The organism is Methylocystis sp. WRRC1 (assembly GCF_020733155.1).
Lineage (GTDB): Bacteria > Pseudomonadota > Alphaproteobacteria > Rhizobiales > Beijerinckiaceae > Methylocystis.
The window spans coordinates 3,901,468-3,959,138 of sequence record NZ_JAJFZJ010000001.1 but is presented as its reverse complement, the minus strand read 5'-3'; the positions used below and the strand labels follow the sequence as shown (position 1 = coordinate 3,959,138).

Annotated in this window: 44 protein-coding genes and 1 pseudogene; 28 read left to right on the top strand and 17 right to left on the bottom strand. The window is 62.1% G+C overall.

Annotation, left to right across the window (positions count from 1 at the left end; all coding sequences use genetic code 11):
- Window positions 1-328: 328 nt before the first annotated feature.
- The 8 genes from LG047_RS19245 to LG047_RS19210 form a co-directional block, all read right to left on the bottom strand.
- Window positions 329-3,517, bottom strand: a complete 3,189-nt coding sequence (locus LG047_RS19245; protein ID WP_227968354.1) for an Hpt domain-containing protein — start codon at window positions 3,515-3,517, stop codon at window positions 329-331.
- A gap of 67 nt (window positions 3,518-3,584) precedes the next feature.
- Window positions 3,585-3,986, bottom strand: coding sequence for a response regulator (locus LG047_RS19240; protein WP_227968350.1), 402 nt, complete (start codon window positions 3,984-3,986; stop codon window positions 3,585-3,587).
- Window positions 3,987-4,056: 70 nt separating this feature from the next.
- Window positions 4,057-6,378: a methyl-accepting chemotaxis protein gene (locus LG047_RS19235; protein WP_227968349.1), complete on the bottom strand. Its 2,322-nt coding sequence runs from the start codon at window positions 6,376-6,378 to the stop codon at window positions 4,057-4,059.
- Between the two features lie 235 nt (window positions 6,379-6,613).
- Window positions 6,614-7,198 carry a chemotaxis protein CheW gene (locus LG047_RS19230; RefSeq protein WP_227968348.1) on the bottom strand — a complete coding sequence of 195 codons (585 nt, stop codon included), beginning with the start codon at window positions 7,196-7,198 and terminating at the stop codon, window positions 6,614-6,616.
- On the bottom strand, window positions 7,199-8,254 hold the full coding sequence (locus LG047_RS19225) for a chemotaxis response regulator protein-glutamate methylesterase (RefSeq protein ID WP_227968345.1): 1,056 nt from the start codon (window positions 8,252-8,254) through the stop codon (window positions 7,199-7,201). It lies immediately after the preceding gene.
- Window positions 8,251-9,015: a protein-glutamate O-methyltransferase CheR gene (locus LG047_RS19220; RefSeq protein WP_370635064.1), complete on the bottom strand. Its 765-nt coding sequence runs from the start codon at window positions 9,013-9,015 to the stop codon at window positions 8,251-8,253. The genes LG047_RS19225 and LG047_RS19220 overlap by 4 nt, the downstream gene beginning before the upstream one ends.
- Before the next feature lie 56 nt (window positions 9,016-9,071).
- Window positions 9,072-10,304, bottom strand: coding sequence for a chemotaxis protein CheW (locus tag LG047_RS19215; RefSeq protein WP_227968342.1), 1,233 nt, complete (start codon window positions 10,302-10,304; stop codon window positions 9,072-9,074).
- 516 nt (window positions 10,305-10,820) lie between these two features.
- Window positions 10,821-11,498: a sulfotransferase gene (locus tag LG047_RS19210; RefSeq protein ID WP_227968341.1), complete on the bottom strand. Its 678-nt coding sequence runs from the start codon at window positions 11,496-11,498 to the stop codon at window positions 10,821-10,823.
- Between the two features lie 159 nt (window positions 11,499-11,657).
- On the opposite strand from LG047_RS19210, the pseudogene LG047_RS19205 reads away from it, so the two are divergent.
- A pseudogene (locus LG047_RS19205) lies at window positions 11,658-12,227 on the top strand (DUF2585 family protein).
- 114 nt (window positions 12,228-12,341) lie between these two features.
- Window positions 12,342-13,472: a glutamate 5-kinase gene (gene proB, locus LG047_RS19200; RefSeq protein ID WP_036281031.1), complete on the top strand. Its 1,131-nt coding sequence runs from the start codon at window positions 12,342-12,344 to the stop codon at window positions 13,470-13,472.
- Between the two features lie 22 nt (window positions 13,473-13,494).
- Here the strand turns inward: proB and LG047_RS19195 are convergent, their stop codons facing one another.
- Entirely contained in the window at window positions 13,495-14,103 is a 609-nt protein-coding gene (locus LG047_RS19195; RefSeq protein WP_227968337.1) for a hypothetical protein, read from the bottom strand.
- 204 nt (window positions 14,104-14,307) lie between these two features.
- Here LG047_RS19195 and LG047_RS19190 point away from each other — a divergent pair, with 204 nt between their 5' ends.
- The gene (locus LG047_RS19190; RefSeq protein ID WP_227968330.1) at window positions 14,308-15,027 is read left to right on the top strand and encodes a DUF2076 domain-containing protein; all 720 of its coding nucleotides are present in this window, start codon (window positions 14,308-14,310) and stop codon (window positions 15,025-15,027) included.
- Between the two features lie 88 nt (window positions 15,028-15,115).
- On the opposite strand, the gene LG047_RS19185 is transcribed toward LG047_RS19190, so the two are convergent.
- The gene (locus LG047_RS19185) at window positions 15,116-15,982 is read right to left on the bottom strand and encodes an oxaloacetate decarboxylase (protein ID WP_227968329.1); all 867 of its coding nucleotides are present in this window, start codon (window positions 15,980-15,982) and stop codon (window positions 15,116-15,118) included.
- 228 nt (window positions 15,983-16,210) lie between these two features.
- Here LG047_RS19185 and LG047_RS19180 point away from each other — a divergent pair, with 228 nt between their 5' ends.
- Window positions 16,211-16,531 carry a hypothetical protein gene (locus LG047_RS19180; RefSeq protein WP_227968328.1) on the top strand — a complete coding sequence of 107 codons (321 nt, stop codon included), beginning with the start codon at window positions 16,211-16,213 and terminating at the stop codon, window positions 16,529-16,531.
- A 22-nt stretch (window positions 16,532-16,553) separates the two neighbouring features.
- Window positions 16,554-18,041, top strand: coding sequence for a L,D-transpeptidase family protein (locus LG047_RS19175; protein ID WP_227968327.1), 1,488 nt, complete (start codon window positions 16,554-16,556; stop codon window positions 18,039-18,041).
- Between the two features lie 21 nt (window positions 18,042-18,062).
- Here LG047_RS19175 and LG047_RS19170 read toward each other — a convergent pair whose 3' ends face one another.
- Window positions 18,063-19,511, bottom strand: a complete 1,449-nt coding sequence (locus LG047_RS19170) for an NAD-dependent succinate-semialdehyde dehydrogenase (RefSeq protein WP_227968326.1) — start codon at window positions 19,509-19,511, stop codon at window positions 18,063-18,065.
- A 223-nt stretch (window positions 19,512-19,734) separates the two neighbouring features.
- Between LG047_RS19170 and LG047_RS19165 the strand changes: the two genes are divergently transcribed.
- Complete coding sequence (locus LG047_RS19165; RefSeq protein WP_227968325.1) at window positions 19,735-20,853, top strand: glycosyltransferase family 4 protein; 1,119 nt, start codon at window positions 19,735-19,737, stop codon at window positions 20,851-20,853.
- Complete coding sequence (locus LG047_RS19160) at window positions 20,850-22,412, top strand: hypothetical protein (protein ID WP_227968323.1); 1,563 nt, start codon at window positions 20,850-20,852, stop codon at window positions 22,410-22,412. The genes LG047_RS19165 and LG047_RS19160 overlap by 4 nt, the downstream gene beginning before the upstream one ends.
- Window positions 22,413-22,430: 18 nt before the next feature.
- On the opposite strand, the gene LG047_RS19155 is transcribed toward LG047_RS19160, so the two are convergent.
- Window positions 22,431-23,819: a lipopolysaccharide biosynthesis protein gene (locus tag LG047_RS19155; protein WP_227968322.1), complete on the bottom strand. Its 1,389-nt coding sequence runs from the start codon at window positions 23,817-23,819 to the stop codon at window positions 22,431-22,433.
- A 193-nt stretch (window positions 23,820-24,012) separates the two neighbouring features.
- Between LG047_RS19155 and LG047_RS19150 the strand changes: the two genes are divergently transcribed.
- From LG047_RS19150 to LG047_RS19115, 8 genes are all read left to right on the top strand, one after another.
- On the top strand, window positions 24,013-25,365 hold the full coding sequence (locus LG047_RS19150) for an O-antigen ligase (protein ID WP_227968320.1): 1,353 nt from the start codon (window positions 24,013-24,015) through the stop codon (window positions 25,363-25,365).
- Window positions 25,362-26,381: a glycoside hydrolase family 5 protein gene (locus LG047_RS19145; protein WP_227968318.1), complete on the top strand. Its 1,020-nt coding sequence runs from the start codon at window positions 25,362-25,364 to the stop codon at window positions 26,379-26,381. The genes LG047_RS19150 and LG047_RS19145 overlap by 4 nt, the downstream gene beginning before the upstream one ends.
- Window positions 26,382-26,461: 80 nt before the next feature.
- Complete coding sequence (locus LG047_RS19140) at window positions 26,462-28,570, top strand: exopolysaccharide transport family protein (RefSeq protein WP_227968317.1); 2,109 nt, start codon at window positions 26,462-26,464, stop codon at window positions 28,568-28,570.
- 101 nt (window positions 28,571-28,671) lie between these two features.
- Entirely contained in the window at window positions 28,672-30,588 is a 1,917-nt protein-coding gene (locus LG047_RS19135; RefSeq protein ID WP_227968316.1) for an extracellular solute-binding protein, read from the top strand.
- 3 nt (window positions 30,589-30,591) lie between these two features.
- Window positions 30,592-31,704, top strand: a complete 1,113-nt coding sequence (locus LG047_RS19130; RefSeq protein ID WP_036281013.1) for a microcin C ABC transporter permease YejB — start codon at window positions 30,592-30,594, stop codon at window positions 31,702-31,704.
- A 3-nt stretch (window positions 31,705-31,707) separates the two neighbouring features.
- Window positions 31,708-32,868: an ABC transporter permease gene (locus LG047_RS19125; RefSeq protein ID WP_036281011.1), complete on the top strand. Its 1,161-nt coding sequence runs from the start codon at window positions 31,708-31,710 to the stop codon at window positions 32,866-32,868.
- Window positions 32,868-34,514 (top strand): ABC transporter ATP-binding protein, encoded by a 1,647-nt coding sequence (locus LG047_RS19120; RefSeq protein ID WP_227968313.1) that lies wholly within the window; start codon window positions 32,868-32,870, stop codon window positions 34,512-34,514. Before LG047_RS19125 ends, LG047_RS19120 begins: the two co-directional genes overlap by 1 nt.
- Before the next feature lie 88 nt (window positions 34,515-34,602).
- Complete coding sequence (locus LG047_RS19115; protein ID WP_227968311.1) at window positions 34,603-35,409, top strand: phosphorylase; 807 nt, start codon at window positions 34,603-34,605, stop codon at window positions 35,407-35,409.
- 11 nt (window positions 35,410-35,420) lie between these two features.
- Here LG047_RS19115 and LG047_RS19110 read toward each other — a convergent pair whose 3' ends face one another.
- The 3 genes from LG047_RS19110 to LG047_RS19100 are packed head-to-tail and all read right to left on the bottom strand — an operon-like array spanning window position 35,421 to window position 38,136.
- Window positions 35,421-35,882 (bottom strand): MaoC family dehydratase, encoded by a 462-nt coding sequence (locus LG047_RS19110; RefSeq protein WP_227968308.1) that lies wholly within the window; start codon window positions 35,880-35,882, stop codon window positions 35,421-35,423.
- 11 nt (window positions 35,883-35,893) lie between these two features.
- Window positions 35,894-36,745 (bottom strand): C40 family peptidase, encoded by an 852-nt coding sequence (locus LG047_RS19105; protein ID WP_227968306.1) that lies wholly within the window; start codon window positions 36,743-36,745, stop codon window positions 35,894-35,896.
- The gene (locus tag LG047_RS19100; protein WP_227968304.1) at window positions 36,742-38,136 is read right to left on the bottom strand and encodes a M17 family metallopeptidase; all 1,395 of its coding nucleotides are present in this window, start codon (window positions 38,134-38,136) and stop codon (window positions 36,742-36,744) included. Before LG047_RS19100 ends, LG047_RS19105 begins: the two co-directional genes overlap by 4 nt.
- Before the next feature lie 108 nt (window positions 38,137-38,244).
- On the opposite strand from LG047_RS19100, the gene LG047_RS19095 reads away from it, so the two are divergent.
- Entirely contained in the window at window positions 38,245-39,090 is an 846-nt protein-coding gene (locus tag LG047_RS19095) for a tetratricopeptide repeat protein (RefSeq protein ID WP_227968303.1), read from the top strand.
- Window positions 39,091-39,114: 24 nt separating this feature from the next.
- Here LG047_RS19095 and LG047_RS19090 read toward each other — a convergent pair whose 3' ends face one another.
- The gene (locus LG047_RS19090) at window positions 39,115-41,760 is read right to left on the bottom strand and encodes a caspase domain-containing protein (protein ID WP_227968302.1); all 2,646 of its coding nucleotides are present in this window, start codon (window positions 41,758-41,760) and stop codon (window positions 39,115-39,117) included.
- 291 nt (window positions 41,761-42,051) lie between these two features.
- Here LG047_RS19090 and LG047_RS19085 point away from each other — a divergent pair, with 291 nt between their 5' ends.
- The 8 genes from LG047_RS19085 (at window position 42,052) to LG047_RS19050 (ending at window position 48,281) form a co-directional block, all read left to right on the top strand.
- Window positions 42,052-42,390 (top strand): P-II family nitrogen regulator, encoded by a 339-nt coding sequence (locus LG047_RS19085; protein ID WP_036280999.1) that lies wholly within the window; start codon window positions 42,052-42,054, stop codon window positions 42,388-42,390.
- 19 nt (window positions 42,391-42,409) lie between these two features.
- Entirely contained in the window at window positions 42,410-43,711 is a 1,302-nt protein-coding gene (locus tag LG047_RS19080; RefSeq protein WP_084678883.1) for an ammonium transporter, read from the top strand.
- A gap of 625 nt (window positions 43,712-44,336) precedes the next feature.
- Window positions 44,337-45,053, top strand: a complete 717-nt coding sequence (locus LG047_RS19075; protein ID WP_255679627.1) for a DUF2865 domain-containing protein — start codon at window positions 44,337-44,339, stop codon at window positions 45,051-45,053.
- A gap of 142 nt (window positions 45,054-45,195) precedes the next feature.
- On the top strand, window positions 45,196-45,666 hold the full coding sequence (rplM, locus tag LG047_RS19070) for a 50S ribosomal protein L13 (protein ID WP_227968301.1): 471 nt from the start codon (window positions 45,196-45,198) through the stop codon (window positions 45,664-45,666).
- Between the two features lie 2 nt (window positions 45,667-45,668).
- The gene (gene rpsI / locus LG047_RS19065; protein WP_036280995.1) at window positions 45,669-46,151 is read left to right on the top strand and encodes a 30S ribosomal protein S9; all 483 of its coding nucleotides are present in this window, start codon (window positions 45,669-45,671) and stop codon (window positions 46,149-46,151) included.
- Window positions 46,152-46,451: 300 nt separating this feature from the next.
- A complete protein-coding gene (locus tag LG047_RS19060; protein ID WP_227968300.1) occupies window positions 46,452-47,246 on the top strand; it encodes a hypothetical protein in 795 nt (264 codons plus the stop codon).
- Between the two features lie 93 nt (window positions 47,247-47,339).
- Window positions 47,340-47,552 (top strand): hypothetical protein, encoded by a 213-nt coding sequence (locus LG047_RS19055; RefSeq protein WP_144259462.1) that lies wholly within the window; start codon window positions 47,340-47,342, stop codon window positions 47,550-47,552.
- Window positions 47,553-47,909: 357 nt separating this feature from the next.
- Entirely contained in the window at window positions 47,910-48,281 is a 372-nt protein-coding gene (locus LG047_RS19050) for a hypothetical protein (protein WP_227968298.1), read from the top strand.
- Window positions 48,282-48,502: 221 nt separating this feature from the next.
- Here LG047_RS19050 and LG047_RS19045 read toward each other — a convergent pair whose 3' ends face one another.
- Window positions 48,503-50,656: a sulfatase-like hydrolase/transferase gene (locus tag LG047_RS19045; protein WP_227968296.1), complete on the bottom strand. Its 2,154-nt coding sequence runs from the start codon at window positions 50,654-50,656 to the stop codon at window positions 48,503-48,505.
- A gap of 789 nt (window positions 50,657-51,445) precedes the next feature.
- Here LG047_RS19045 and LG047_RS19845 point away from each other — a divergent pair.
- The 4 genes from LG047_RS19845 to LG047_RS19030 all read left to right on the top strand — a co-directional run bounded on the left by LG047_RS19845 (window position 51,446) and on the right by LG047_RS19030 (window position 57,626).
- The gene (locus LG047_RS19845; RefSeq protein WP_370635079.1) at window positions 51,446-51,862 is read left to right on the top strand and encodes a DUF2946 family protein; all 417 of its coding nucleotides are present in this window, start codon (window positions 51,446-51,448) and stop codon (window positions 51,860-51,862) included.
- Window positions 51,863-52,054: 192 nt separating this feature from the next.
- Entirely contained in the window at window positions 52,055-53,068 is a 1,014-nt protein-coding gene (locus LG047_RS19040; protein ID WP_227968294.1) for an outer membrane protein, read from the top strand.
- A 102-nt stretch (window positions 53,069-53,170) separates the two neighbouring features.
- On the top strand, window positions 53,171-55,732 hold the full coding sequence (locus tag LG047_RS19035; protein ID WP_227968291.1) for a TonB-dependent receptor: 2,562 nt from the start codon (window positions 53,171-53,173) through the stop codon (window positions 55,730-55,732).
- A gap of 73 nt (window positions 55,733-55,805) precedes the next feature.
- Window positions 55,806-57,626 (top strand): calcium-binding protein, encoded by a 1,821-nt coding sequence (locus LG047_RS19030; protein WP_227968288.1) that lies wholly within the window; start codon window positions 55,806-55,808, stop codon window positions 57,624-57,626.
- Window positions 57,627-57,671 lie beyond the last annotated feature (45 nt).

Below are 57,671 nucleotides of genomic sequence, written 5' to 3'. Positions count from 1 at the left end.
AGATTCGGACGCTCCGAGATGTGTAGACGACGGCGGCTCGCTCCCGAGCGGTCGCACGACGATTGATGGAGGTCGCTATGGCTGGCTATGGTCTGGTGGTGCTGGTTTTTGCGGTGGCGACGGCCACCGCGGGCTATTACTGGCTACGAAACGACTGAACTAAAAAAACGACGCGGTCCGCGCCCTAACCTCGATCGTCGCGGGCCGTTTCACGTCGATTTTGCGCACTCGTTCCGAGCGAAAAAACCCGCGCAGGAAAAATCTGCGCTTCACTCGTGTTCTCGCGCAGCACAATTAACATGCGCGAAAGAATCGTTGTTACGGCAATTCACGACGCACAATTTGTAAGGCGCGCGGGATCGAGGACCATTCCAACTCCGCCGTTCCCGAGCAATGCGCATCCCATCACGTCTCGAATTGCCGAGAGATAGCCTTTCATGGGGCGGATAAGTACGAGTTGCTGGCCGATCAATTCATCGATCGACAGCGCGATGCGCTGATCCCTGCTTCCCGTGACGACGAACAGATGTTTGAGGTCGCCGGTTTCCGCATTGTCGTTTGCAGGCGGCAAAGGTCGCAGCCGCTGGTCCGCGTCCTCATCATCTCCGCCTGCGCCGGAGAGAAAGCGCACGGGAATCACGTCGTTGCGCTCCAGTTTCAACATCGTGCCGCCATTGGCGGCGGAGAAACGCATCAAATCCGCGTCGCCTGAATGAACGATGCGCTGTATCGCATGGATCGGCACGACATACATGATTGCGCCGACGCGCACGACCATGCCGTCGAGAACCGCCATCGTCAGCGGCAGCGTGACGTCGAAGCGAACGCCGCCCAAAGTCGAATTGGCGATGGCCAGTTCGCCCCCGGAGAGACGCAAGCCTCGAAGCATCAGGGCGAAATCGACGCCCTGCCCTTCGTGGCCGCTCACTCCCGACGATGACTTCGGCGACCCGCTCCCGGCCGGGCGCTGGATTCGCGCCTGGAGTTTTGCCGTGTCCACGCCGGCCCCATCGTCCTCGATCGTCGCCACGATACGATCCTCATGGCGCGCGAGCCGGATCTGGACTTCGGCGCAGGCGGCCTTGCCCGCCGCGATACGGGCTGCAGACGGCTCGATGCTCTCTGCGAGCACAAAGGAAATCAGCGATCGCAATGGTTCGCTGAATTGCTCGAGCAGATCGATGTCGATCGACTCCGTCTGGCCTGAAACCTTGAAACGCACAAATCGGGAAAGCCGCCGCGCGAAATCCTCCCCATGGCTGACGAGCGCCTTCAGGAGTCCCGACGCCGGCCGCGCGCGCGCCGAAACAGCTTCTTCCTGTAGCTGGTCGAGACGGTTGGAAAGCTGGGATTCGAGCTGGACAAGGCGTTCGATGTTTTCCTGCCAATCCTGAACCTGACGACGCACGGCGTCGCGCGCCGCCGACCAGTCGCCGCCGGAGGCGCGCATCGCCGCGTCGATAAGTCCGACGACGTCCGTCTCCCCGCAGCCCGCGAGAATTTGTCTGACCGTCGCATGGCCGGTGACGATTTCGCCGATGGACTCGAGCATTTTCATCGACGGCGCGGACGACTCGAAAAATTGCCCGTCCTGAACTTTCGACGGCGCCTCGGACTCGCCGTCGTCCATGTCCGGGTCACCGCCAGAACGTCCGAGCGCCATTTCGAGTCGCAGCACGGCGCCCGTCGGGTCGAGCGCCGTCAGCCCCTCACCGATCGCCTGCGAATCCAGCGCGGAGGCGATGAGGAAATCGAACAAGGTGGCGTCGCGATCGAAGACCGTCACGCTGCCGATGAGCGCGCCTGCTGCGCCAATCCATTCAATGAAACCTTCGGCGAGCTCCGAATGACGCTCGATGTCCGCGCGAATAATATAGAACCGGCTCCCCGTTTTGAGCGCCAGCGTCGCGACCGTCGCGCTCTCGGACGACAGGACGCCGCGAAAGCTTTGCGGCAGGCCAAGCTGCTCCTCGATCAAGGCGATCGAAGGCGCGCCGTTCAGCGCCTCCGTAACCTCGCGGGCTTCGCGCAGAAGGCCCGCCATCGCCTCCGCGCTGGAAGCAACGTCGCTGTTGGTCGCCCCGAAGAGCGGCTTTGCAGCGTCTACGAACGAGGCCAGCACCCGCATGAGCGGCGGATCGGGCGACATTTCGCCGGCATGGACGCGCGCGGCGAGATCGACCAGAGCGATCACGACATGTCCGGCGGTCTCATGGCGCTGGAAGCAGCACGCGCGATAGACGCGCCGGAGCAGCTCCGCCATGCGCGCCCAATCGACTTCCTCGCCTGCAGGATTGGACAGCGCCGTCCTGAGCGCCGCCAGCGTCGCAGGAGTCCGCGCCGCGCACCATGCGCCAAGCGGCGTCGTCGCGGCGACCTGAAGCTCGGCCGACGGATTCCCGATCGCCTCCATTTCCTCTACGAGTATCAGGTCCTCGTAGAGCGCGAACATGAGGCGCTCGAATTCGTCCAGGTTGGACGCAGCATCTGGCAGTTGCGCTGATGTCTCCGCGATTCGCTGGTAACCGAGCCTTGCAGCCCATTCTTGAATCGCCATGGCGAAACGGCGAATGTTCTCACCGACGGATTCATCTTCGCACGGGAAAGCTTGCGCCGCCTGCGACAGGCCGTCGAGAAGAGGCTCCAGCTCACGCGGAAAGTCTGCTCCGTCTTGGACCAGGGAATCTGAAGTCTCGGAGATCTTGACTGGCGCGCCTTGCAACCGCGCGAGGTCCTTTTCGAAAAGTTCCGAGAGCCGATCGAGGAGCGCCCCGGCTCGATCGACACCGCCGCCGGCCGACATGAGCTCCTTTGTCAGCTCCGGCCATTCGTCGATGGAGATGCGCACCGCCGCGTCGTGTAACGGCGAGGCGGCGTTATACAATGCCTCGCCGTAATTCCCCGTTCCCTCATCTCGCGACGTCAACGCTTCGCGCATGGCGTCGAGCGCATCGCGCGCCATGTCGAGGAACATTTCGAGATACATCGGGTCGTCGGCCGGCTTCGCCTCCGGCGGCGAAAAAATGACCGCGGTCTGGAAACTTTCCTGTTCGCCAGACTCCACGTCGGATATGCCCGTCGGCCCTTCCCCCATATGCACGCCAAACGCGACCCCGGCCTCCTTCAGCCGCGCATATTTATCTTTCATGCGCAGGAGAATATCGGCGCACACCGACTCCTCGGCGTCGCGTCGCGTGACAATCGTTTTCTCCATCATGCCACGCAGGGCGTCGGCGGCCTCGAGCATGAGATCGAGCAACTCTCCGTCGACTTTAGCGCCCTCGTCGCGGACGAGCCCGACGAGATCCTCAGCAACATGCGCGCAGGATTCAATTGTCGTCAACCCGAGAATGCGCGAGTTGCCCTTGAACGTGTGCATCGCCCGGAAGAGACCGCCGATGGCTTCGGCGTCCCACGCGTTCCGCCGCAGAGTGCGTAGCGCCGCCTCGACGGCGTCGAGCGACTGGCCTCCGTCGTCCGCATAGAGAGCCCAGATTTCTTCGAGTTCGTCGGACACGCTGCACTCCGTCGAGAATGACGCTTTTTGCTCCGGAAATTACGCGGACCAAACCGGAATGCGGAAATCAGGCGGGGGCAAGAGAGCTCATGACCCGCGCCAGCTCCGCTCCGCGCTTGTCGGCCAAATCCATGGACACGGCTCCCGACGGCTTGGTCACGATCGCATCGGCGCCAAGCGACCGCGCCTCGGACGCCTGCCGCGAGCCCGCCGCCGCGACGGACGAAAGAATGACGATCTTTGCGCGCGACTTCAATTTTGCGTGACGCAGGAATTCGAGCCCGTTCATCTCCGGCATTTCGATGTCGAGCAGGATCAGCGAAAGATCCGGAAATTTGGCGAGCTGTTCGAGCGCCTTCCTTCCGTTCTCCGCGGCGGCCACCACTTTGTAATTTGGCAGCGACGAGACGAAGTTCGAAATGACGACGCGCATCATCGCGGAGTCGTCGACGACCATTACCTTATGCATATGCGTATCTCACTTTCTAGATCAATGTCTCGACGCCGCGAAACGACCGCGGCGTCAATGATGGAGCGCGTCAGAATTGACCAAAGCCACGTTCATCCTGATCTAGCGGAATCACCGCGCTGGCGGGACGACGCGATCCGCCGCTGGCGACAGCCTTGGCGGGGGTTGCCGCAGGACGCTGCTGGCTCGCCAGAAGCGCCTTTAGCTGATTGAGCATCTCCGTCGTCATGCCATTGAGCTCGGGAATGCTCGCCACAGAGGACAGCCCCTGCTCCCGCAGGGTAAACCGCCGGACATTGTCCTGCATCTGCCCCGCGAGCTTGCTCAGTTCCGACGAGGCGGACGCCAGTTCCTCGGCTTGCTGGCTGCCTTCCTGCGACGCCTTGCCCACCTGGCTCATGGCGATGCTGATCTGCGAGACGCCGCGCGATTGTTCAGTGCTCGCCGTCGCAATCTCCGCGACGAGATCCTTCACCTTCACGACATTGGCGACGATCAGGTTCAACGCCTCGCGCGTCTCTCTCGCAATATTCACGCCTTCGCCTACGCGCTTCACGGAATCCTCGATCATGTCCGCGGTTTCGCGAGCGGCCTTGGCGCTGCGGCCCGCGAGGTTGCGCACTTCCTGCGCCACCACAGCGAAACCGCGCCCATGCTGCCCGGCGCGCGCCGCCTCGACGGCCGCGTTGAGCGCGAGCAGATTCGTCTGGAAAGCGATCTCGTCGATCACCTTGATGATCTTGCCGATATTCTGCGACGCGGCGTTGATCGCATTCATCGCCTCGGTCATCGCCTCCATTTTCGCCTGACCCTGAACCGCCGCCTGAGAGGTGCCGATCACGAGCTGATTGGCGGCGTTGGCGTTTTCAGTGTTCGCCTGCACTTGTGAATTGGTTTCGGTGAGGCTCGAGCTGACTTCCTCGACGGCCGCCGCCTGTTCCTCCGAATTGGCGGCCATGCTCTGCGACGCTGCATTCAGCTGTTCGGCCGATTGGCCGACCTGCTCGACGGCGTCCACGATCTGGGACAGCGTGGCGTTGATGCCGACCAGCGCATTATCGAAAGCGTTCTTCACCGCGAGGAAATCGCCGCGATACTCCCCTTCGAGAGTGACGCTCATGTCGTTGCGGCCCAGCGCCTCAATTCCCTTCGCAATATTGGTCATCGGCGTCACGATCGAATCGAGCGCGTCGTTCACGCCCTGAATGATCTTGCGGAAGTCGCCCTGGTGCCGGTTGGCGTCGGCGCGTATCTGGAGCCGGCCGTCCGTCGCAGCAGTGGCTAGCGTGCCCGCGTCTTCGATCAGCGCCTTCAGATTTGCGCGCACCCGCTCGACTGTTTCATTGATGAAAGCCTTCTTGCCGGGGAAGTTCTCGAGCGGCGCCTCGAAATTGCCCCTCCCGAATTCGGCGACGCAGGCCATCGCCTTCTTCTTAACAGTTATATGCCCGGCGACCATGTTGTTGATCGCGTCGGCAACCTTCGCGAAATCGTTCTGGAATTTGTCGACTGGTATTACGACGTCGATATCGCCCTTGTCGTGCTCCTCGGACATATGGGTAAGGGCCGACATCAAATCTTGAACATTACCGCGCACCCTTTCGACATCCGTCTTCAGCTTGCCGAAGGCTCCGTGGAACTCGCCAACAGTCGGTCGGCTCACGTCGCCTCCGGCGATGCGATTGAGCGCCTCGCCAATCTTTGCGAGCGCCGATCCCGTGTTGGTGAGTAACGTGTTGATGCGCTCGCCCAAAAGTTTGAAAACACCTTCTGCGCCCGCGAGGTCGAGACGACGATCGAAATCGCCGTGACCGGCGGCCTCGATGGCTGTGGCGATTTCTTTTTCGACCCGTACTTCGACGGTTCGATCCACCCATTCCACAGATGTCGCGACACGCTTGCCCGCCGTGTCGAATATCGGCGAAGCCACCAATCCAAAGCTTCTTCCGCCAATGGTGACGTGCGCCCGGTGAACAGTCGTCAAGCCGTCAAGCAAGCGTCGTTGATGTCGCGGATCCTTATGGAAGACGTCGATATTGCTCCCGAGTATTTTGCCGCTCTCGAAGTTGGGCAAATCCTTGCGCAGATCGGATTCGGCCGACTTCAGCATGTTCACGACCGAATTATTGGCGTACCGGATCACGCCGTCGGCGTCCGCGATCATTACCGAGCTTGTGGCGCCGTCGAGCGCCTGACGAACGCGCTGGTCTTCTGCGACGATGTTCGAGAAGGCGTCGAGAATTGTGTTCAAGCCTGTGAGCGCCTCGCCCCACTCGTCATCTATTCCGGAGAGCTGAGCGCGCGCTGCCATATCTCCAACCTTCATTGCAGCCGCGATGCGCTGAATTTCCTTCAAAGCCTTGTAGCTATCGGCTTTATCCGTGATGGACATGGGTGCTTCCCTTTTTTCGGATGGCGCGGGACGCGTCGGCTCGCCCGGCGCAGTCATTCGGGTTTCGGAGTTTTTCCTCGCGCCTTGCGGCGCATAGTCGCTCAAAGGGGCTTCGAGATCGAAAATCTCTCGCCGGTCGACTTTCGGGGGGCCTTTCGGCGGCTCCTTGGGGTTTTCGTCATTCATCGCGCACCGCTCCCGTTCGAAAGGCGTTCACGCCCGAGGAATCTCATTGTCATTGCAGAGACGCTCCTGCCTCCTGCGCCTCGAGGCGCGCGTCCATTGCGCCGTCGGCGACAAGCCGCTTGATGTCGAGAATGACGGCGACCCGGTCTCCGGATTTACCAAGGCCGCGGATCACGCCGTTGCCGCTGCGATTGGCTCCGAACTGGGGCGCCTGATCAATGGCCGCGGGCGGAATTTCCAGAACCTCGCTCACATTGTCGACGACGAGACCGATCGGCACATTGTCGACGTCGAGGACGATGATCACCGTGCGTTCGGTGTAAGGCTTCTCTTCCATGTTGAAGCGACAGCGCACGTCCATCACCGGGATGACCTTGCCGCGCAGATTGATGACGCCCTTGATGAAGCGCGGAACATCTGGCACCTGCATGACGCGCTGCATGCCGACGATTTCGGTAACATAGGCGATGCCCACGCCATATTCCTCGCCGGACACGCCGAAGGTGAGGTACATGTCCTCGATATTGTTTTCCTCGTTGAAGACGAGGGCTGTGTTCTCACTCTGGAACGATCTGTTCGAGGAATAGCCCTCCTCGCCGCTCCGGTTGAAATGATCGGACATCATGTTCTCCATTCAGCCGCGTCTCGTCGCCCGGGCGAGCAAGGCGGGTATTTTCTCGAGCGGCGCGACGACCTCCGCGCCGCCCACGTCATTGGCCGCCTTGGGCATGCCGTAGACGATCGAGGTCGCCTCATCCTGCACCATCGTCCTGCCGCCAGCATTGCGTATGGCGAGCAGGCCGGCGGCGCCGTCGCGCCCCATGCCGGTTAAAACCGCTGCGGCCGCATTGCGCCCCGCGGCCTTCGCGACGGAACTGAACAAAACATCGACGGCTGGCCGCGAATAATTGACCTCGGGACCGTCCTGCAGCGCGACGCGATACTCGCCGCCCGAGCGGATGACCGTCATATGCCGCTGTCCACCGGGCGCGACCAACGCAAGGCCGTTCATGAGTCGATCGCCATGCGCCGCCTCCCTGACGCGCATTGCGGAAATGCCGTTCAGCCGCTCGGCGAAGCTCGACGTCACGCCGGCCGGCATGTGCTGCACGATCACGATCGCGGCGTTCTCCGCAGGGAAAGCGGGCATGATGCGGTTCAACGCCTGCACGCCGCCGGTGGATGCGCCGATGGCGATGAGCTGATCGGTCGTCTCATCGAGCGCCGAGACATGCTCGATGGGGAGCGGCGTCGACCGGGCGAAGCGTGAAACGTCGACGAAAGCGGCCGCCTTCACCCGACGGCAAATTTCGTCCAGCATCGCCGGAAGTCCGTCGACCAGACCCACAGTCGGCTTGGCGACGATATCGACCGCGCCCGCCTCCAGCGCGTCCAACGTGATTTTCTTGCCGCTTTTCGTGAGCGAGCTGATCATCACCGTCGGCGTCGGCATGATCGGCATGAAATGCCTGAGGAAGGTCACACCATCCATGCGCGGCATTTCGACGTCGAGCGTGATCACGTCCGGCTTTAGTTCAACCAGCAAATCGCGGGCCTGATAGGGATTGCCCGCTTGCCCGACAACCTCGATCCCGCCGTCGCCCGCGAATCCATCCGCCAGCACCTTTCGCACCAGCGCGGAATCGTCGACGATGAGGACCCGAACGGGGCGTATTGTGTTTTCTTTCATTGGAGCTTCCTGTGAACGCCGCTGCAGATGGTCGTCCAACGGGATCCGAGATCGCGCAAGCTTACTGTAACGCTGGTAAGCAACCACCCGTTGGGCTGCGTCGCGTCATAGATTTCGTCCAGCACAGCGCGCTGCGTTGCGATATCGAAGTAGTAAAGAACATTACGGCAGAAGACGACGTCGAATTTTTTTTGGAACGGGTAAGGCCGCACTTTCAAATTCATTCGGCGGAATGTGCATATTCGTCTTATGTCATCCGCAACCAGGAAACGCCCGTCGCCAATGGCATTGAAATAACGCGCCACTATTTCAGGCGACGTCTGCTCCAGATTTGGAAGGCCATAGACGCCTGCTTCCGCCGACTCGATCACCGGTCCACTCAGGTCGGTGCCGAGGATCGCGAGCCGGTCGCGCAGGGCGTGACGACCGAGGGCTTCAGCGGCGATGATGGCGCATGTATAAGCTTCGTCGCCCGTTGAGGCGGCCGCGCTCCAAATCCTTATCTCGTCACGATACATTATTTCAGGCAGGATCTTGACGCGAAAATAGTCGAGCACTTGCGGCTCACGGAAGAAGTAAGTGTGATTGGTGGAAGCGGCGTGCACCACGGCCGCGAGCAATTCATGGTCGTCGCCGCGCTCGACCTCCTGGACAAGCGCTTCCATACTGTCCAGGCGGTATCGTTCGATGACGCGCGCGAGTCGCTGATTCAGCATCTCCCACTTGTTCTCGGGAAAATGAAGCCCGCAGCGCTTGTTCAACCAGGTCTGGAGGCGCTTGCTGGCCTGCGAGGGCGCTGAACTCTGTGGTTCGAGCGTCATGCCGCCGCGCCTTCCCGTAATTTCTCGCAATCGAGCATGATCGCAACCTCGCCAGTGCCGAGAAGCGCGCAACCAAAGCTCGCCCTGATTCTTTCGAGGTGCCCCTGCAGAGGCTTCATGACGACTTGCTGCTGATCGAACATCTCATCGACCGGAAGCCCGATGCGCCCCCGGCTGGTATGGAAAACCACAATGATCTGGCGCTCCAGTGGCGTCCGCGTCTCGTTACGCTCTCCGTAAAACTCATCCAGGCGGCAGATCGGGATCAATGCGTCGCGCACCTTCACCACTTCAATGCCGCCCTGCGCGGAGAGGATGGTGACCTGGCCGGAGTCGGGGCGAAAAATCTCGGCGACCACACCAATCGGAGTCGCATAGAGGCGCTCGCCGACGCGCATGACGAGACTGTCGAGAAAGGCGAGCGACAGCGGGATCGCCAGCACGACGCGCGCGCCACGCTCCCAGACGCTATCGATCGAGATGCGTCCCCGCAACGCTTTCATCGTGTGGTCCAGAACGTCCATGCCGACGCCGCGGCCAGAAAGATTGGTGACAGTCTCCGCCGTCGAAAAACCCGGCTTGAAAACGACCTTCCATAAATCCGCATCCTCCGGCTCTTCGTCAGCGCCGAAAAAGCCGCGCTCCCGGGCGCGTTGCAGGATACGCGCGCGGTCCAATCCGCGGCCGTCATCGGAAATCGTAATCTGTATGTCGCCGCCAACCTGGGCGGCGGCCAGCGTGACTCGCCCGCGACGCGGCTTGCCCGCCGCCACCCTGTCGTCGGGCGACTCGAGGCCGTGATCGACCGAATTGCGCACCAGATGCACGAGCGGCTCGAAAAGACGGTCCACGACCATCTTGTCGATTTCCGTTTCCTCGCCATGAATCTCCAGATCGACTTCCTTGCCGGTCTGGCGCTCCAGTTCGCGCACCAAACGCCCCATGCGCCGGAAGACGTCGCCGATCGGAACCAGACGCAGTTCCGCAGCGGCCTCCTGAACCTCGCGCACGACAAGTTGCAGTCGATGCGCGGATTTCTCGAAGTTCGACAGATCGACGCCGGCGATGTCGGGGCTACGGATCGTCTCGGAAACACTGAGGCTGAGCTCTCCGACGAGATCCATCAGCCGGCCCACTTTCTTAGCGGACACGCGCAGCTGACTGTTGGCCTGCGCCGCGGATAAAGCCTCTGCGCCCGGAGATTGCGCCTCGCCATCCCTCACGATCACAGGACGCCCCCAAAAAGGTCTTTCGGAGCGGAATTTCCGGGCGCTTCGCTTCGCGCTTCGACGGTCATGCCAAAGGAGCCCATTTGCTCACACCGTCGCCGGTGAACGATTGACGCAAAAAGAACGCTGAGCGGCGATGAAGTCGACGTGCCAGCCCGCCGCTATCACGTCGGACCGAACGAGCTCGCGTACTGTTTCGATCATCGATCGCAAACAGAATTCGCCGGGCGCTGTCAGGGGATGCTGATCTCGGGCTTTCACCGATAGGGCGACACGGCGTCATGCCTGCGAATAGATTCGCGTCGCCATGAGTTCTCTTATACGAGTCGAATCTTACCTGCGGCTGAACGCCTTTACGACAATTTGCAGGTACGGACGCGTCGACAATTTCGTCGTTTTGATCGAGACGAATTGAAGCCCGGTTGTCCTTGATCTGATCATTTATTTATTTTGCTATGAACGGGTTCGTGGATCGGTATTTTTAGACGAGCGAAGATTGCGCCAGTCACCAAGGCGCTATTCGACGAAATATTTTGCAAATCTGGTCCCAGCCAGATTTTTTTTCAATTCTCCGTAATTTGTGATTGCGCTGGACAGGGGGATGCTACGGCCTTTGACGGATGTCGTCGTCAGTTCGCGAACATCGGCGCCGATAAAAGTCAGCATCCTGGCCTGGCATTCCCTATCGAACAACTGATTGAATTCGACCTCAATCATTGGCAGACTGAGGCTTTCGAACATCGTCTTGTTAATGAGATTCCCGTATTCAAGCGACAGGATTGTATCGATCAGCCAATTTTCATCCATCGCGACTTGCTGGACCTCGTAGGGCTGGGTTGAGCCCCAGTTATTGTTGGTCTGCGCAAGTAAAACGGAGAGCGACTGTTGCAGCCTGTTTTCCCGCGTCAGGAAAATCACGGATGCGTTGATCGCCTTTATATGAGCCAGAACATCCGGGTATTTCAATATCCAATCCCAAGGCAGCTTGAATCCGCGATGAGCCCGGGCGCCGTCGAACATCTTGGTCGTGATAAGCTCGGAGTAAGGCATTTCCGGAAACTGCGTGTTTATCCCAAACGGACTGATCTCCTCGCCGAGACATTGGATGTCTGGATGCGAATTCAGCAATTTGGTCAGAAGCGTAGAACCGGAACGACCAAGACCCGCTACGATAAAATACCGAGGTCCACCCATTTGCACCGCTTTTCATTGGCTTAGATATGATTTACATTTTCTGAATTTACAATTTTCAATCAAGGGTGTCCAATGCGGACTGACCCGATGTGATGCGCCGCGCGCTCCAGCCCGACGGCGCAACTGCAGTTATGTTGGAACGGACTTTAAAGAAATGTCATGGCCACATTCTCGTTACGCAATTTCATTTTGATTGGAAGCGGCGGCATCGCTGCGCAGAGCGCGACTCTGTATTTTCTTGGTCAGCCCGCCATATGCGCCTGCGGATACGTGAAGCTGTGGGAGGGTGCCGTCCTCTCCGCGGGAAACTCGCAACATGTCTTCGACTGGTACAGCTTCACCCATGTGATCCATGGGATGCTTTTCTATCTGCTGACCTGGCTCCTGCTGCCCCGGTATCCAATGGGAGGCCGGCTTCTTGTCGCGATCGGCATCGAAGCGGGGTGGTAAATCGTCGAGAACACGCCGCTTGTCATCCGTCTCTACCGGGCGCAGGCGCTCGCGCTGGGCTATTCGGGCGACAGCATCCTCAATTCGATTTCCGAAACCTTCATGATGGCGCTGGGTTTCATACTCTCGTGGCGCCTGCCGCTTTGGGGCGTCGTCGCCCTGGCGGTCGCCATGGAGGTCGCGCTGGCCGCGCTCATACGCGATAATCTCACGCTGAATCTGCTGAACTTGATCCACCCCTTCGACGTCATCCGGCGCTGGCAGGGCGACGACGCATAGGGGATCCCGGATTTGCAGTCGCCTTCGGGCTAAGCTAACTCTCGCCATACTTTATGAATCGCGCCCGGCCCGTCCGACCGCGCAAACAGCGAAGCTCCTCGATTTATCGCCTTCATGACCAAGCGCGCCCCCAAACTCGCCTCATTCCGCCGCATCGTCGTCAAGGTCGGCTCCTCGCTGCTCGTCGACCCCAAAAAGGCGTCGGCCAAACGCAAATGGCTCACGCGCCTTGCCGATGACATCGCCACGCTTCATCGCGGCGGCGCGGACGTTTTGGTGGTCTCCTCCGGCGCGGTCGCGTTGGGCCGCAGCGTGCTGGGCTTTCCGATGGGCGCGATGAAGCTCGAGGACAGCCAGGCCGCCGCCGCCGTCGGCCAGATCGCGCTGGCGCGGCTCTGGGCGGAAGCGCTTCACGACCGCGGGCTCGTCGCCGGGCAGGTGCTGGTCACTCTTGGGGATACGGAGGAGCGGCGCCGCTATCTCTATGCGCGCGAGTGCCTTACCCGCCTCATGTCGCTGCGCGCCGTTCCCGTCATCAACGAGAACGACACGGTGGCGACCGCGGAAATCCGCTATGGCGACAACGACCGCCTCGCCGCCCGCGTCGCGACCATGGCGAGCGCCGACCTGCTGATTCTTCTTTCCGACGTGGACGGCCTCTATACCGCCCCGCCCGGCTCCGACCCGGATGCGAAGCATATACCCATCGTGCCGCGCGTCACGGCCGAGATCGAGGCCATGGCCGGCGGCGCCGCCTCTCAATATTCCCGTGGCGGCATGCGCACCAAGATCGAGGCCGCAAAGATCGCCACCACCGGCGGCGCCCATATGGTGATCGCCGACGGGCGCGAGGAGGCGCCGATCGAGCGTATCGCCGGCGGCGGGCGCTGCACCTGGTTTCTGACGCCGTCGAACCCGGTGACCGCGCGCAAGAAATGGATCGCCGGCTCGCTGGAGCCCAAGGGCGCGGTTCATATCGACGACGGCGCCGAGCGAGCGCTCACATCGGGCAAAAGTCTGCTGCCCGCGGGCGTGACCCGCATAGAGGGCGGCTTCGCGCGCGGCGATTGCATCGTGATCCGTAATGCGAAGGGCGGCGAAATCGGCCGCGGCCTCGTCACCTATGATGCGATGGACGCCGCCAAAATCGCCGGCCGCTCGACGAAGGACATAGAAAGCCTTCTGGGATTCAAGGGCCCCGACGAAATCATCCATCGGGACGACATGGCGCTCTCCGGCGAGTGAGCGCGGCGTGATTACTCCGCGTTCAGGGGATTGTGCATGTCATCGCGGCAGGGGGATGGTATAAAACGCCTCGTGATTTGAAAAAATTGGAAATCAAACGATTTTTCGAGAACACCGGCGGCATGTGAACTTCCAGTGTCAGGCGCATCATTTCTTCGTCTGAACAACTCGGATTGAACGAGGCCACTTCGGATTGCTTCCATAAAACGCTCTCTGGCAGCATATGTTTCAACTCGGGCGTCGATTCAGCCAATTGGAGCCAGATTTCCGCACCGGCGTCGTTGGCGGCATCGACGCCTTTACTTGCCAGTTTTTCCAGCCTCCCGAGATGCGCGGCGAACATGAACCATGACAGGCGTGCGTTTATCGCTTCACCGTGGCCCTGCATCAGATCGCTCTCACATCCTCTGATGAAATCTTCTACCGAATAGGGTTCGTGCCCGTCGCTGGCGCTTTTGTTCAGGGCGAGAAGGATCGGAAGCAGGTTCAGATAAGCGACCAGCACATTGGCTTTCGTCTCGCCGTCCATAGGATCGAAGGCTTCTCGCACGAACCTGGCATAGTCGCCATCGTCCAACTCCAATGCGTGGAAAAAACTCGGACGCCGTCTCTGGTTTTCCGTAAACGACATGGCCTCTCCACCCAAAAACGCCGACCGATTTTCAGGGTGTTCCTCAGCCCTGGCTTCATATCTCTTTATATAGTGACCTCGCGCTTACCGGCGAATGACCAAAGTTTAACCGGCCCCGTTCCCGCCAGCTCTTGGCGAAATTGCCGCATTCCCCCATATTCCTTGTCGTCGCGCGCCAGGCGCGGCGACAAAGGGGAGAGTGTTATGTCACCGGAAGAACGCCAACTTCTCGTCGGCCTTTTCGAGCGGACGAAGAGCGCAGCCACAGGCGCGCGCGACCAGGAGGCGGAGACTTTCATCAACGAGCAGGTCAAGGCCCAGCCGGCCGCGCCCTATCTGCTGGCGCAGACCGTGATCGTGCAGGAACAGGCTCTGGAAGGCGCCAATCAGCGTATTCAGGAGCTTGAAGCCCGTGTGAAGGAGCTGGAGTCGAAGCCCGCAGGCGGCTTCCTCGGCGGTTTGCTGGGCGGCGGTCAGCGTCCGTCAGCGCCTCCGCGTCCCGCGCAGCAGCGCCCCAACGGGCCGTGGGGCGCCCAGCCCGGCTATGCGCCCCCTCCGCCCCCGCCGCAAGGCTATGCGCCTGAACCGGCGGGCGGCGGCAACAGCTTCCTGAAGGGCGCGCTTGGTACGGCCGCGGGCGTCGCGGGCGGCGTGCTGCTCGCCGACAGCATCCGCAACCTGTTCTCCCACCATGGCGGTTATGGCGGGATGGGCAATCTCGGCATCGGGTCCGGCTTCACGCCGACCAGCGAGACGACCATCGTCAATAATTACTATGGCGATGAATCCGGCGCGCAAGAGGCCGGCTATGATCACGGCTATGGCGGCGAGGGCGGCATGCAGGACGCCGACTACAGCTCGGACGCCGGCTTCGATGACGGCGGCGGATTCGATGACGGCGGCGATGGCGGCTTCGACGTCTGACCCGTCACAGAGCGCAACTAATGGAGAACCCCGTCGGGACGCCGACGGGGTTTTTCTTTGTTTTTCAATCCGGCCGGATAAATGCGGCTCACTCGAATTCTTTTTCCCGGGCGCGGTATTTGTCGAGATCGACGACCTTCTCGAAATGTTGAAACGAAAGCTCGCTCAACATGTCGCCCGTCGTTCCATTGCTGTGAAGCGTTTCGAAGCACTTCTTGATCCCGAGCGTTGACGCGAAGAGACCGCTGAGCGCGAAGGCGCATAATTTGAAACCCATTTCGTCGAGGGTTTTCGCGGTCAGCTCGGGCGTCTTGCCGCCTTCGATGATGTTGGCGAACAGCTTCAGGCCATTCAGCTCTCGCGCGATTTTTTCCAGTTCCTGCCTCGATTGCGGCGCTTCTACAAAGACGACGTCGGCGCCTGCGTCCGCATACGCCTTCCCCCGCTCTATGGCGTCGTCAAGCCCGTAGATTGCGCGGGAGTCCGTCCTGGCGACGATGACGAGCTTGTTCGAGTCCCGCGCCCTTGTCGCGGCCCGGATTTTCTTGACGTGCTCTTCCGGCGGGATAACTTTCTTGCCTTCGAGGTGGCCGCATTTCTTGGGCCATTCCTGATCCTCGAGGATAATTCCGGCCGCTCCCGCGGCAATGACGTCTTCGACCGTCCTCACGACATTATTCGCATTGCCATAGCCAGTGTCGATGTCGGCGACGAGCGGAATATCGATCGCCCTGCAAATATATCTGACCCGGTCCGTGATCTCCGACGCCGTCAAAAGGCCGATGTCCGGCGCGCCGAGGAGCGAAGCCGCGATCCCGAAGCCGCTGCTGAAGACCATGCGAAAGCCGGCCTGCTGCGCCAGCCTCGCCGTGATGCAGTCATAAACGCCGGGGGCAATCGTGATCCCCGGCTGATCCAGCAGCGCACGAAGATTTGCGGCGTGATCGCATTGCATCTTCTTCTCCTCAATCGCCCCCGTTAGCGGAAACCGCCCATTGGCGGACCTCCAGCCGGTTCATAGCGGGCGTATATCCGCCCCTTCGCACAAACAGTGGCGGAAGGACAGGGACGCGGACGCCGGCTCCCCTCCCGCCCTGTGCGCCAGCGCACGGTTACGGCAAGCGGCCGCCCCTAGTGTCAGATCGTTCACAAATGGTGAACGCCAGACAAAAGGGGTCCTGTCATGAGCCGCAACGAAACCCGCCGCGCCGCCCGCACCTTCGCTTCCCGCCCGGTCCGCGTCGCCGTCGCTATGAAGATCGCCTTCATCATTCTCGCGGCCAATGTGAGCTTCGCCGCCGCCAAGGCGATCTTCGCCAAGGCTCCCGAGGCCGCCGCCGCGCAAATCCAGTCCACGTCGCCGTCGATGAAGCCGTTCATTCTGTCCGTCAGCGCTGAAGAGCCGGCCGTCTCGCAAAACTGCCATGAGGTCGAGGTCGAGACCGACGAAGGCTACGGCGTCCGCGGCCATGTGACCCGCACCGTCTGCCGCTCGGCCTTGTGAGACGCCCGAAGGAGTATGTGTCATGTTCCGTCGCGTCCCGGCTTTCGCTCAAACCGCGCCGCTCGCCATCGCCGCGATGCTGCTCGCCTCTCCCGGCGGCGCTCAGGCCCCATGGTCCGCGCCTCGGGACATGCCCGCAGCAGTCGCATTGGCGGGAACGGGCGCGTCGAAGAAATTCCTGTCAAACGACATGACCGCCGGGTCGGAAGCAGGCGCGACAACGACAATCGACGTTTCGCGGGCCATCGCGCAAAGGCTCGAGGAATGGACGCAGAGCGAGACGGATTCCGCCCGCCGCGCCCGTCGAAACGCCATAGCTGCCTATTACGCAAAGCATGATTTCGCGCCTCTGTGGCGCTTGGGCGAATATTTCTCGCCAGCAGCGACGCGCGCGGCTCAAACGCTGCGTGACGCGAGGCGCGACGCGCTGCGGATCAGCGCGCCGATACCTTCGAATGACGCACAATGGAGCGTCGCAGCCGAACTCGATCTTTCCGAGGGGATCGTCGACTACGCGGCGCAAGCGAGCGGCGCCAGGGTCGATCCGGCCAGGATCTCGCGCCTTATCGGCGCGCGGCCGCGGCTGGCGAGCGCCTCGGAAGCGCTCGACGCCGTCACCCTCGCCGGCGCAGATCTCGCCGACTTCAATCCGCCGCACGCCGGCTACCGCGCCCTGCGCGACAAACTCGCCGAACTGCGCACGATACGGGAAAACTCCGGCCGCGTCGCCCTCGCCTCCCGGGGCAATGACATTGGGCCGCAAAATTCCTTCGCATCCTTGACGCAAGGCGAGGCGAAGCGCATCGAGGCGGAAATCATCGCGAATATGGAGCGCTGGCGCTGGGAGCCTCGCGACCTGGGCGCGACGCGCATCGAGGTCAATATCCCGCAATTCGAACTCGCGCTTACGCGCGATGGAGTGAAAACGCATCGTACAAGGGTCGTCGTCGGCAAGACGACCACGCCGACGCCGGTGTTCTTCGACAAGATGCGTTATGTCGTGATCAATCCGTCGTGGAGCGTTCCGCAATCGATCATCACGAAAGAGATGGCGGGAAAACACGGCGGCGATCTTTCCTATCTCGCCGCGCGCGGTTTCAAGGTTTCATACAGCAACGGCCGCGCGAGCGTGCGTCAGCCGCCGGGCGAAAAGAATGCGCTGGGCCGTGTGAAATTCGTGTTCCCGAACGAATTTTCCGTCTATCTGCACGACACGCCCTCGCGCAGCCTCTTCGCGACGGCGCGGCGCGCCTATAGCCATGGCTGCGTGCGGGTCGATCAGCCTTTCGCGCTCGCGGAAGCCGTGCTGACCGCCGACGCGGGCTGGACGGAAAAGCGGCTGCGCGGAATGATCGGCGCCTCCGAGCGGCGCATCGATCTCGCCCGGCCGATGCCGGTGCATATCGAATATTTCACCGCGACAGTGGACGCCGACGGGCAATTACGCCTCTTCGACGACATTTACGGCTATTCCGCCAGGGTGCGCGAGGCGCTGGCGAGCGGATCGTGAGCCGCCCGCCGGCAGGATGCCTCACATGCCGCCGAGACAGACATATTTGATTTCGAGATAGTCCTCGATTCCATAGCGCGAGCCCTCGCGTCCCAGCCCCGAATGTTTCACACCGCCGAATGGCGCGGCTTCGGAGCTGAGAATCGTTTCATTAACGCCGACCATGCCGAACTCCAGTCGCTCCGCCACACGGAAAATCCGCGCGATGTCGCGACTGAAGAAATAGGCGGCAAGACCGTAGGGCGTTGCATTCGCCAGACGGATTGCGTCGGCCTCGGTCTCGAAAGCAATTACCGGCGCAACGGGACCGAAGGTCTCCTCGTTGAAGATCAGCGCATCCGGCGGCACATCGGCGAGCACGGTCGGCTGGAAGAACAGGCCGCCCAGCGCGTGACGCGCGCCCCCAGCCAGAACCTTCGCGCCATGCGCCACAGCGTCGGAAATATGACGCTCGACCTTCTCGACAGCCGCCTCCTCGATCAGGGGGCCGATGACGACGCCATCCTGAGACCCCTCTCCCACCTTCAGCGCGCTCGCCGCGGCGGCGAGCTTCCGCGCGAAAACCTCCGCCACGCTCGCCTGCACGAGAAAGCGATTGGCGGAGATGCATGTTTGCCCGCAATTGCGATATTTGGTGGCGATCGCGCCTTTCACGGCAAGATCGATGTCCGCGTCCTCGAAGACGATGAGCGGCGCGTTTCCGCCGAGCTCCATCGAGCATTTCTGCACGTTATCGGCCGCCTGACGCAGTAGGATTCGCCCGACCTCGGTGGAGCCGGTGAAAGTCAGTTTGCGTACGACCGGATTGCGTGTGAGTTCCTCCCCGACAGGCGCCGGGTTCAACGCCGTGACGACGTTGACGACCCCGGCCGGAACGCCGGCGCGCGACCCGAGTTCGACGAGCGCCAGCGCCGAAAAAGGCGTCAGCTCCGCGGGCTTGACCACCATCGTGCAACCCGCGCCCAGCGCCGCCGCGACCTTGCGCGCGAGCATCGCCGACGGGAAGTTCCAGGGCGTGATCGCCGCCGTAACGCCGATCGCCTGCTTCAGCACCAGCAGGCGTCTGTCCATCGCGCCGGGGACAATGTCGCCATAGACGCGGCGCCCCTCCTCCGCGAACCAGTCGATATAGGAGGCGCCATAGGCGATCTCGCCGCGCGCCTCATTGAGAGGCTTGCCCTGCTCGGCCGTGATGATGCGCGCGAGGCGCTCCTGCTCGGCCATGATCAGCTCGAACCAGCGGCGCATGATCTGCGCGCGCTCCTTCGCCGGCCGGTCGCGCCAGGCCGGCAAGGCCGCCTCCGCCGCTTCGATTGCGCGCCGCGTCTCGGCTGCGCCCATATCGGGAACATGGCCGAGCGTCTCGCCATTTGCGGGATTGGTTACCGGAAAGGTCGCGCCGCTATCGGCGCCGATCCAGGCGCCGCCGATGAAAGCCTTTTCGATAAAGGGGCGATCCTTCGCATCCATTCCTTTGCCATCCTCAAAGATTGCCGCGGACCGGCCGCGCTTCTTCGTCAGATATAGGAATGCCGAAGCGCAGGTCCGAACAAAATGCGGAAATCGTAAAAATTAGTCAGCTGTTTAACCGTGACCAAAGGCAAGGCTGGCGCTCGACTTCCGATTGTTGGAAAACTTCAGCTTGACGTCAACGGACGACGTGACTTTCGCATCGAAGATAGAAGTCAGGCCATTGAGCAAACCGCAGAAGCCCAAAACGGTCGCCATCGTGCAGACGCAAGCCGAAAACGCCGGCGCACAGGAGATTGCGCGCCAGCTTGCGCTGGGCTTCGCGAAGCATGGCTGGCGCACGCGGCAGATCTTCTTCTTTCGACGGACCGAAAGCTTTGACGGTGAGGAAAATGTCGTCTTCTGCGCGAAGGCGCGACCGTCGACGCCCTTCGGCCTTCTCAAAATGCTCGGCGCACTATTCGAGGAATTTCGCGCCGAGAAGCCGGACGTCGTCGTAACATTGCAGCATTACGGCAATCTCATCGGCGCGCCGGTCGCGCGATTGGCGGGATCGCCGCTCGTGATCGCCAATCAGCTGTCGCCGCCGGAAACGGTTCCCGCGGTCGTCGGCGCCCTCGACAAGGCGATGGGGATGGTCGGATTTTACGACCATATCATCGTCAACTCGGCCCAAACTGAGACGGCTTACCGGGATTATCCGAAGCCTTACAGCCGCCGGCTCAAGCGCATCGACCACGGCTTCTTCGACAAATCCGCCTCCATATCGAAGACCGACGCGCGCCGGCATTTCGGCCTGCCGCAGGACGTCGAACTCCTCGGCTGCGCGGCGCGTTTGCATCCGCTCAAGCAGGTTGATCTCGCAATTCGGATTTTGAGTGAAAACCGTGAGCAGCATCTCGCGCTTGCCGGTCAGGGCGCGGCGCGCGGCGATCTCGAAGCGCTGGCGCACTCGCTTGGCGTTGCGGAACGGGTTCATTTCCTCGGCGAACTGAATACGGCGCAGATGGGCGCCTTTCTCGCCGCGCTGGATTGCTTCGTCTTCCCCAGCTCGACGGAAACATTTGGTCTCGCGCCGGTCGAGGCGGCGCAAGCCGGCGCGCCCGTCGTCGCCAACAATATCGATGTGCTGCGCGAAGTGCTCGCGGTCGACGGCGCGCCCTGCGCGCTCTTCGTCGACGCGGCCGACACAAAGGCCTTCGCCCGCGCCGTCCGGCGCGTTCTGGACGAGCCCGAACTCGAAGCGACGCTTACCGGTCGCGGCAAGCGACTTGCCGAGCGCTACCCTCTGGACGCGATGTTGGACGAATATCTGCGTTTGATGGAACGGCCAACGCCATGAGATATCAGACGATTGAAATCGCGATCTCGCCTGCTCGATTCATGCGCTGGCATAAGCGGCTGCGCGACGGCCTCGCCCGGCGCTGGCCGCATGCGCAGGTCGCATTTCGATTCGAAGAAGGCGGCGAGGAATGGCCAAGCGCGGTCAAGCAGCTTCTGTCGCTCGAGCGTCTTCTGTTGCGCAGGCGACGGCCCACCTTCACCGATACGCTGAACGCGCGTTCGATTTCGGCGGCGGCGTTGCAAGCCGATGTGGTCATCGATCTGGTCGGCGGCGTCGCCGCGCCGCACGGCGCAAGGGTCTTGCGCCCGCTTTATGACGGCCATTCGTCGGATCAATATGCAATTGCGTCGCTCCTTGGCGGGAGCGCGCCGACCATAGCGCTAGAGGACGCAGGAAGCGGCGCGATTGTCGCATGGGGACTTCCCTCGCTCGAAGCGGCCGATGGGCTGACCGGCGGGCTGGAGGCGGTGTTTTCCCGTGTCATCGTGCTCATCGAGCAGGCGCTCGCCTGTCCCCCGCGAGTTGTCGACACGCCAAGCGCGGCGGCGGAAAAGCGCGCACGCAACCCGTACTCCTTCGCCTTGCGCAACATAGCCTTTCGATGCGCGCGCGCGATTTATCATCTTTGCTGCCACTCGCCGCACTGGCGCGTTGGATGGCGTTTTGTCGACGGCCCCGACGTCTTCGATTCCGGAGCGCTCACGGGCCCAGCATGGCGCGTGATGCAGGATCGCGAGATGAATTTCGCCGCCGATCCATTTCCCATCCACTGGCGCGGTCGAAGCGGCGTCTTCTATGAACGTCTCGACTATCGCACGGATCGTGGTGAAATCTACTTTCAGGAATTCGACGCCGCGGGTCCGGTTGGCGAACCAACGCCCGCGCTCGTCGAGCCGTGGCATCTTTCCTACCCTTTTCTCATCGAGCATGAGGGCGAGCTCTACATGGCGCCTGAAGCTTCGGCCTCCGGCGGCGTCACACTCTATCGCTGCGTGGCGTTTCCGGGAAAATGGGAGCCTGTCGCGCGAATGCTCGATGGCGTCGAGGCGGCCGACGCGACCATCTTCCGCCATGGCGACCGCTACTGGATAACATCGGTCGTGCGCGACGGCGTCGGTGGCTACTCCGATACGCTGGCGCTGCATCACGCGCACAGCCTTTTCGGGCCGTGGCGAGCACATGCGCAGAATCCGGTTCTCGTCGACTCGCGTTACGCGCGGCCGGCGGGAGCCGTCGTCTCCCGCAACGGCGTATTATTGCGGCCCGTGCAGGATTGCTCCGAAGGCTACGGCAAGCGCATCGTCATCATGCGCATCGACCAGCTGGACGAAGAAAACTTCCTTCAGACGCCGGTGAAGCTCGTTGCGCCCGGCGCCGGCTGGCCGGGCGCGCGCCTTCACACCCTCAATCGCTGCGGCCGGCTCGAGTGCATCGACGGCGCGATCTTCACGCCAAAAAATTTGGGCCTTCGCCGGATCGTTCACGAACGCATCGACGCTCGCGCGCTGCACCACGTCGAAGCGCAGGAGAGTCCTTTGGCGCCCGCCCTGCTCTGAAGGCGTCGGGGCGGGGCCTCAGCTTGCCGTTGGCTTGCTCTCGCCCGGGCCGGCGACATCGGTCGACAAGGTCGCGCTCTCGCGCGGCCGGGCGCGCAGATAGGTCAGCACGCTCACGATGCTCGTGTCGACCCCGCAGGCGCGGCGGCAGATCGCCGCGAGAGCCATGAAAAGCGGCGCATTGATCAACGCCCAGCCGCAGGCGGCGCCGAATGCGCCAAAGGCCCAGGCGAGAACAGCGGTAAGCGCCACGCGCGCCAGAGTCGCGTAAGTGATGACGCGGGAATAGAGCTTCTCATGCCCCGTCGTGAGCAGGATCACCGAGGCCGAGCCGCTCATCGACATGATGAAACAGGCCGTCGCCAGCACGACGAGCGTCGGATAGACGGCGGCATAGCGCTGGCCGAAAATCGTCAGTATTTGCACGCCAAATACATAGATCAGCAGCAAGACCGGCGCGACCATGGCCGTCCCAACCAGCACGAGCATGCGGAGAATGTCCTGCAGTTTCTGGGTCTGTCCCGAGAAATAAAGATTGGCGCTGTGCGAAAACGAATAGGTGTTGAGACCCGTCAACACCATCATGAAGATATTCGCGATGCGCGCCGCCACGAAATAATCGCCTGCCACAGCCGGCGAGGCGAAATAGCCGATCAGCATCACGTCGAAATAGAGGCTCGCGGCCTCCACCATCGCCGATTGCCACATCGCAAGCCCGCGCGCGAACCAGTGTTTGCGATCGTCATCACGCAGAAGCGTGACGGAATGCGTCCTGTAGGATCGGCGCATGTATATGAGCTGGGCGCCGAGAGACAGAATTTGTCCGATTGCCGCAGCGGCGAAAAATTCCGCCGGCGTAAGGCCCTGATGCAGGACCGACCAGATGACGACGGCGAGCAGAACGAGGCGCCAGCTAAGTTCCCGGTTCGTCTCGGAGACGACGATATTCACGGCGACGCGGCTCGAATGCGACGAGTAGTGCAGCGCCGTCTGGGTGAAAAGAAAGAAGGCGCCAGCAAGCAACGCCGTCCGGGCAATGTCGGGATAGACGAGCGGCGCAAGCGCAATCAGCCCGGCGACGAAGACCGCCCCGGAGATAAGCGTCCACCGCCAGCCGAAACGATAGGCGCCCCATGCCTGGGCGTAATCGCCCTTGCCGGCGTATTCGCCGAAGTTTCGCGCGATCAGCGTGTCCTGGCCGAAGACCGCGGCCACCGCGAGGAAGCTCATCGCGTTGAACCAGATCGCAAGCCGCCCGAACTCGTCGGCGGACATCGCCCGCGCGGCCAGCGTAAATACGGTCAGGGTGAGCAGCGCGCCGCCCGCCTTGATGCTCATCGCCACAACCGCCGCCACGGCGGCCCTGTGACGGGCGAGCCGGTCACGGATGAAGGTCAGGATCGCCATAGCCCCAGCGGTTTTGTTAAAGCCAAGGTCACGTTCATAATACTTGAACCGTTCGGGCGCCAGCAGAGCTGAGAACAATGGTTATCGAGTAGAAACAAGGCGCAGCGGCGAGGCGAGACACGAGGCCGGGAATCGACTAGCTTGGACGCAACCGTTGCGCGCGCCGATTCGCGGCGCCGTCCAGCCAATTCCCATGCGACGCTCGAAGCTTACATCCGGCTCCACCGCCCCGCCCGACGCTCGCCCGGAGCCGAACGCCTGGACGACGCCCGCGATCTTCTTCAGCCTGATCGTCATATCGATTTTCTCGAACGGGAACCTGCACCCCAAGGTGCTCCCCGTCTCGGAGGACTCCAACCTTCAGCAATATATCGGCGTAGGTCTGTGGGCCGTCGTCGTCGTCGTCAGCTATTTCCGGCGCGTCCTCGTTCGGCTCGCGCCGAGGCCCGGCCTTTTTGTCGCGCTGGGCATCTACGCGATCGCGGTCGCTTCACCGCTGTGGTCGACGAATTTCATGGCCAGTCTGCCAAAGGCCACCGCACTCGCGATTGTCGCTTTCGGCGCCTACCGGCTGACGCGCACTTTCGACATCGACGCCATCATCGACGCCGTGTTTTTCGGCCAGTTCTTCCTCTGCGTCGCATCCATCGCAGTCGCCCTTTTCATTCCGGACATTGGCGTGCTCAAGACGTGGCAGCACGCCGGACAGTGGAACGGCGTTTTCTACACCAAGCAGAATCTCGGCGTGCTGGCGGCGGTGTTCCTGTTCTTCTCCTGTTACCGCCTGCTGACGCCACAGCGCGGCCTGTATCACGCTCTCGGCGCCCTCGTCGCGCTGGTCTGCATCGTCATGTCGGGTTCGCGCGGCGGCGGCGGACTCGCGGCCTTCGCGGTGGGTTGCCTTTACCTCGCCGGCCTGTCGCTGACGTTCACGCGGATACTGGCCTTCGCGCCTTTCTTCATGGGGCTCTTGGGGACGGCGCTCATCGCCTATTTCGTCAAGACGGGCAACCGCTATCTCCTGCTCTTCGGTCAGGAGATCGATTTCACCGAGCGCACTTTCATCTGGCAACATGCGCTCAGCTATTTCATGGATCGAAAGTGGCTCGGCTTCGGGCTGAACGGCTTCTGGACGATCCCGGAGGTCAAGGATCTCTTTACCGAGCGGCACGGCTGGTTTCTCGACAATTATCACGACGGATACATCGCAATTGCGATGGAGACCGGCGCGACAGGGCTCGCCGTCTTCCTCATCGGCGCGCTGATGTTCGGCCTGCGGATTCTTGAACGCATCCGGCAGGAGCGCCGGCTCGATCCGCATGTAGCTCTGTCTCTCGTTTACGCATGCCTGCTGTTCTTCATCGATTTCACGGAGACGTTCTTTCTGCGCTCCACCAACATCTCCGCAACGATGCTGCTGACCTGCTTCGTGCTGGTTTACGCGCGGCCGGCGCCGGCGCCGCAGGAGGCGACCGAAAGCCTTCGCTTCGAAGAGCCCGCGCCGCGCCGGTCGCGTGGACGCACACGCATGGGCGCTGCAAGATGACGCGTCGCGCCGCAATGTTCCTGAAGGTCTTGGCCGCGCTGCTTTCCCTGCATTGCGCCGCCTCCGCGCAGCCGGCGCCCTCCCCCGCTTCGCTCGCGATCCGGCGCGGCGTCAATGTGCTGGGTTATGACGGCGTATGGAAAGGCGAAACAGACGCGCCCTTCCGCATGGACGACTTCAGGCTGATCCGCGCCGCCGGATTTGATCATGTGCGGATCAATTTCTTCGGGCTCCACTTCATGGACCCGAAGAATCGGCTGGACGGGGAAGTTCTCGCCCGCCTCGACCGCGTGCTCGACGCCGCGACCGCGGCGGGCCTGACCGCCGTGCTGGACCAGCACGACAACGCCCTGTGCCAGCAGACGCCTCCGGCCTGCAAGGAGAAGATTGTCGCCTTCTGGCGGCAGATTGCGAAGCGCTACGCCGGCGCGCGCCCGCGCGTGGTTTATGAAATCCTCAACGAACCCGGCGGCCATATGAGCGCCGCCGAATGGAATGACGCGCTCGCCGCCGCGCTCGCCGAAATCCGCGCGGCCGACCCGGACCGAGCGGTCATCGTGGCCGCCCTGAACGCGGGAGACGTCCACGACATCGAGAAGCTCGATATCCCTCCTCAGGACCGCAATCTGATCGTCACCGTTCATTATTACGAGCCGATGCGCTTCACCCATCAGGGCGCGCCCTGGTCGAGCGAGCTCGCTTCATTGCGCGACGTCGCCTGGGGCGCGGAAGAATCGCGACGCAAGGTCGATGAGGATTTCGAGGTCGTGGCGCGCTCGGCGGCCGCGCAAAAACGGCCGATCTATCTCGGGGAGTTCGGCGTCTATGACAGCGCCCCGCCGCTCTCGCGCGCGGCCTGGATGGCGCATGTCGCGCAGACTGCGCAGAATCACGGCTGGGGCTGGGCCTATTGGCAGTTCGACCATGATTTCGCGCTGTTCGACACGGCCTCGCATCGCTGGAAACAGCTCTTTCTCGACGCGCTTATGGGCGCGGGCGCCGGGGACAGGCGATAACTGTAACTTAAGGTTAACAGTTTCTCTATTTTATGATGCGGGCGCGCAAACGCCGTCCCGGGTTTCGCGTTGACAAAGACATGAGTCCGTCCTTGCGACCCTTCGCCCGCACCATTCCGCAAGCGTCCACACAAGCACAGGACGATCCGCCGACGCCCGGAGCGGTGATTGCCGGCGTGCTGCTCTTCCTTCGGCGCAATCCGCTGCGCATCGCGCTCGTTGCGCTTGCCGTCACCGCGCCACTGCTGGCGCTCGGCTATTTCCTGCGGCAATATTCGGCCACCGCCGTGATCATGGTCGACCCGCGCGCCGCGAAAATCACTCAGAATTCGGGCGTTCTCGCCAATATCGGTCAGGATTTCAACGCGATCGAGAGCATTGTCCAGATCGCGAAGTCCGACGGCTTCATGGGCGCAGTCGTCGACAAGCTCGAACTCACCCATGACAGCTATTTCGCCGGCAAGGGAACGACCGAGGAGGCGCTGCGCCAGTCGACGATCGAAAAGCTGGCCTCGAAACTCATCGTCAGCCGCCGCGGCACGACTTATGTCATCGACGTGACAGTCAGCTCGCCCTCGCCCGAAAAGAGCGCGAAGGTCGCCAACGCCGCCGCCCAGGTCATCGTCGACGATCAAGCCAGGCTCCGCATCGGCGCAAGCGAAATGACCGCGAAGGAGATCGAGGGGCGGCTGTCGCAGTTGCGGGACCGCGCCAATCGCGCGGAAGAGGCCGCCGCCGACCTCAAGGCGAAACTGAAGATCACGGACGCCGGACAGGGCAGCACGCTGCTCGAACGCCGCATCTACGAATTGAACCAGCAACTGGTGCTGGCCGGCGCGCGCACGGCCGAAGCCCGCGCACGCTATGAACTGCTGCGAAAGGCCGGCGCGAGCGCAGGCGACAATCTGCCTCAGACGGTGCAGTCTACGGTGCTCAGCGCCTTGCGCTCCGAATACGCGCGGCTGTCGCGGCAGGCCGCCGATCAGGCTACGGTGCTCGGGCCGCGCCATCCCGAAGTCGCGAGCCTTCAGGCGCAGATCGGCGACGTGCGCCGGCAGATCGGCGCCGAGATCGGCCGGATGATGGCCTCCGCGCGAACTGAATATCTGGAGGCGGAGCAGCGCGAAGCGACGCTTTCCAGCCAGCTCAGGAGCGCACAGGCGGAAAGCGGGCAACTCGGCCCTGAACTCGTCAAGCTCTCCGAGCTGGACCGCGAAGCGAAGGCCGAACGCGCAGTGTATGAGGAGCTCCTCAACCGCCAACGCCAGCTGGCGCAGGTGAAGGGGCTCGAGCCGAGCGACATCCGCATCGTCTCTCCGGCGCTGCCGCCGACCAAGACCACCCCGCCGATGATGGTTATCTTCGGCGGCGCGGCAGGAATCGGGCTCGTGACGGGCCTGCTCTACGCCTTCATCCGGGAATGGCGCCACAACACCCTCAAGACAGCCTCGCAGGCCAAGCGCCTCGGCGGCGTCGAGGTGCTCGGCTGCGCGCCACTGCTGCCGCCGGCCAAGGATGAAGAAAAAGGCTTCGTCCTCGACATCACCCCCTGGATTGCGGATCTCTGCGCCGAACTCGGCCCTGTCGCCGGCGGCGAGAACGGCGTCGTCATCATGATCGCCTCGGCGCGGCGCGGCGAAGGCCGCTCGACTGTGGCCGTGAACATGGCGGCCTTTCTCGCGCAAGGCGGCGACCGCGTTCTGCTGATCGAGGCGGATCGCCCCCCGAACGTCAAACGGCCGCGCTACGGCCTGCTCGACGTTCTCGACACGGGCGAGGACCTCAACCGGGCGCTGATCGAGCAGCCTGCCGATGGCTACACTTTGCTGCCTTACGGCGGCCGGACGATCGACCCGCAGACCTCCATCGGCGGGCTGATGAGCGGCATGACGCTGCGCGCGACGCTCAAGCTGGCGCGCAAATGGTTCGACGTCGTGATCATCGACGGGCCGCCGGCGCTCGAAGCCCCGCACGCCCGCTTCCTCGCGGCGCAGGCGGACCACACCGTCTTTCTGGTGGAGTGGGACAAGACCAGCTCCGCCGACGCAAATCTCGCGCTCGACCGGCTCGATCTGCGCGAGGCAACGGCCTTCTACAACAAGGCCGATGCGGCCCGCCTGCGCCTTTACGACCCGGAGCAGTCGCGGCAGATGACCAATCTCGGCGACGAGATGGCGCACGCGGCGTGAGCGGACGATAGCCACTAGCGGCGCCGCGAAAAAGCTACATAATCAGGCAGAATCATCGACCGCGCGTCGCGCCGTCCCCCCTTCCCTGCCCGAGGTCGATTTTGGCTGATTTTCCTTTCGCCTACCCTCTGACCCGCCGCCGCCTTATCCGCGCCGGCGCATTCGGCGCCGCGACGGCGCTGACGCCGGGCGCCTTCGCCAGACCGATCGCCAAGCCGCCGGGAAACGCCGGAGCAAAAGTAGAGAAAATCGCGGCGCCCGGAGAAATTGAAAGCCACGGACTTTCGACATTCGGCGATCTGGCAGAGCCCGCCGACTTCAAGCACTTTGGCTATGTGAACCCCAATGCGCCGAAGGGCGGCACGCTCGCGCTTTCGCCGGCCAGCCCGACCTACGACACATTCAACGCCTATGTGCTGCGCGGAAATCCCGCGACCGGCATGTCGCTCGTCTTCGACACGCTGATGAACCAGAGCCTGGACGAGCGCGACGCCTATTACGGGCTGGTGGCGAAAAAGGTTCGCATCTCGGCCGACAAGCTCACCTACACTTTCCTGCTGCGCAAGGAAGCGCGCTTCCACGACGGCTCGCCGCTCACGGCGCATGACGCCGCCTTCTCGCTCAACATCCTTAAAAGCAAGGGCCACCCGGTCATCAGCCAGATGCTGCGCGACGTGACGAGCGCAGAGGCCGAGGCGGACGACATTCTCGTCGTGAAATTCGCGCCGGGCCGCACGCGCGACCTGCCGCTCAATGTCGCCAACCAGCCCATCTTTTCGCGCGCCTATTACAAGGACCGCGACTTCGAGGCGACGACGCTGGAGCCGCCGCTCGGCTCCGGACCCTACAAGGTCGGCGATTTCGAACAGGGCCGCTTCATCGCCTATCACCGCAACAAGGATTATTGGGCGAAGGACCTGCCGATCGTAATCGGCCAAGGCAATTTCGACGTCGTCCGCTTCGAATATTTCGGCGACAGCCAGGTTGCTTTCGAGGCGTTCAAGGCCGGGGCGTTCACCGAGCGCGAGGAAAATATCGCCCGCGTCTGGGCCACCGGCTACGACTTCCCCGCCTTCAAGGACGGGCGCGTCAAACGCACGACCGTGCCCAACAACAACATTCCCAACATTCAGGGATGGATGTTCAACACGCGACGCAAGGTCTTCAGGGACCCGCGCGTGCGCGAGGCGATCGGCTACGCTTTCGACTACGAATGGACGAGCCGCAACCTGATGTATGACGCCTACAAGCGCATATCGTCCTATTTCGAGAATTCAGAGCTGGCGGCGAAGGGATTGCCGAGCGAAGAAGAGAAAGCGCTGCTGGAGCCCTATCGCGACCAGCTTCCGGCGGAGGTTTTCGGCGAGCCCTTCGTCTCGCCCGTGTCCGACGGCTCCGGGCAGGATCGCGCCCTGCTGAAAAAGGCGAATGATCTGTTCGTCGCCGCCGGCTGCACGCGCAAGGACGGCGTGCTGCTGCTTCCTGACGGAACGCCGCTGGAATTCGAGTTTCTCGACAATTCCAACGTCTTCGAGCGCCATACGCAGCCCTTCGTCAAGAATTTGAAGCTGCTCGGCGTCACCGCCCGCATCCGAATCGTCGACGCCGCCCAATACAAGAAACGGCTCGAGGACTTCGACTTCGACATCGTCCATGACGTCATGATGATGGGATGGAATCCGGGCGAGGAGCTCAACGCCTATTTCAGCTCCAAGACCGCCAATGTGAACGGGACGCGCAATCTCGCCGGCGTCTCCCATCCCGCAGTCGATGCGCTGGTGGACAAAGCGTTGCAGGCGGGAACGCGCGAGGAGCTCGTCACCTGCTGCCGGGCGCTCGATCGGGCGCTACGTTCGCAGCGCTACTGGATTCCGCATTGGTACAATCCGGTGCATCGCTTCGCCTATTGGGATCTCTTCGGCCAGCCCGAGCGACCGCCGAAATTCGACACCGGCGTGCTCTGGACATGGTGGTGGGACGAAGAGAAAGCCCGCAAGATCAACTTCACGGGACGCTGATTGATGGGCGCCTATATCGCACGCCGCGTGCTGCTGATGATCCCGACGATCCTCGGCATCATGCTCATCTCCTTCGCTATCGTGCAGTTCGCGCCGGGCGGCCCTGTCGAGCGCATCATCGCGCAACTTCAGGGATTCGACGTCGGCGCCACCGGCCGCTTCTCGGGCGGCGGCGGCGACGTGGGCCAGGGCGCCGCAAGCCAGGCTGGACCGATGATGGCGGAAACCGCCTCCAAATATCGCGGGGCGCAGGGGCTCGACCCCAAATTCATCGCGGAACTGGAAAAGCAGTTCGGTTTCGACAAGCCGGCCTGGGAGCGTTTCCTGCTGATGGTGAAGAATTACGCGATGTTCGATTTCGGCCGCAGCTATTTCCGCGACGAAAAGGTGATCAAATTGATCGGGGAGAAGCTTCCTGTCTCCATGTCGCTCGGCCTGTGGATGACGCTGCTCTCCTATTCGATCTCCATTCCGCTCGGCATCGCAAAGGCGGTGCGCGATGGCACGAAATTCGACATGTGGACGTCGAATCTCATCATCGTCGGCTACGCCATCCCAAGCTTCCTGTTTGCGATGCTGCTGATCGTGCTTTTCGCGGGCGGCTCCTTCTGGCAGATTTTCCCGCTGCGTGGGCTGACCTCCGACAATTTCGACCAGCTGTCTCTGATCGGGAAGATCGGCGACTATCTCTGGCACATCGCACTGCCCGTCAGCGCCATGACGCTCGGCGCCTTCGCGACGCAGACCTTCTTGACGAAAAACTCCTTCCTCGACGAGATCCGCAAGCAATATGTGCAGACGGCGCGGATGAAAGGGCTGACCGAAAACCGTGTGCTCTACGGCCACGTCTTTCGCAACGCCATGCTGATCGTCATCGCGGGCTTCCCCGGCGCCTTCGTGCATGCATTCCTCACCGGCTCGGTGTTGATCGAGACGATCTTCTCGCTCGACGGCCTCGGCTATCTTTCTTTCGAAAGCATCGTGAACCGCGACTATCCGGTGGTTTTCGCCAACCTCTATATCTTCGCGCTGCTGGGCCTCGTCGTGAATCTCATCTCCGATCTCACCTACACCTGGATCGATCCGCGCATCGATTTCGAGACGCGGGAGGTCTGACAGATGAGCGTCGCCACTGACATGCGCCTCGCCCCGCCCATCGCCCGCAGCGGCTGGCTTCGACTGACGCCGCTCGACCGCCGCCGGCTCGATAATTTCAAGGCAAACCGGCGCGGCTACTGGTCCTTCTGGATCTTCATGACGATGTTCCTCATGTCGATGGCGTCGAATTTCCTCGCCAACGACCGGCCCGTCCTCGCTTGGTACAAGGGCGAGTTGCTCTTTCCGGCCTTCGTCACCTATCCGGAAGAGAAATTCGGCGGCTTCCTCGCGCGCACCGATTATCGCGATCCCGTCATCGCCAATGAGATCAAGGCCCACGGCTGGATGCTCTGGCCGCCGATCCGCTATTCTTACGACACGCATAACCTCGAACTGCCGACCCCGGCGCCGTCGCCCCCGACGTGGATGCTGACGCAGAAGCAATGCGAAATCGCCGCCGCCAAGGGACTGCGGCCCGGCGAGCCGAACCGTGGTTGCGCGGCGCTCGAATACAACTGGCTCGGCACCGACGATCAGGGTCGCGACGTCGTCGCGCGGCTCCTTTACGGCTTCCGTATCTCGGTGCTCTTCGGCCTGATCCTTGCGACGATCTCCTCCATCGTCGGCGTCGCCGCCGGGGCCATACAGGGCTATTTCGGCGGGCGCGTGGATCTCGTCTTCCAGCGCTTCATCGAAGTGTGGTCGTCGCTGCCGCAGCTTTATCTGCTTATCATCATCTCGTCGTTCCTCACGCCGGGCTTTTTCGTGCTGCTCGGCATATTGCTGCTTTTCTCCTGGGTGTCGCTCGTGCATGTCGTGCGAGCAGAATTCCTGCGCGCCCGCAATTTCGAATATGTGAACGCCGCGCGGGCGCTGGGGCTGTCCAATTTCCGCATCATCTGGCGGCATCTGCTGCCCAACGCCACGGTGGCGACGCTGACCTTCCTGCCCTTCATCCTCAATTCGTCGATCACGACGCTCACCGCGCTCGACTTCCTGGGGTTCGGCCTGCCGCCGGGGTCGCCGTCGCTCGGCGAGTTGCTGTTGCAGGGCAAATCCAATCTCCAGGCGCCGTGGCTCGGCCTCACCGGCTTCGCCATCATCGCGCTGATGCTGTCGCTGCTCGTCTTCATCGGCGAAGCCGTGCGCGACGCCTTCGATCCGAGAAAGACGTTCAGGTAATGGACGCAAAGACCACCCCTCTCCTCGATGTCCGCAATCTTTCCGTCTCCTTCCTGCACGGAAGTCGCGAGACGATCGCCGTCGACAATGTCTCTTTCTCGCTCGAGCGCGGCAAGACGCTGGCGCTCGTGGGCGAGTCCGGCTCCGGCAAATCGATCAGCGCGCTGTCGATCGTGCGATTGCTGCCGCCGGGCGCGATCCCTGCGGGGGAAGCATTTTTCGACGGCGAGAACATGCTGACGATCCCCGATGCCCGCCTGCGGGCCATTCGCGGCGCGCGCATCACCATGGTCTTTCAGGAGCCGATGACTTCCCTCAATCCGCTGCACACGATCGAGCAGCAGATTGCCGAGATCCTCGAGCTTCACGGCATGCGCGGTCGCGACGCCATGCGCGCGCGCGTCATCGAACTGCTGATGGAAGTCGGCATCCCCAATCCGGAAGCGCGGCTCGGAGCCTATCCGCATCAGCTTTCCGGCGGCCAGCGTCAGCGCGTGATGATCGCCATGGCGCTCGCCAACAAGCCGGATCTTCTCATTGCCGACGAGCCGACGACAGCGCTCGACGTCACCGTGCAGGCGCAGATCCTCGCCCTGCTCGAGCGTCTTCAGCAGACTTATGGCATGGCGATGCTGTTCATCACCCATGATCTTGGGCTCGTGCGGCGCTTCGCCGACACGGTCTGCGTCATGCAGAAGGGCCGCATCGTCGAGCAAGGCGACGTCGCGACGGTCTTCTCCGCTCCGAGCCATCCCTATACGCAGGCGCTGCTGACGGCCGAGCCGAAAGGCGATCCGATCATCGAAAACGCGCAGGCGCCAGTTGTCGTCTCCGCCGACAACCTTCGCGTCTGGTTCCCGATCAAGCGCGGCTTCATGCGGCGCACCGTCGATCACGTGAAGGCGGTCGACGGCGTGACTGTGGCGGTGCGCGAAGGCGCGACGGTCGGCGTCGTCGGCGAGTCCGGCTCGGGCAAGACGACTCTCGCGCTCGCACTGCTGCGGCTCATTCGCTCGGAAGGGCCGATCGTGTTTCTCGGCCAGCGCATCGATGGCGACAGCGTCGCCGAAATGCGCCCCCTCCGGCGCGACATGCAGATCGTGTTTCAGGATCCTTACGGTTCGCTGTCGCCGCGCATGTCGGTGGCGGAGATCGTCGCCGAGGGTCTCACCGTCCAGCGGCCCGAACTCACGCTCGACCAGAGACGCGAGATCGTCGCGCGCGCGCTCAAGGAGACCGGCCTCGATCCCGCGACGATGGATCGCTATCCTCACGAATTTTCGGGCGGCCAGCGACAACGCATCGCCATCGCGCGTGCGATGGTGCTGGAGCCGAAATTCGTCGTGCTCGACGAGCCGACGTCGGCGCTCGACATGTCCGTTCAGGCGCAGATAATCGACCTGCTGCGCGACCTGCAACGACGACGTTCGCTCGCCTATCTTTTCATCAGCCACGACCTGCGTGTTGTGAAAGCGCTCGCCGCCCATCTCATCGTCATGCGGCATGGAAAGGTTGTCGAGGAGGGTCCGGCGGCGCAGGTGTTTGCGCAGCCCCAGAAGGAATACACGCGCGCATTGTTTGCGGCGGCGTTCCGTAATCAGGCCGAGGCGCTCGATGACAATTCCGTAAGTAACAATAAAAATTAGTGTTCTGGTAATCTTGCCTGACCGCGCCCTTCCTGCGAAGTTCAAGCTCAACGGCAGGTTGATTCGCCAGAGCGCGCAGAGGGTATAAATGAGCAATTCCGCCCAGGAAGCGGCTGACATCATCAGAGCCCGCAGCGACCTGGGGCCAATAGAAAACGCCGTTATCCTGGGGCGCACGTTCTTCGGTCTCGCCGACCTTGCCGAGCGCGTTGTCGCGATTCCCTATGCGGAACTCCCCGGTTTCCCGCAGGCGCCGGGCGTGGACGACGGGGAACTCCTCGTCTGCACGATCGACGGCGCGCCGACGATGGTGCTGAAGGGCCGATCAACCTTCTACGAGACGGGCGATCCGAGCCTGATGTCGACGCCGATCGAAACGCTCTCGCTTCTCGGCGTGCGCAGCCTTCTATCCACGGCGCTGGCCTTGTCCGTCCAGGCCGATCTCGTTCCCAGCAGTGTGGTCGCAATCACCGACCATATCAATTTCACCGGCCTCAATCCGCTCATCGGCGCCGCCGCCGACGGCAAGGCGATGATCAACATGAACGAGGCCTACGACAAGCGGCTGCTTCGCCGGGTCAAGACCTCCGCGGCGACCGCCGGCGTCGCCGTGCATGAAGGCGTCTTCATGTGGTTTTCGGGCCCGAGTTTCGAGACGCCCGCCGAAACCAAGGTTGCGCGCCAGCTCGGCGCCGATCTCTTCGGGTGGACGCTCGTGCCCGAGGCCATTCTTGCCCGTCGCTTCGGCATTCCATTCGCCGGCGTCGCAGTCGTCACCGATTTCGGCGCCGGATTCTCGAACGGCAATCCGACGTCCGATCTCACGCGCGGCCCGGCGGTGGCGGGCGTCGTCGCCACCAAGCGCCTCTTGCGCGCTTTCGTGAAGGGGCGCTGACGCCGGCGCGATCAGCCGCCGCGCGCGGGATCGCGAAACACGACGATTGTCGACTGCATCGTTTGCACCGGCGCGTCGTCCTGATTGAATGTCGTCGTCAGGAAAGTGACGAAACCGCGATCGGGCCGGGACCGCGGCGCAACCATCTTCGTGATTTCGCTTTCGATCCGCAGGCGATCGCCCGGCCGCACCGGCTGTTTCCACGACACATGCACGTCGGCGCCGACAACGCCGCCAGCAAAAGGCGCTTCTGCCGACTCGAGTATCAGACGCACAGTGAGCGCTGCGGTCTGCCAGCCGCTGGCGACGAGTTCCCCGAACACGCTGTCCCTCGCCGCTTCTTCGTCGACATGGAAGAACTGAGGATCATTGTCGCGCGCGAAGCGGATGATTTCTTCCGCGGTCATCTCCACGGATGCGGAGTGAAAGCGTTGTCCGACGGACAGATCTTCGAAATAGATGAATTTCGTCATCGTCGCCTGGTTCAAAGCGCGAGCCTCCGCATGCTCGTCACCTCTCCGGCCCCAGCCTTCACATTGCGTTCGCGCACGAGCTCCAGCGGTTCGCTCGACACCAGCATATGCGCGCCATTGGCGTGCAGCAGCGTCGTCGCATCGCGCATGACGCCGACGTGACCCTTCCAGAAAACGAGATCGCCGCGGCGCAGTTCGGCGCCGGGGCCGAGCAGCGAGCCGAGTTGCGCTTCCTGCATGTCGCTGTCGCGCGGCGCCTCGACGCCAGTGGCGAGCAACGCAACCTGCACCAGCCCTGAACAGTCTATGCCAAGCGACGACTTGCCGCCCCAGAGATAGGGCGCGCCGATCAACGTCTCCGCAACCGCGACAAAATCATTTGCGGGCGCGTCGAGCGGCGCCAGATGCGAGCGCCAGATAAAGCCAAGGTCACGGGTGACGTAAAAAGACTCATGCTCCTTGAGAATCGCGATCTCGGCGCCGAGCGGCAACGCCATCAGCGGCGGCAGCTTTATGCTCGCGCGCGGATAAACGAAGGTGCGTGGCACGCAGACGCGATGCGTGGGCGTGCTGACTTCGCTCCATAGAGTATTCGCGGCGATCCAGCCGACATAGCCGTCGCGCGAAAGCTGGGCCCAGGCCCAGCCCTCCAGTTCGTCATAAACCGTCACGCGTTCGCCGAAGAGAACCTGCGTGTCGATGGACGCGTCGGGGCGTGGCTCGCGCCGCATATCGACGACGCAATCCTTCACTTCCATCACGACGCCCTCGACGTAGCGATCCGCGTCGACGCGCCCCTTGAGATGGGCCGCCGCGAGGTCGCTGCGCGCGGGCGTCAGCCGGCGGTCGAATGTCTCGCTCATCGTGTCGCCTTTCCCTGTCCCGCACGCGCTTCGATCAATTCGTAAATCAGCCGCGCCGCCTGCACTTCGCCGCCTTCGGGTCGCCCCGGCTTTGTCGAGGGATTCCAGCAGTAGACGTCGAAATGCGCCCAGCGCGCGGGATCGGTCACGAAACGGCGCAGGAACAGCGCAGCGACGATGGAGCCCGAGAAGCCGCCGCTCGTCACGCTGACAAGATCGGAGATCTTGCCATCTAGCCCGCTGTCGTAATTATCCCAGAGCGGCAGACGCCACACGGGATCGTTCACGCGAAAGCCATGCGCCGCTATCTCCGAAGCGAGCGCATCGTCGCCCGTGTAGAAAGGCGGCAACTCCGGTCCGAGCGCCACGCGCGCGGCGCCGGTCAGCGTCGCGAAGTCGAAGAGCAGGTCGGGAGCGTCCTCCTCGCAGGCGTAGGCCAGCGCATCCGCGAGGATCAGCCTTCCTTCCGCGTCGGTGTTTCCGATTTCGACCGTCAACCCCTTGCGGCTGCGATAGACGTCGCTGGTCCGGAAGGCGTTCGCGGAAATCGAATTCTCGACGATCGGCAACAGCACGCGAAGCCGCACCGGAGCGCCGCCCTCCATCAGCATCGACGCCAGCGCCAGCGTCGTCGCGGCGCCGCCCATGTCCTTCTTCATCAGCAGCATCGCGCTCGATGGCTTGATGTCGAGTCCGCCGCTGTCGAAGCAAACGCCCTTGCCGACGAGCGTCACCTTCAAACCGTCCTCCGGCCCATGGGTAAATTCGACGAGGCGCGGCGCCTGGGCGGCCGCGCGGCCGACGGCGTGGATCAGTGGGAAATTTTCGGCCAGCAGCGCGTCGCCGACAATCACCCGGCTTTGCGCGCCGTGCTTCGCCGCAAGGCCCAGCGCCGCCTCGGCCAGCGCTTCCGGTCCCATGTCGTTCGCCGGCGTATTGACCAGATCGCGGCCAAAGGCGACGGCCTGCGCGATGCGTTCGACGCGGGCGCGGTCAATTCCCTCCGGCGCGCAGAGGCGCGGCTTCTCGCTCTTGGGCGCGACATAGCGCGAGAAGGAATAGCTCGCGAGCAGGAAAGCCAGCGCCGCGCCCTGCGGGTCGGCGACGCCCTCCCCCAGCCGGTAGAGCCCGCGCGGCAGAAGGGTCGCGAGCTTTCCGGGGAGAAAAGGATCCCGTTTCTTCGCGTCCTTCTCCTCGACGCCGAAGAACACGCGCGGCGCAACGCCCTCGCCCATCGGCGCGACGAGCAGGCTTCCGGGCTTCGCCTCGAAGCCGCTTGCCGCAGAGTAGGCTGCGACCGCAGGCGGCAGTTTTTCGAGGAGTTGCGGCCAGCTCTTTTTGTCCACGAAATCAACGGCGATGGCGTCGGGTGACCAGTCTTCCAGCTTCATTGTCATCTTCTATCCGTTCAAGCCTAACTGCTCACGTTAAGCTTGCATTAGGGTTAACGCTTTATTGCTCGTCTAGCAGTCCATTCACACAAACGGAAAAGATTCGCCGTGATAAAGGCGCGACTCACCTCCCGGCAATCGATCAATCTCTGCGCCGTCGCCCTGGCGGCGCTCGTCGGCCTCTCCGGCTGCTCGAAAACGCTCAACGACGTCACGGGCTCGATTGGCCGGTCCTCCACCCCCGCCCTGCCGAAAGACGAGGGCGCGCTCCGTCAGTTCGCCGAGGAATGGGGCCGTCGCTACGACGCCAACCCCAAGGACAAGGCGACCGCGATGACCTATGCGCGGGCGCTGCATGCGCTGGACCAGAACGCGCAGGCGGTCGCGGTGCTTCAGGGCCTCGCCATCCAGAATCCGGAGGACATGAAGGTGCTCGGCGCCTATGGCAAGGCGCTTGCCGACGCCGGCCAGCTCAAGCAGGCGGCGGATGTTCTGCAGAAGGCGCACACGCCGGAGCGGCCCGACTGGTCGGTCCTCTCGACGCAGGGCTCCATCGCAGACCAGCTCGGCGACCATGAAGGCGCCCGGGGCTACTACGAAACCGCGCTGAAGATACGGCCCAATGAGCCGTCTGTCCTCTCCAATCTTGGCCTGTCCTACGCGCTTGCGCGTAACCTGCCGCGCGCCGAGGAAGTCCTGCGCGCCGCCGCCGCCCAGCCGGGAGCGGACATGCGCGTGCGACAGAATCTGGCGCTGGTGCTGGCGTTGCAAGGCAAGTTCGATCAGGCGGAGGAATGGTCGCGGCGCGATCTCTCGCCGATCGACGCGGCGCAGAACGTCGCCTCGATTCGTCAGATGATTTCGCAATCCAACACCTGGCGCGACATTCAGACCGGCGGCCAGTCGCAACGCCGCGCGTCGGCGCGTCAGACGGAAGCCTCCGCGGCGCAATAGGCCGCGGAGTTCAGGACTCTCGGATCAGCGAAACCCCGGGGGGCCTCCGGGCCCGCCCATGCCGCGCGGTCCCGCCCCGCCTCCACCCGGTCCGGGCTGGGGCGGCGGCGGACGCATCATCGGCGCGACCGCAGGCGGCGGCGGACGCATCATGCCCGCGGGTGGACCCCGATCAATCGGGGCCGGCGCACGCATCTGCGGCGGGGTTTCTCGCATGCGGGGCTGCATGGGCGGCGGCGCCTCCCGCATGCGCGGCTGCATAAGCGGCGCTTCACGCGGCGGCGCCAGCCTGTCGACAGGCTCGCGCATGCGCTGCATCGACCTTTGCGGGGCCCCGACAGATCCGCCGTCCATTCCCCGAGGCCCGTTCGGGCGTTCGACGGGAGCGCCCCTGTTCGGCCTCGGCGCGACCTTCGGCCCGGCTGGCGGCTTCGGCGCGACATCGGGCGCCCCGCCCATGTCCGGCGCCGGAACGCCTCGTCCGCCGCGGCCGGGCCGACCGAGCGCGGGCGGCGCCTTGTCCATGGGCGCGCCGGTCGGCGGCGCGAGCGGTTTTGCGCCGTCCGGCGCGGGTTTCGTCAGCCCGCGATCCTTCGGCCCAGCTTCGCCGTTCGGCGAAGCGCCCGCCCCGCCCGCAGGCGTCGCGGGCTTGCCGAAAGGCGGCGGCGCGAGAGGCTTTGCCCCCGCCGGCGCCGGCTTCGGCGCCGCATGATCCTTTGGCCCAGCATCGCCGATGGGGGGCGTGGCTGTTCCATCGGGCGGCGTCGCGGGCTTTCCGATCGGCGCATGCGGCTTTAGCACGTCGGGCGCGGGCTTCGGCAGCGCATGGTCCCCGGACCCGGGTTCGCCTTTCGGCGGAATGATCGCCCCGGCCGGCGGCGTCCCCGGGGCGGGGGCGCCCGGCTTTATTGCGCCCGGAAGCGGGGCGCCGGGCGTTCCGGGCGTTGGCGCGACGGCCGCTCCGCCCGGAAGTGGGGCTCCCGGCTTGCCGAGAGGCCCGCCGATCGGCGTCGCTCCGACCGGCTGTTGCGCGCCCGGGATTCCCGGTCGCGTCACGCCGCCGACAGGAGCGACGACGCCGGCGGGACCGACACCGGGCGCGACCGCTCCAGGAACAGGTGGAACCGCCGGAGTTCGCTTCGCAATGAAATGCGGCAGCGCCGCCCCCACCCCCACGGCGGCCGCGCCGGCGCCGGCGGCGGTCAGGGCGCCGGTGGAAATCACATGCCCCTGCGGATTCTTCACCACGACGTTGTTCGCGCCGGGATCGACCAAAACCTCATTGTGAAGATTGCGATAGATGAAATCATTCGGCGGCGGGGCGATGTAGGGCGGCGGACGCTGCCAGACCGGAACCGGCACATAGACCGGCGTCGGAAGCACATAGGGTTGCGCGATAATGACCGGCGGCGGCAGGACGACGAAGTTCGGCGGCGGCGGCGGCAGCAGGTAAACCGGCGGCGGAGGCGGAGGCGCGAAATCCCACTCGGGATCGTCGAAATAGACGACCGGCCTCTCGACATAGACGATCTCCTCCACCGGCGGCGGCGCATAGTCATATTCGATCGGTTCAAAAGACGGCGGCGGCTCCGGCGCCTGCGAGATTTCCGCCAGACGACGGCGCGCATCCCACACATGCGGCCCCTTCGGATAACGCCGCAGATAGGACCAGTATGCGTTGGGCGTGTCGACAACGCGCGTGCGCCGCCAGGTCAGCGCCTCGCGCCGCGTCGCGGCCATGGCCCGCGCGCGTCTGGCTTGCGGCGCCGAAGGATAGGTCGCGACATAGTCCTGGTAGCCTTGCAGCGTGTCGCGCTGGACAGCCGCCGAGAACCCAGCCTCCGGGCCGAGCGCGCTGAGCGGCTTGTTCATGTCCTGACCATCGACGTCCTTGAGCGGCGGCGCATCGGCCTCGCGCTGGAAGAAGACGAAATCCGTTTCGATCTTCGAGGAGTTCCAGGGGATCTCCGCGCCCTTCGTGACGTCGGAGACGCGCAGACGCACCTTGTCGAAGACATCCATCAGCGGCCGGCCGCCGTCGCGGATCATTTCGGCGAGCGCGTGGGCGTAGGCGCCGTAATCGCCCTTGTCCTCGGGCGCGACCGTGCCCGGCGCGGCGTTGAAGGCGAGCAAGGCCCTCGCCCCCGGCTCGTAAAGCGCGAGGCCGCCGGCTATCGGCTGGCCCGCCATCTTGAAGGGGTTGGGGCGGGCCGCGTCCAGCACGACGATGCTGAGCTTTGCCCCGGACGCCGCGAGCGGCTTCAGATAATCGGAAACGCGCAACGCGCGCATGGGAATATCGCTGTCGCGCGTAATCGCCGCGTCGATCGGAACCAGGTAGTTCTCTCCCTCCAATTGCAGCCCGTAACCCGAGAAGTAGATGAAGGCGACCGCGTCGGGGCCAGCTCCGGCGGCCTTGTCGAGGAAGTCGCGGAACGCCTGTTTCAGCGCTGTTTCCTCGAGGTCACGCGCGCCGGTGACGTCGAAACCAGCGGCCTGAAGCGTCTGCGCAACCAGGCCGGCGTCATTGGCCGCCGTCGAAAGCGGCTTCGACGGATAAGCGGCCTCGCCGACTACGAGCGCGAGCCGCTTCTCCTCCGCGTGCGCCTGTCCGGCCGCGAGCGCGAGCACGGCCGCGAATGCGAGCGCCAAAAACCGAAAGAACCTCATTCCTACTCTCCTGCCGGCGCATAAATCGGCGCGGCTTCGACATATTCACGCGACTTTGCGGCTGAACCGGGCATGAACCACCCGCCTCTGACCGGGCGTCCATCCATTCGGCGCGATCACGCCAATTCTTTGCACATATTGTGGATTTTTTAGGCGATCGGCGCCTGTTGCGCGGCCATCCGCGGGATGACGCCCTGAGCGAAGCCTTTCCGTACGCCAAATGCGCGGATCTGGCACGGCGATTGCTGTCGAAATCGCCATCCTGCCGTTATCGAGAGCATCGACGCCCACATGAAGATCATCACGGCCATCATCAAACCCTTCAAGCTCGATGAAGTGCGCGAGGCGCTTACGGAACTCGGCGTGCATGGCATGACCGCGACCGAGGTGAAGGGCTATGGGCGCCAGAAGGGCCACGCCGAGATCTATCGCGGCGCCGAATACATCGTCTCCTTCCTGCCGAAGGTGAAGATCGAGATCGCCATCGGCGACGAGCTTGTCGATCGGGCGATCGAGGCGATCAAGACGGCCGCACACACCGGCCACATCGGCGACGGCAAGATCTTCGTCACGCCGCTCGAGCGCGCCCTGCGCATCCGCACCGGCGAAACCGATTCCGACGCACTCTGATCAATCGAGAGCCCACGCCATGAAACTCTTCCCGGCGCTCGGTGCGCTGTGCCTGCTCGCCACGCCCGCCCTCGCCGATGACGCGGCGAAAATCGACGGCGCCGACACGGCCTTCATGATCATCGCCACGGCGCTCGTGCTGATGATGACGCTGCCCGGCCTCGCGCTTTTTTATAGCGGCATGGTGCGCAAGAAGAACGTGCTCGCCACCATGGCGCAGAGCCTAATCGCGACGGCGATCGTCTCGCTGCTGTGGATCGGCGTCGCTTACAGCCTGACCTTCTCCGGCGACGGAGCCTATATCGGCGACACGGCGCGGGTCATGCTCTCCGGGATCGGCATGGACACGGTGAGCCCGCTCGCCAAGACCATCCCCGAGATCCTCTTCATGGCCTATCAGATGACCTTCGCGGTCATCACCTGCGCGCTGGTCGGCGGTTCGGTCGCCGAGCGCATGAAGTTTTCCGCCTTCATGATCTTCTGCGTGCTATGGCTCTTCATCGTCTATGTGCCTTCGGCGCATTGGGTGTGGGGCGGCGGCTTCCTGCAGAAGATGGGCCTGCTCGATTTCGCCGGCGGCACGGTCGTGCATATCAACGCCGGCGTCGCGGGCCTCGTCTGCGCATTGGTGCTGGGCAATCGCGTAGGATTCGGGCGGGAGAATCTCTCGCCCTTCGATCTGTCGCTGGCGGTCGTCGGCACGGGACTGCTCTGGGTCGGCTGGTTCGGCTTCAACGGCGGCTCCGCGCTCGGCGCCAATTCCCGCGCCGTCTTCGCCATCGTAGCGACGCATCTTGCCGCCTGCGCCGGCGCGCTGGTGTGGAGCGCGCTGGAATGGATCGAGCGCGGCAAGCCGTCGGTGCTCGGCGTCGTCTCCGGCGCCGTCGCAGGTCTCGGAACCATCACGCCGGCCTCGGGCTACGTCCTGCCCTGGCATGGCGCCGTTATCGGGCTTATCGCCGGCGGCGTCTGCTACTGGTTCTGCACCGTGGCGAAGCACCGGCTCCGCTATGACGATACGCTCGACGTATTTGGCGTGCATGGCGTCGGCGGTATCATGGGCACGCTGCTTGCCGGCGTCTTTGCGACGCGCGCGATCACGGCGTCGGAGTCCGATCCCGGCGTCGCCGGTCTGCTCCAAGGCGACTTCCATCAGCTCGTCGTGCAGGCGATCGGGGTCGGCGTCACGATCGTCTGGTGCGTCATCGGCACCTGGATCACACTGAAGCTCGTCTCGATGGTCACGACCCTGCGCGTCAACAGCGACGACGAGCGCGAAGGGCTCGACATCGCCCTGCACGGCGAAGCGCTGCATCAATGATCGATCTATAACCGCCGCTCTCTCTCCCGCTCGGGAGGCGGGAGCGGGCCGCGGGCGTCGAGTCTTTTGCGCTCGGCCCCGCCTGCCGCGTCAGGACATGCCAGACCGCCTGGAATTTCAGGGAACCATGGATGCGTCGCTCGCCCCTCGCCAGACAATTGACGCGATGGAATGGCGGCGGCTCAGCATGCTCAAACTAAACCTGCACAATACTGACAAGCAACAGCAAGACTATTGAAATTCGGCCGGGTTGCGACAGGTTGACGGAAAGCTTGTCGTTTGTCGCCCCCTGTCGAGGATTGGCGCCATGCGTAGCGTTAGGGTCGCCACGCGTTTGGGAGTCATTGCCGCTGTCGCGCTGGCCGCGCCCGCACATTCGCACGCCCAGGACTTTTTTGAAGAGTTATTTGGCGGCTTTGCGCCGCAGCCGCATCGCTCGGAAGGCGCGGCAATGCACAGAAGTGAAAGATGGCGCCCGACCGCGAGACCTTCTGCGCCCCGCCGACATATTACCGATCGATCACCGAAACACGCCGCCCGACCTAACTTCGACCGAAACCGTAACGCTGGAGCGGACAGTGAGGCGGTCGCCGGCGCTTCCTCGGGCGGCGGATATTGCGTGCGCATGTGCGACGGATATTTCTTTCCCCTCATCAAATCCGAATTGGCGACGAAACTGGAGTCCTGCGAATACGCCTGCCCATCGGCCAAAGTGGACATATATGAAGGAGCGACGATCGAAACGGCGCGGAATTTCAAGGGTCAGTCATATGCTTCGATTCCGACGGCGTTCAAATTTCGGGAAATGACGACCAGCGGATGCTCCTGCAATAGGCCCGAGCAATCGCAAGCGGTTTTCCTGCATATGCTGCGCTCGGACCCGACGCTCCGCAAAGGCGACATCGCCTTCGAAGAGGATGGCGTTTATGTCTACGACGGATCCAGGTTGAACCACGCCGGGAACTTGAGCAGGCTCCCGCGCGGATTGCGCGAAAAACTCAAGGCGCTACTCCCCGTCTCACGCTTGCGTCTCCACTCCGGAACGCCCGCGGCGTCGCCCTCCGGCTCCATCGCCGGGATCGCACGGCAGGAGCAGCAGAGCCGACCGCGGCCGTCGCTGGCTGGCGGGACGACGCCAATGAACGTCCACCCTGGCGACAATCCAGAGGCAAATGCCTCCCTGCCGACGCCCGCGTTGCTGATCGTCCTCGCTTTCGCCGTCGCCGCAGTCGGCGCAACAAAACTCGATATGGCGTCCAGCCGCAGCGCGGCTGAAAAGCGACCCGGTTCAAGAGCCGGGCCGGTCTACGGCGGAAGCCGGCGAAACGCCGCCGAAAAATGAGGTATCAAATTACCATATAAACGAATCTGCGAAGATTTATGGCTTTCCGCGCCGATCACTGCCACATTTGCCTTGACCGCCGGCCACAACTCCCCTATCCAGCGGCCATCCGAACATATCGTTCAGACGGAATTTCCATCCCATGTACGGCAAAACCTATTCGGCGAAACCCGCCGACATCGAAAAGAAGTGGGTGCTGATCGACGCCTCCGGGCTCGTCGTCGGCCGCCTCGCCTCGATCATCGCCCTCCGCCTGCGCGGCAAGCACAAGGCGAGCTTCACGCCCCATATGGACGACGGCGACAACATCATCGTCATCAACGCCGACAAGGTGGTGCTGACGGGCCGCAAGCGCGACCAGAAGGTGTATCACCATCACACCGGCTTCCCCGGCGGCATCAAGGAGCGTTCGGCCAAGTTCATCCTCGAAGGCCGCTTCCCGGAGCGCGTGCTCGAAAAGGCCGTGCAGCGCATGCTGCCGCGCGGCCCGCTCGGCCGCAAGCAGCTCGGCAATCTGCGTGTCTACAAGGGCGCCGAGCATCCGCATGAGGCGCAGAACCCGCAGGCGCTCAACGTCGCCGCCCTGAACGCCAAGAACGCCCGGAGCGCCTGATCATGGCCGAGACCACCCTTTCCTCGCTGTCCGACCTCAACCAGGCGGCCGTCGCCGCGGCGTCCGAGGCGCCGAAATACGAGCAGAAACTCGACAAGCAGGGTCGCGCCTACGCCACCGGCAAGCGCAAGAACGCCGTCGCCCGCGTGTGGGTCAAGCCGGGCTCCGGCAAGATCACCGTCAACGGCCGAGACGTCGCCGTCTATTTCGCGCGTCCCGTGCTGCGCATGATCCTGCAGCAGCCGCTCGTCGTCGCGAAGCGGACCGGCCAATACGACCTCGTCGTCTCCGTCGCCGGCGGCGGCCTTTCAGGCCAGGCGGGCGCCGTGCGCCACGGCCTCGCCAAGGCGCTGACGCACTACGAGCCGGAGCTGCGCTCCCCGCTCAAGAAGGAAGGCTTCCTCACCCGCGACTCGCGCGTGGTCGAGCGCAAGAAATACGGCAAGCGCAAAGCCCGCCGTAGCTTCCAGTTCTCGAAGCGCTAACGGTCAGGACACTGTTTTTCAGCGTTCCGCTTACCGTCATAAATCATCAAAGCCGAGCAACCGCTCGGCTTTTTTTTGTGGCGCAGGCGTCTCGCATGATGAATGCGGGGCAAAATTTCGATTGAGAATCTTCATGACAAATGCGCGCGTTGTTTCGCGACAATTCCCAACGATCGATGCAATGCATGAGCGATCAGCCGGAGACCAGAGCTACCGAGGCGAATGAAGCGGTCTTGACCATAGCGTCCACAACAAAATCGACTAAAATCATTGGCATATTCCATACTCCGGACCCGCGCCATGAAATCGACTTCGCGCATTACTGTCGCATTGCTATTTTTGGTTCCCGCGACAGCGTCAGCCGCCTGTACTCCCTCCCCGCCCCCGTTGTCGTGGACCACCGCCACCGAACCGACGCCCGCGTCGGTTCCGATCGACCCCAAGACGATTGGACCGCTTGTTGTCGTCATGTTCCGTCACGCCGAAAAGCCGATCAGGGATGACGGCGTGATGATCGAAGACGGTAATCTTGGCAGCGAGGCGGCCGGCCGGCTGTCACGCCTGCCGGATGCCCTATTGAATCGGTTTGGCTGCCCCGATTTGTTGATAGCCGCCAATCCCGCGGTGAAAATGATCAACAAGGCGACGGGACAATATTTCAATTATGTGAGGCCGCTGGCGACGATCGCTCCTCTTTCCGCCAGGATCAATTTCCCGGTCTGGACGCCGTATGGATACAATCAAAACGAGTCCCTGGCCCACGATCTACTCGGTGACAGAGCCTTCGCGCCTGACGTCAACGGCAAGGCGAAGACTGTCTTCATCGCGTGGGAACGCAACAACATACGGAAGTTGTACGAGCAGCTCGTCAGGCTTGGAAATCTGAGGGAATTGGCGGGAAACGCACTGGCGGTCGAGGGCGAGGAATATAAATGTGAATTACCGAGTAAATGGCTTCAGTGCGATTTCGACTCCATTTGGCTCGTTCACGTGAGGAACGGCGCCATCTGTCTTACTCACCGCAGTGAAAACCTTGATGACATGAACTTCCAGAGCCGCTGCAAAGGCGCCGAGAGCGTCACCGACGCTCCGTGAAATCGGCAAGCCGACCGCTTCCATGAGCGCATGGAGTTTTCTATCCTGTCACCACGATGGCGACAGCGGACAGGACGAACAGGGGACATGGCTATGACGAAACAGCTTGCAAACATTCTCTATTGGGTTGGCATTCTGATTTCATTGCCGTTTGTTTTGCTTATCGGAGCCTCGATCTTCAAGATCGTTTCGGAGGGTTTGGAGCCAAAATATGTCAACTCGACCTTTCTCGGAATCTTTGGCGCCGCATTTTCCTATTCTGTCGGTTTTTTGCTTCGACACATTCTGACCCAGGATGATGAGTGAATTCCAACGAAGCGAACCGCTCAGCCGATAGTTCTGTCGTGATGGCTTCATTCGAGAGACGCGCTCGCCAACCGTCGATCACGGCTTCGGAAAGCTCGGCAGGATCGAGCTTTCGGCGCCTTCTTTCCGGCGCTTGAAAATCGGCTTCGGCGATAGTGGAACCTTATGTATATTCGGGCGGCGCATTAATGTCGGCCGCTAGATGCTTCACAAAATGCGGGGCGGCGCGCGGGAGAGGAGCCGATGCCTATTTTGACAACTGCGAACGACCATACCCAAAACGAGAGGAAATATCACGCGATACGAAACGAAGGGAGCGCAGGTCTGAAGACGCTCATCGACAGCGTTCTGCACGACATGAGCGTGATCGACTCGAAAAGCGCCGACTTACTGCAATTCATATCCGTAATGCTGGCCGCTTTGACTTTCTCTCTTGGCCTGATCGATGAAGGCACGCCATATGGCCATTACATCAAGGTCGCGATCTTCGCATTTATGGCTGCATTCGCGTCAGCAGCATGGATCGACCTGCGCTGTCTGAACATGATGGGACCGGACGCCGAGATCGGCGCCAAAACGATCGCCGAATTTGAGAACGATCTGCTGATGGAAATTTCCAAAAGGCGAAATACGTACCTTTTGTCGCTCCACATCACGAAGGTCGCCTTCTCCCTCCTGTTGCCTCTTGTCATGATCTGGATTTTTCTCGTCGACAAATCATTCCATTGATCGCCTCGACGATTGCGGGCGTTACACTGACGCGACGAAGTGTTCGGGCATCGACATCGTGCGGAGCGCGATGAGCGCTTATCGATACAGCCGCTCTTTCGAGCCTGCAGACAGTCCCGGGACTGTCCGCAGGGCTCGATTTTTCCTGACATTACTGACGCTGCAGGCAGACCGCTCGAGATCGCTAGCAAGATTACAGAACGCCAACTCCACACGCGCCTCTACTTTCGGCACACCTTTCCGTAATTCTTCTGAATGATCGCCAAATCGGCCGGATTGGTCAGCCCGTCCTCGTTGAAGTCGTACCAACTCGATTTCCCGCGAGACAGATGCACCATGACGCCGTAGTCATGGACATCCTGCAGGTTCACGACGCCATCGATATTGCCGTCGCCGGGGCACGACGGCTGTGATCCGAGCAGGGCGTCCAGCTCCTTCGACAAGGCGTCATGGTTGCGCTGCTGAACGGGCGTATAGGGCGTGGGGATCAACCTGTCTTCCCGGTCCAGCAACGGCACTGGCTCCGCCTCATTCACGACGTAGAGCTCGTCGGTAGTCGTGTCGACGCATGAATTGCTGGCCGAGCTGTAATCCTTCAGGCTGTTGCGCACGAGCTTGTAGCCAATGCGATTCCGGATGGCCATGCCCGTTTCCGGATTAATCTTGGTCGGCGTGTAACCGTTGTCATGCAGCCAGATCTGGACCTGGCAACAGTAGGTAAAGCCGTTCGATGGGATCGGCGTGCCGCCCGACACGGGATAAGTCCCGGTCGCGCCCTGCCCGAACCAGACGCCGCCATTATCCTCGCAGACGCTCTTGGTCACAGGAATTTGCGAGCAACTGCTTGCAAACTGACAGGGGCCGTTCATTGCGCCATTGGCTTGTATGTTCGGGCCGACGAGCGTGAAATTGGAGGTGCGGATGGGCGCCTGGGCGGGGTTGCGGAGATAGGGCAGCATGGGCCGGGAATCGAGCGTGCGCGGCACGGCCTTGCGCACATCTATTCCGGCGATTTCGCCGAACAGCTGATACAGATCGGCAATATTGACCATTGCTGTCACAGCGCGACCCGGCTGGCTCACGAGCGGGCCAGCGACGACCAGCTGCGTCCACACGCCGGTCTGATAGGGCGTGCCTTTCGCGCGGCTTCCGTCGAAGGGCAGTCGCACCTGAGAGCCGAGGGAGCCATTGTCGTTGACGTAGACGACCACCGTGTCCGTTGCTTCGGGCTCGTAAATCAGCGAGCCGCTCGGGCTCCTGCGCGCAAGTCGTGTTTCCACAAGAAGCCGGCCGATATCAGCGTCCATTTCCTCGATCATCTGATTGGCGATGATGATCTGGCTTGCGGGGTTGTCGGGGTCGAGCCCGTTGGTGTCGACCGAATTCGCGGGCAGACGGGGCACAGGGGGCGCTTGCATCGGCGTGTGGACAGTAGCGGTCGAGACCGTTGCCATCCATGGCCCACCGGCAGCCTGCTGCTGCTTGATCCAGCGGATAGCCGCGTCGGTCGCTTCGACATTGCGATAGGTTCGCGCCCGCTTGTCCGTGATCAGAGGCTGCTCGACGCTCACGCCGCGATTGATCACGAGCGGAGAAACATAATGAGCGCTCAATATGCCGAAGTTGATTTTCGGCGGCGTTTGCGGCTGGCAGGACCGCCCGGGCGTGAAAATGCCGCCGCCGTCCCGACAGACGCGGCCCGGCGGATTCTTCGAGGCATATGGCGCGCTCAGAAGCTGGCAGCTTCCGTCGCCCGCATAGCAGGCGCCGCGATCGGCGCCGCCGTCCCTCGAACCGGGCACATAGCCCCATGGATATTGGTCCTGAGCGCCCACGCCGCCGGCGGTCGTATCGATCGACGACGGATCGCCGGTTTCGTCCAGCCATCCCGAAAAGTAATCCCAACCAAGCGCGCCCGGCATGGCAAGTTTGAAGGGATTGTTGCCCTGAAGCCCGATATGGAACTTCCCGAACAGCCCGCTCGTATAGCCGCCTTTCTTCATCAGCTTCGGAAGCGTCATCTCCCATGGAGAGATCATGGAATTGGCGAGATCGGAGGGGCCGAGCGCGGCGTTTAAATTGGTGCGGAAGGGATAGCGCCCGGTGTACAGCACGCCGCGGGCCGTCGAGCAGGCGGGCATCGTCCATGCGTTTCTGAACCGCAGGCCCGAGTTGGCGATTGCATCAATACTCGGAGTGGGTGGCGCAGTGCGGCCGCCGTAACCGAAAGTGCGAATCTGATCTATGCCAGCGTCATCCGTGAGGATGAGAAGTATGTTTGGCCGGCGCGACTGCGCAGGAGCTGCTGCGCATGTTGAGGCGAGCGCAAGCGCAGCGACGCCGATCGGTATGGAGGTGACTTTCCAGCGACGCATATCCCATCTCATGATCTCACCTCTTCCACGCATGGCCTGACGCCTCGGCATCATATGCGACTGGCGACATTCTGCATCTCGCAAACGTCAACGCCGACGATCGGTAATTTATCTTGTTCAGTATTTCTGAACCTTGCGGATTACGCCGGCCCAATATTCGCCCACACCGCCTGTATCACTTTGTCGACGGCCTCACGCAAACCATCTTTACTTATTGTAATGCTCAGCTCTGCTAACATAATTGCGCAGTAAATATACGATATTGATCTTTTTCAAGATCGCTTCCGCACGAATCCAAACCCGCTAAACATTTTCATTTCATCCAGTCAACAATTACATTCTTGATGGCGCCATTAGTTATGCATTCCAGGAGCCTGCAGGCGCCGAATGTGACGATACAAACATTGCCAACGGCGCGTGCGCCTCCATCCACCCAGTCGTAAAACTTCGTCGTTGAGGCGTCCTGCGCGGAGGTTCTTGGATTCGGAGCAGCGCCCGCTTCGCGCCGCGCCGGTTCATGCGGGCCGCCAAAGCGCCGGGCCAGGATCATCGACGGCCTCTCTTCGAAGTTCCCCACCGAACCCCGCCTGACGATCTCATGACATCGATCGCGATCACGAGACATCGGCCGGCTCCGGCCAAATCGGCCGTCCAGCAAGATTGCTCGGCGTCATCGCGCTTTATGATAAAAATCAAACATGTGTCATTTGGGTCACAACAAACGGAACATCATCGGCAAAAACTTTGTTGACATTGCATTTTAAGCGGTGCTGCACTTATTTTACCGTCATGACTCGCTCTTGGGCAAATAGAACGCTTCTAAAACACGCGCTCGTCGCGTGCGCTTTGGCGTGTCTGCTCGCTATCCAAGTGCTCAGCGCGACGGGATTCCACTCGTCCGGGTCTATGACGCCAGATGCCAGCGAGCGGTCGGCGTCAATAGCCTCCACGACTGCGATTTGTGACGATGCCGGCGACCACAACGGTCACGCAGGCCACCAGCATGATCTCTCTCAATGCTGCGTGTTTTGTGCAGCGCATTATGACGATGCGTCGCTCATTCCTCTCGCTGTCCTTGCGAAAATAATCGCTCCGTCGCCGCCCCAAATCGGGGCGCCGCGCGCTTATTTCGTCCCGCGCCGAGTGGGACTGCGCCAGTCGGGCTGGGAAAGCAGCTGGTCGTCAACCGCGCCGCCTCACGCCTGATCCAGGCGGGCGAGTTCGATCTCGCCCGGGAGTCCCGCGGACTCCCGCCAGATTAGCGACTTCAACCGTCACTCTCAGATCTGTCGCCATAGTTGCTCACCGCCATGAACCTTGTTCGGCTCTGGCGTAAGCGCCCTTGGCTTCCGATTCCGTCATCAACTCCACCCGCACGAAAGCAAAGAGGCAAAGAGAATGAAACTCGCCCCCACCTTATCCGCCATTCTGCTGGCGGTTTCGGCAGGATCGGCCTTCGCCGCCGACCTTCCCTCCGTCAAGGCTCCGCCGCCCGTTTATGTTGCGCCGCCCATGTGGTCCGGTTTCTATGCCGGTCTCAACGCCGGCTACGGCTTCGGTTTGAGCTCCAACGCGACGACCGTCGGCAACGCCTATGACCAGTATTATACGAGCTATTTCAATCAGCCCGGCTGGCCTCCGCTCCTCGTCGCCGGCTATGGCGGACTGATGGCCGCCAACAGCGGCAACGCCAGTCTCAACCAGAACGGCTTCATCGGCGGCGGGCAGATCGGTTACAATTATCAATGGAGCCCCACCATTGTCATCGGCGTCGAAGCTGACATGCAGGGTTCGGCGATCCGTGGCTCGGGCGGCTACACCGGCGTCGGTCAGGATCTCTATTCCATGGGCCGCATGATGCTCATGCCGCACGGCACCCGCAACTCGGTCGGCGGCGGCACGATTCAGGCGGGCCTCGACTGGTTCGGCACCGTGCGCGGTCGCGTCGGCTATCTGGTCACGCCGACCTTGCTCGTTTTCGGCACCGGCGGTCTGACCTATGGCGGCGCCTGGGCCAATGGCAATTATACGTCTACCTCGGCATGGTGCGGCACGCCGACCGACGCATGTTACGGCGGCATGATCACGACCCCCTACTCCCAGATCGCGGTCGGCTCGGGCCGCACTTCGAGCACGCTGGTCGGCTGGAACGCCGGCGGCGGTTTCGAGTGGATGTTCATGCCCAACTGGAGCCTGAAAGCCGAGGCCTTCTACTATGATCTCGGCTCCATGAATCTCAACGGCAGCGCAGTGGCCGCCGTTTCAAACGTCGCGGCTCATATGGGCAGAGCTGTGCCGGACGCGCAGATGATCTTCCCCACGACACGTGTGCGATACGACGGCGTCATCGCCCGCGCGGGAATCAACTACCACTTCAACTGGGGCGCAACTCCCGGCCTGACGACTTACTGATCGACTGAAAAAACGATGATGGATATCCGGCTCGCCGCAATCCGCTCGAGGATGGTGGCGAGCCGGAATTAATTGCTTATCGCGTTGGGCGGAGGAAAGACCATGTTCCGCGTATCTATCGCTCGCAGCGCCAGTCTCATCGCGCTCGTCTGTGCAACGCCCGGTTTGGCGCAGCAAGCGCTCCCCGACATCACCATCGCGGCCAACCGCCCAAGGCACGCGACATCCACGACGCCGCAACGGCGCGTTGCGACGCCTGTAGCCGCTCCGGTTGCGGCTCCTGCGCCGGAGCCGGCGCCCGCCCCTGAGCCGATGCGAGAACCGGAGGTCGTGCCTCGCGCAGAAATCGCGGACGAACGCGCCGCGTCGCCCGACACGACGAAACTCCTCGAGCGAACGCCCGGCGTCAGCATGTATGAGGCTGGCGGCGTTTCACGACTGCCCGTCATCCATGGCATGGCGGATGATCGAATCAAGATTATGACCAGCGGCGTCGCTGTGACGTCAGCCTGCGCCAATCACATGAACCCGCCGCTCTCCTATTCCGACGCTAACACCGTCGGAAAAGTCGAAGTGTATTCCGGCGTTGTTCCGGTCAGCAAAGGCGGCGATTCGATCGGTGGCACGATCATCGTCGAACCACGGTCGCCTGTTTTCCGATCGGCGGCGACGACGACCGCCGCGCCTCCCGAACCCGCTGACGCCAGAAAGCCGTTCATAGAGCTTTTTGAGGCAGGAAAATTACGACTCGGCCCCGACAACAACGTTCTCGTGACCGGCGAGACGTCGAGCTTCTTTCGTTCGAACAACACCGGCATTGGCGCTTCAGCCATCGTCAATACGGCGACTGACCACTACGCATTCCTATACAACGGCTCGTGGTCACGGGCGACCGACTATCGCGCTGGCGGCAATGACGCCAAGGTTCTCTCGACGAATTTCATTTCCGAAAACCACCAGGGTACGATCGCCTATCAGAACGACGGGCATCTTCTGTCGCTCAGGGGCGCCATCACGAATATTCCCTACCAGGGCTTCGCCAATCAGCGCATGGATATGACCGCCAACCGCGGGTATCAGGTCGAAGCAAAGTATCAGGGAACAGGAGACTGGGGTTTCGTCGACGCGCGCGCCTATTGGCACAATGTTTCGCACACGATGGGCTTTCTCAACGACAAGCAGCCCGACTACATGCCGATGGCCACGAACGGTCTCGATTATGGCTACTCCGTCAAGCTCGATCACCCGGTAAATGAAGATCATCTCGTCCGCGTCGGAAGCGAATTTCACGGCTTCCGATTGAATGATTGGTGGGAGCCAATTCCCGGCGGCGGCATCATGACAGCGCGCGACAATACGACATTCATGCTCCCTGATCCGACCATCTTCGACATGACCATGAAGATGATGACGCCATTCACGCAATGGAACATCCGGAATGGCATACGTAACCGGCTCAGTCATTTCGCAGAGTGGGAAGCGAAATGGACGCCGCAGTGGTCAACGCTCGTCGGCGTGCGAAATGATCTCGTCTTTTCGAACGCCGGAGAGGCGGCGGCCTACGATCCAAGAAATCCTGCATTTATGCCCATGAAAATCGGCGATTTCTGGATTCCCGGCATCATGCTGAATCCAGACGCCGTCGCTGCGCAGATTTTCAACTCCCGCAGCCATCGACGCACCGACGTCAACTTCGACGTGACAGCGCAAGTTCGTTACAAGCCCGACGAAAATACAACGTACGAAGGCGGGTATTCGCGCAAGACGCGATCACCGAATTTGTATGAACGATACGCCTGGGGCGTCGGCACCATGACCGCTGCCATGGTCAACCAGTTCGGCGACGCGAATGGTTACGTTGGCAATCTCGATCTCGTGCCGGAGGTGGCGCATACTTTTTCGCTTACTGGCTCCTGGCGCGACCCGAAGAATGAGTGGGAGGCGCGTATCGCGCCCTATTACAGCTTTGTTCAAAATTATATCGACGCCAATCGTGTTGGCAGCTTCGCTTTCACGGGGCCGGCGGCTCCCGGTCCTTACGTGTTTCAAGAGCTTCAATTCAGAAACCACAATGCCCTGATATGGGGTGTGGATTTCTCCGGAAGGCTGAAGATATTCGAAGATCCTGATTTCGGTCGCTTCTACGGCACAGCGCTCGCCAGTTACACTTACGGCCGAAACCTGGACACGGGCGACCCGCGCAACTGTAATTTCTTTGCCGCGGGCAATCCGCCGACTATCGGCTCCGTCTATGCGGACCAGTTGTGTTACCTGCTCGCAGACGCCCAGAAGAAGGGCGATGGCCTATACAATATCATGCCCATCAACACCCGACTTGGAATTGAGCACAAGCTCGGCGGATGGACGAACGGTGTTGAACTTGTCGTTGTTGGCGCCAAAAACCATGTATCTGTCCAGCGCAACGAACTTCACACGCCGGCATATACGCTCGTCAATTTGCGGTCGAGTTACGAGTGGTCGAACCTGCGGCTTGATTTCGCAATCGAGAACATCGCCAACACGCTCTACTACCCCGCGTTGGGCGGCTTCTACATCACCGGCTACAAGGCCTGGACTAATACCGGTCTTAGTCCCTTCAGCATACCGAGCCCGGTCGCCGGAATGGGACGAAACATCGTCGCAGGCCTGACCGTAAAATTTTAACCGCCAAATCGAGAAGCGACTGAAAGTTGGACCGCTCGACGTCGCTGAAAAACTCTGGAGAAGGATCTAACTCATGAAGTTTTCTACCTTTCTCTCCGCCACAGCCCTTGCAATTTCGGCGAATTCAGCACTCGCCGCTGATCTCTACGCAACAGCCGCTCCCGACACACTTCTGGGAACTCCCGGCGACGACAACATAATCGTCAATCGCAGAAGCTTCATACCGGGGGACACATATAACGGCAACGCCGGCGTCGATACGCTTTGGGTCACCAAGACGATGACCGGCATTGATTTTCCTGCGGACAATTTCAATTTTTCGACCGCCACGCTCCGAAATCTCGAAGTGCTCGCCTTCAATTACATGCTGATGGAAATGCCAGGTCAGGCAATTTTTTCATCTTCTCAATTTGGCCCTGGCCTTATGTCGAACAATCTCGCCATCTATGGCGCATGGGGCAATCAGGACATCACTGTGAATCTGACGCCGGGCAACTCCAGCTTCAATGCTTCTGGCTGGGTGTTCAAAACTGATCTCATCACTTATGGCGCAGTATGGGGGCCATATGTTTATCCGGGATTGGGCGAAGTCGGCGGCGTCGATACGATACATATCAATGGCTCGACGGGTAACAACAATATTGTCGGAACTTCGCAGGATGATATAATTTCCGGCAACGCCGGCGACGACAATATTGAAGGCGGGACGGGGAAAAACAGGATTGACGGCGGACCGGGATCCGACACCGCGTCCTATACGCGCGCAAGGTCACGAGTGGCTGTAAACCTCGCCCTTGCGGGACCTCAAAACACGCTTGGCGCAGGCGTCGACACCCTCCTGCAAATTGAGAATCTCGTTGGTTCCGCTTTTAACGATACGCTTGTCGGAAACGCAGGCGCCAACATCATTGAAGGCGGGCCCGGAAACGACTCCATAAACGGCGCCGCCGGCTCTGACACGGCGTCATACGAAAACGCCTCCTCCAGAGTCGTCGTCAATCTCGCACTTACCAGCGCCCAGAATACAATAGGCGCAGGGACCGATACTCTCCTGCAGATCGAAAATCTGAGAGGATCGAGATTCAATGACACGCTTATTGGCAATAACGGCCCTAACGTAATCGAGGGCGGCCCCGGTAATGACTCCATAAACGGCGGCGCTGGATTCGACACCGCGTCATACGAACACGCAAACGCCCGAGTCGTTGTGAATCTCTCAATCGCCGGCGCCCAGAATACGATTGGAGCCGGGGTCGACACATTGACTTCAATCGAAAACCTCATCGGATCGTCGTTCAACGACACGCTGATCGGTAATGGGGGCCCCAATGTGATCGAAGGCGGACCCGGAAATGATTCGATAAATGGCGGCGCGGGAATAGACACAGTATCGTATCTCCACGCCACCGCGAGAGTAGTTGTGAACCTCTCGATAGCTGGCGCACAGAACACTCAGGGCGCGGGCATCGACACATTGACTGCGATTGAGAATATTGTAGGGACACCCTTCAATGACGTTCTAACGGGCGATAATTTGGCAAATGTGATAGAAGGCGGCGCCGGCAAAGATATCGTCCGAGGCGGGCTTGGGAGAGACACGTTCGTTTTCGCCCGGTTAACCGATATGTCTGTCGGCCCTAATCGTGATGTGATAGTGGACTTCACTTCGGGCGTTGACCGCATTGACTTATGGCGTGTCGACGCAAACACCTCTCAGCCGGGAGATCAAAGCTTCACATATATCGGCGCAAGCGGATTTAGTGGAACACCCGGCCAGCTTCGCTTCTCGGGGGGAATTCTGTCTGGAGACGTGGATGGAAATCGTACAGCGGATTTCGAAATCGCCTTGACTGGCGTGTCGACCCTTAATCCTGCAGCTGATTTTATATATTGAGACGGGCGCCCTCTTGGCGTGCAGGAATGCTTCATTCATCCCTGC

What these genes read in the sequence shown, in the direction of transcription:
- LG047_RS19075 (WP_255679627.1), top strand. Translation starts at nt 44,337, where the DNA reads ATGTGCGACGGATATTTCTTTCCCCTCATCAAATCCGAATTGGCGACG.
- LG047_RS19115 (WP_227968311.1), top strand. Translation starts at nt 34,603, where the DNA reads ATGAGCAATTCCGCCCAGGAAGCGGCTGACATCATCAGAGCCCGCAGC.
- LG047_RS19230 (WP_227968348.1), bottom strand. Translation starts at nt 7,198, where the DNA reads ATGGAGAACATGATGTCCGATCATTTCAACCGGAGCGGCGAGGAGGGC.
- LG047_RS19130 (WP_036281013.1), top strand. Translation starts at nt 30,592, where the DNA reads ATGGGCGCCTATATCGCACGCCGCGTGCTGCTGATGATCCCGACGATC.
- LG047_RS19050 (WP_227968298.1), top strand. Translation starts at nt 47,910, where the DNA reads ATGAGCGTGATCGACTCGAAAAGCGCCGACTTACTGCAATTCATATCC.
- LG047_RS19055 (WP_144259462.1), top strand. Translation starts at nt 47,340, where the DNA reads ATGACGAAACAGCTTGCAAACATTCTCTATTGGGTTGGCATTCTGATT.
- LG047_RS19190 (WP_227968330.1), top strand. Translation starts at nt 14,308, where the DNA reads ATGTCACCGGAAGAACGCCAACTTCTCGTCGGCCTTTTCGAGCGGACG.
- LG047_RS19185 (WP_227968329.1), bottom strand. Translation starts at nt 15,982, where the DNA reads ATGCAATGCGATCACGCCGCAAATCTTCGTGCGCTGCTGGATCAGCCG.
- LG047_RS19090 (WP_227968302.1), bottom strand. Translation starts at nt 41,760, where the DNA reads ATGAGGTTCTTTCGGTTTTTGGCGCTCGCATTCGCGGCCGTGCTCGCG.
- proB (WP_036281031.1), top strand. Translation starts at nt 12,342, where the DNA reads ATGACCAAGCGCGCCCCCAAACTCGCCTCATTCCGCCGCATCGTCGTC.
- LG047_RS19235 (WP_227968349.1), bottom strand. Translation starts at nt 6,378, where the DNA reads ATGTCCATCACGGATAAAGCCGATAGCTACAAGGCTTTGAAGGAAATT.
- LG047_RS19175 (WP_227968327.1), top strand. Translation starts at nt 16,554, where the DNA reads ATGTTCCGTCGCGTCCCGGCTTTCGCTCAAACCGCGCCGCTCGCCATC.
- LG047_RS19100 (WP_227968304.1), bottom strand. Translation starts at nt 38,136, where the DNA reads ATGAAGCTGGAAGACTGGTCACCCGACGCCATCGCCGTTGATTTCGTG.
- LG047_RS19150 (WP_227968320.1), top strand. Translation starts at nt 24,013, where the DNA reads ATGCGACGCTCGAAGCTTACATCCGGCTCCACCGCCCCGCCCGACGCT.
- LG047_RS19040 (WP_227968294.1), top strand. Translation starts at nt 52,055, where the DNA reads ATGAAACTCGCCCCCACCTTATCCGCCATTCTGCTGGCGGTTTCGGCA.
- LG047_RS19105 (WP_227968306.1), bottom strand. Translation starts at nt 36,745, where the DNA reads ATGAGCGAGACATTCGACCGCCGGCTGACGCCCGCGCGCAGCGACCTC.
- LG047_RS19145 (WP_227968318.1), top strand. Translation starts at nt 25,362, where the DNA reads ATGACGCGTCGCGCCGCAATGTTCCTGAAGGTCTTGGCCGCGCTGCTT.
- LG047_RS19225 (WP_227968345.1), bottom strand. Translation starts at nt 8,254, where the DNA reads ATGAAAGAAAACACAATACGCCCCGTTCGGGTCCTCATCGTCGACGAT.
- LG047_RS19060 (WP_227968300.1), top strand. Translation starts at nt 46,452, where the DNA reads ATGAAATCGACTTCGCGCATTACTGTCGCATTGCTATTTTTGGTTCCC.
- LG047_RS19030 (WP_227968288.1), top strand. Translation starts at nt 55,806, where the DNA reads ATGAAGTTTTCTACCTTTCTCTCCGCCACAGCCCTTGCAATTTCGGCG.
- LG047_RS19110 (WP_227968308.1), bottom strand. Translation starts at nt 35,882, where the DNA reads ATGACGAAATTCATCTATTTCGAAGATCTGTCCGTCGGACAACGCTTT.
- rplM (WP_227968301.1), top strand. Translation starts at nt 45,196, where the DNA reads ATGTACGGCAAAACCTATTCGGCGAAACCCGCCGACATCGAAAAGAAG.
- LG047_RS19170 (WP_227968326.1), bottom strand. Translation starts at nt 19,511, where the DNA reads ATGGATGCGAAGGATCGCCCCTTTATCGAAAAGGCTTTCATCGGCGGC.
- LG047_RS19045 (WP_227968296.1), bottom strand. Translation starts at nt 50,656, where the DNA reads ATGCGTCGCTGGAAAGTCACCTCCATACCGATCGGCGTCGCTGCGCTT.
- LG047_RS19120 (WP_227968313.1), top strand. Translation starts at nt 32,868, where the DNA reads ATGGACGCAAAGACCACCCCTCTCCTCGATGTCCGCAATCTTTCCGTC.
- LG047_RS19195 (WP_227968337.1), bottom strand. Translation starts at nt 14,103, where the DNA reads ATGTCGTTTACGGAAAACCAGAGACGGCGTCCGAGTTTTTTCCACGCA.
- LG047_RS19085 (WP_036280999.1), top strand. Translation starts at nt 42,052, where the DNA reads ATGAAGATCATCACGGCCATCATCAAACCCTTCAAGCTCGATGAAGTG.
- LG047_RS19210 (WP_227968341.1), bottom strand. Translation starts at nt 11,498, where the DNA reads ATGGGTGGACCTCGGTATTTTATCGTAGCGGGTCTTGGTCGTTCCGGT.
- LG047_RS19240 (WP_227968350.1), bottom strand. Translation starts at nt 3,986, where the DNA reads ATGCATAAGGTAATGGTCGTCGACGACTCCGCGATGATGCGCGTCGTC.
- LG047_RS19845 (WP_370635079.1), top strand. Translation starts at nt 51,446, where the DNA reads ATGACTCGCTCTTGGGCAAATAGAACGCTTCTAAAACACGCGCTCGTC.
- rpsI (WP_036280995.1), top strand. Translation starts at nt 45,669, where the DNA reads ATGGCCGAGACCACCCTTTCCTCGCTGTCCGACCTCAACCAGGCGGCC.
- LG047_RS19080 (WP_084678883.1), top strand. Translation starts at nt 42,410, where the DNA reads ATGAAACTCTTCCCGGCGCTCGGTGCGCTGTGCCTGCTCGCCACGCCC.
- LG047_RS19160 (WP_227968323.1), top strand. Translation starts at nt 20,850, where the DNA reads ATGAGATATCAGACGATTGAAATCGCGATCTCGCCTGCTCGATTCATG.
- LG047_RS19155 (WP_227968322.1), bottom strand. Translation starts at nt 23,819, where the DNA reads ATGGCGATCCTGACCTTCATCCGTGACCGGCTCGCCCGTCACAGGGCC.
- LG047_RS19140 (WP_227968317.1), top strand. Translation starts at nt 26,462, where the DNA reads ATGAGTCCGTCCTTGCGACCCTTCGCCCGCACCATTCCGCAAGCGTCC.
- LG047_RS19035 (WP_227968291.1), top strand. Translation starts at nt 53,171, where the DNA reads ATGTTCCGCGTATCTATCGCTCGCAGCGCCAGTCTCATCGCGCTCGTC.
- LG047_RS19180 (WP_227968328.1), top strand. Translation starts at nt 16,211, where the DNA reads ATGAGCCGCAACGAAACCCGCCGCGCCGCCCGCACCTTCGCTTCCCGC.
- LG047_RS19125 (WP_036281011.1), top strand. Translation starts at nt 31,708, where the DNA reads ATGAGCGTCGCCACTGACATGCGCCTCGCCCCGCCCATCGCCCGCAGC.